Below are 57,671 nucleotides of genomic sequence, written 5' to 3' on the forward strand. Positions count from 1 at the left end.
GCGCCAGCCAACCGCCCATGGCATGGACCACCACCGAGCCGGCAAAATCATGGAAGCTGGCGCCAAAGTGCTCCAGCAACCAGGCTTGCAGGCCAAAGTTGCCGTTCCAGATCATGCCCTCGAAGAACGGATAGATGAACGCCACAATCAGTGCTGTCGCGCACAACTGCGGGACAAACCGGGCACGCTCGGCGATGCCCCCGGAAATGATCGCGGGAATCGCCGCAGCAAAGGTCAGCAGGAAGAAAAACTTCACCAGCCCATAGCCATGATCCGCATTGATCACCGCCGCCGGTTGCATGAAGGTCACCCCATAAGAAATCCAATAGCCTATAAAGAAGTAGGCCAGGGTCGAAATGGCGAAATCGCTGAGGATCTTCGACAAGGCATTGACCTGGTTCTTTTGTCGAACCGTGCCGACTTCAAGAAAGGCGAAACCGGCGTGCATCGCCAGCACCATGACCGCGCCGATCAGAATGAACAACGTATTGGAGCTATGGACCAGACTGTCCACAGCGCTTTGCAGATTTTCCATGGGGTTGGCAGACCTGAAGGCTAAAAAAGCACCAAAGCAGTTCGCGCAGACAATTCATGCACCAAGTTGCACCTTGTCGGGATCAGCAGATTGATCCCGATGAGCCACTTTGGCGCACAAGGTTGGAACCTTTGCGCGAGTTTTGATTATTTGAGATAAGGTTTTGCTCGAATCCTGCCCAGCAACAGCGCAACGGCGCAGGCAGACGCACCACGACGTAGCAAAAGTTGTACCAGTCATTTGTACTGAACCTTCGCGCAAGGCTCATACTCGAACGATTCAGAAGCCACTTACGGAGATCCACCCATGGCCAGTATCAAGGCAAAGACTGCTCAAGAAATCCTGATGACCGATTTTCAGACTCTGGTCAGCGACACCGAACGCTTGCTGGAACACACCGCAACGCTGGCCGGCGATCAGGCTGATGAGCTGCGCGAGCAAATCCACGACAGTCTGCTGCGTGCCCGCGAAACCTTGAAAATGACCGAAGACTCCCTGCGTGAACGCAGCAAGGCCGCCGTTACCGCCACCGAAGACTATGTCCAGGCCAACCCATGGCAATCGGTCGGGATCGCGGCCGGCGTGGGTTTCCTGCTTGGCTTGCTGGCCACTCGGCGCTGATATGGCGATCGGCGAATCCGGCTCGTCCGCGACGGGCCCAAGCTCCTCACCGCGGCGCCTGGGTGCTGCGTTCCTTGGACTATTGCACAGCCATGTCGAACTGTTCGGCATCGAATTGCAGGAACAAAAAGCCCGCACGGTAAGCCTGTTGCTGTTCGCAGGCCTGGCGCTGGTTTTTGCCTTGTTGTTGCTGGTGGGGTTGTCGACGCTGGTGTTGATCCTGTTTTGGGACACCTATCGCCTGGCGGCCATCATCGGGCTTTGCGTTTTCTATACCCTCGCGGCCATTTTCTGTGCGATGCGCTTGAGAGCGGCGATTTTCGATGAGTCCTCGCCCTTCCACGGCACCCTGGAAGAGTTGGCCAACGATCGGGAGCGTCTGCTGCCATGAGCCTGCCTGAACTGCCTCACAACAGCTCGCGCACCGAAATGCGCAAGGCGCTGATTCGCCTGCGCATGGAAATGCATCGTCAGGAAATCCGCCATGAATCCGCGCAACTGCTGCAACCCTTGCAGCGCGTGCGCGGGATAACGCAAAACCTGCAGGATGGCTTCGGCATCAAGCACGCTCCACTCTGGGGCATGGCAGCCGTCACCTTGCTGGGTTTTCTGACGGGCAAGGGCGCCAAGAGCGGTGGCGTCAGCAGCCTCACTCGACTGGTTCGTCTGGGCGCCACGCTGGGGCCATTGATCAAGCTGGTCATGCAAGGCTCTTCGCGTCACCACTAGGCCACTATCTGGCTGCATTCTTGCAACACCGGGATTGAACCTCTTTATCGAGGGGTTCAATCCTGCGTGCCTACCCGGTGAACAGGTTTTATCCAATAACAAGACCTGACCAAGGAGGCCTCGTGATCGACGGGCAACCGCTCGCCTGCTTTCAACCCTTCATCGATACCGCCACCGGCCGTATCGCTGGCGTCGAGGCCCTGGGTCGATTGCGCCAGGCTGACGGTCAACTGGCCTCGGTGGGGCCGCTGTTCGCCGACCCGCGAACGCCCGCCATCGCGCTGCGTCGTCTGGATCGCCAGATCCGCGATAACGCGCTGAGCCGTCTGCATGAAGCGCCCTCGGACTGGTTTCTGAGCCTGAACATATCGCCACGCTGGATCAACCGCTTGCGACAGGACCAGGCGCTACCGAGCCTCACGCAACTGAGCAGGCACAACGTCGACCCGCAACGCATTGTCTTCGAGATCACCGAACTGGGGGGCGATATTCAGCGCCTGGCCGACGTCGTGGCACGCTACCGACAGGCCGGCGCGCGGATCGCCATCGATGATTTTGGTGCCGGCTACTCTCAGCTTGATCGCGTACTCGCGCTGCAACCGGACATTCTCAAACTCGACATGCGCCTGTTCCAGGCTGCTGCGTTGGGCGGACCGAGCAGCGACGTGGTCAAGGCTCTGGCGCAAATGGCGGAGAAAACCGGTTGCTGGATCATCGCCGAAGGGGTGGAAACCGAGGCTCAACTGAGTTTTGCCCTGGAGTGCGGTTCGCGCTACGTCCAGGGTTTTCTGTTTGCCCGGGCGCAAGCTGGTTTCTTTGCCACGGACGCCTTTGTCGAGCGCTTCGCGCAACTGCGTCTGCGCTATGTTCAGCAGAAGCTGGCTGAGCGCGGTCGCCTGATGATCATGCGCCAGCAACTCAGCGAGCTGATGACCATCCTGCAAGCATGGGCTCAGGCCGAGGCGCCGCTCAGCGCCTTGCCACAACTGGATGCATTTCCCTGGCTGCTGCGCTTCTACCAATGCGACCGCCACGGCACGCAGCTGACGCCCAACCTTGAATGGCGCAACAACGGCTGGGAGGCCGACAATCGCTACGTGGGCCACAACTGGTCATGGCGCCCCTACTTCTATCACCTGCTGGCAGAGGGTTGGGATGAGCGAAGACTGACGCTCTCCAATACTTACCGCGATGCCACCAGCAATCAGTATTGCCTCACCGCCGGGCAATTTTTCGACCACGGCGAACGACTGCTGCTCATCGATATCGACGCCGCCGGGCTGTAGGAGCCGAGCTTGCTCGCGATGACGGCAGTTCACTCAATATTGCAGCGCCTGATACACCGCCATCGCCGGCAAGCCGTGCTCCTACAGGTGTGTGCTTGTTTTTCGCTTGCAGGTCCGGACGCGAACCCGGAAGCTTAAGCAATCAAACACCTGACGGAGAGAACCCGCCTTGGATTGGCAAACCCTGCTTACTCGCGAACGCCTCGGAAAGCCTCTGCACAGCCCGGAAGAACTCGGCCGCAGTCCTTTCCACAAAGACCACGACCGGATCATTTTCTCGGGCGCGTTTCGCCGCCTCGGGCGCAAGACCCAGGTCCATCCGGTCAGCAGCAACGATCATATCCACACGCGCCTGACCCATTCGCTGGAAGTCAGCTGCGTCGGTCGTTCGCTGGGCATGCGCGTTGGCGAAACCATCCGCAGTGCCCTGCCCGACTGGTGCGAGCCCAGCGACCTGGGCATGGTGGTGCAATCGGCCTGTCTGGCCCATGACATCGGCAATCCGCCCTTCGGCCACTCCGGCGAAGACGCGATTCGCCACTGGTTCCAGCAAGCCGCCGGCCGTGGCTGGCTGGATGCGATGAGCGAAGTCGAACGCAATGACTTCCTCAATTTCGAAGGCAATGCCCAAGGCTTCCGGGTACTCACCCAGCTGGAATATCACCAGTTCGACGGCGGCACCCGACTGACCTACGCCACGCTGGGCACTTATCTGAAGTACCCATGGACGGCAAAACACGCGGATTCACTGGGCTACAAGAAACACAAGTTCGGCTGCTATCAGAGCGAACTTCCGCTTCTGGAACAAATCGCCCATAAGCTCGGCCTGCCGCAACTCGAGGAACAGCGTTGGGCGCGCCATCCGCTCGTGTATCTGATGGAGGCTGCCGATGACATCTGCTACGCGCTGATCGATCTGGAAGACGGTCTGGAAATGGAGTTGCTGGAATACGCCGAAGTCGAGTCCCTGTTGCTGGACCTTGTGGGTGACGATCTGCCGGAAACCTATCGCCAGCTTGGCCCACTGGATTCGCGCCGGCGCAAACTGGCGATCCTGCGAGGCAAAGCCATTGAACACCTGACCAACGCCGCAGCACGGGCCTTTGTCGAGCAACAGGACGCGTTGCTGGCCGGCACGTTGCCCGGTGATCTGGTGGAGCACATGCACGGCCCTGCCAAGCGTTGCGTCTTGAATGCGAAGGACATGGCGCGGAAAAAAATCTTCCAGGACAAGCGCAAGACCCTGCATGAAATCGGCGCCTACACCACGCTGGAAATCCTGCTCAATGCCTTCTGCGGCGCGGCACTGGAACAGCATAATGGTCGAACGCCCTCCTTCAAGAGTCGCCGAGTCCTCGACTTGTTGGGTAACAATGCGCCCGATCCTCACGGCCCATTGCACGCCTCGTTTCTACGGATGATTGACTTCATCGCCGGCATGACCGACAGCTATGCCAGCGAAATGGCGCTGGAGATGACCGGTCGTTCGAGCCACTGAAGAGACCCGGGTGATCAGCCATTACGCCGCCTGCAATGGTTGATTTGCCTCTCAAACCCCAAGTGCACTCAACGTTCGCCGAATCCCCCTACAACATACGCTGAGCTAACTGATCGATTATTCGGTAACTTTGCGAAATAATCTCGCTTCTTTCAGTTCGACAGAAGAAGCGTGAATACTCCTATGTTCAAAGACGATCTACGCATCTTGCTGGTAGAAGATCACCCCTTCCAACTCCGGGCAACTCAATACCTGCTTGAGAGTTATGGTTTCACGCAACTGACCACCACCGACAGTGCCGATGGTGCCTTGAAACAAATGTTCATGGCTGTGCAACCGTTTGATATTCTTTTGTGCGATCAATGTCTGCCCGATCTCTGCGGGCTTGATCTGGTCGAATTCGCCAGCCACCGAGGGATGATTAGACAGGCCATACTGTTAAGTAGCCTGACATCCGCCGAACTGGATGAACTTGAAAAAAAGGCCAACAAACACGGACTGCCATTGTTGGGATACTTGATAAAACCGCTGAAACAATCCGAATTTAGAAACCTGTTGACCTTGGCCTCATTGTAAAAAACCGCATAACAAACACACTAAAAACCCAGCCAAAACACAACTCAAAACTTGCAATTAAAGACTTCCAACCTCTCGACTAACTATCAACAACCTTTACCCTTCTTCATAAAAAACCTAGTTGATACGTAGTCCTATTCTTCTTCAGTTGTAGGATTGTTCCTATATTGCCGCTGCAGGTCCGTCAGCTCATGCGTCGTCTCAACTATCTGAGCTAAGGTGCGCGCTTTATTAGAGCTCGTATGGGATTTGATTATGAACTCCGTTTTTATTGTCGACGATCACCCTGTCATCCGCCTAGCCGTCAGAATGTTGCTTGAACATGAAGGTTACAAAGTCGTCGGCGAAACTGATAATGGGGTCGACGCCATGCAGATGGTTCGCGAATGCATGCCTGATCTGGTCATTCTCGACATCAGCATTCCCAAACTGGACGGGCTGGAAGTTCTCGCCCGATTCAACGCAATGAGTACCCGCCTGAAAACATTGGTATTAACAGCACAGTGCCCAACACTTTTCGGTATTCGCTGCATGCAGTCCGGTGCATCGGGATATGTGTGCAAACAGGAAGACCTGAGTGAACTGGTCAGTGCTATAAAGGCCGTATTGTCAGGTTACAACTATTTCCCAAGCCAGGCCTTGAATCCTGTTCGCAGCGATGATGCACGTTTCGCCGACCTGGAACTGTTCAAGTCAGTCAATGACCGGGAACTGATGGTCTTGCAACTCTTTGCCCAAGGACGCACCAACAAGGAAATTGCCAAAGGCATGTTTCTGAGCAACAAGACTGTCAGCACTTATAAAAAACGCCTCATGCAAAAACTCAAAGCCAAATCCCTGGTTGAACTCATCGATATGGCAAAACGTAACGCGTTAGTGTGAGAGACAGGATGCCCAGTCGTATAAAGGATTATCTGACACTCATGGCCGCAGGTTTATGCCTGAACACCGCAGTGGCCGCTGCGCAGACCGTCAGCGAGAACTACACCCTGATGAGTCGCTCGATGGCCGGGCACCAGGAACTCCAACTGGATACATCACAACGACAATGGATTGAGCATAAACGGGAACTGATCCTTGGCACGTCAGCCCCGGACTACCCCCCTTTCGACCTGACCATCAGTGGTCACGACTACGAAGGTTTTACCGCCGATTACGCAGGTATCCTTGGTAAAACAACCGGTTTGCCCATCAAGGTTCTGCGCTTTGCGTCCCGGGAGGCCGCGATCGAGGCACTCGAAAACGGCAAGATCGATTTGCTGGGGACCGCCAATGGATTCGAAGCTCACAATGCTGACATCGTACTTTCCAACCCCTACGCCGTAGATCAGCCGGTTCTGGTGACACGCCAAGGTGAATCCAGATCCTTGACCGATGGCCTGGCCGGTCTACGGCTGAGCATGGTGTATCACTATTTGCCGCTGGAGGAGGTCAAGGCGATGTATCCGGGGGCGATCATCACGTCCTTTCCGTCCTACCAGAATGCGATCAATGCCGTTGCTTTCGACCAGGCTGACGTTTTTCTGGGTGATACCATTTCCACCCATTACATGATCAACAAGGGGTATCTGAACAACATCCGCATGGCGAACTTCGGCAAACACGAAGCCCACGGCTTCAGCTTTGCGGTGCACAAGGACAACCCGCAGCTGCTCGCCATCATCAACGCTATGCTCATCGCCATCCCCACCAGCGAACGAGACAACATTGCCAAACGCTGGAGTGCCGGCAGTGACATGCTGCTCACCGATCAAAAACTGCAGCTTACCCACAACGAGGAACGCTGGCTGGCGCAAAACCCGGCAGTACGTGTGGTGGTCAATGAGGCTTTTGCACCGCTGACGTTTTTCGACAGTGATGGCAACTTTCGAGGGGTTACCGCGGACTTGCTAGAGCTGATCAGATTGCGCACCGGCTTGCGCTTCGACGTCCGTCGCAGCCGCAGTGACGAGGAGATGATCGAGCAGATCAGGGACAACAAGGCCGACGTGATCGCCGCCCTGCTCCCCAGTGCCCAACGTGAAACGACGTTGAACTTCACCCGCCCCTATCTGCAAAACTCCTTTGTCCTGCTGACTCGCAAAGCCGCCGACAGCCCGGCAAGCCTTGCGCAGTTGCAGGACAAACGCCTGGCAATCGCCCAAGGCAATCCTCTGGTGGATTACCTGCGCAGCGAGTTCCCGCGGATAAAGCTGATTGAAACCCCGGACACGTTCAGTGCCGTGGAATTGCTGGCCGAGAGCAAGGCAGAAGGTGCGGTGAACTCACTGGTGATTGCCAACTACTTCATCTCATCGCAGCTCTTTGAGCAGACCCTACAAATCAGTACCACCATCGGCACCCGGCAGGCCGCGTTTTCCCTGGCCACAGGCCGGGAAGCCAAAGAACTGAACACCATCCTCGACAAGGCGCTGCTGAGCATTGCCCCGGAAGAACTGGGCATCATCAATAGCCGTTGGCGCGGCTATTCGGCGTCTTCGCAAAGTACCTGGCGCAATTATCACCGGCTGTTTTACCAAATCGTTATCGGTGCCGGAGTGCTGCTGCTGATTTCCGTTGCCTGGAACGCTTACATGCGTCGCCAGATAAAGCAGCGTCAGGCAGCCGAGCGTGCATTGAACGATCAACTCGAATTCATGCGGTCACTGGTCAACGGGACGCCTCATCCCATCTACGTCCGCGATCGCCAGGGACTGCTGCAAAGCTGCAACGACAGTTATCTGGAAGCCTTCTGCGCGAGACGTGAAGACGTTATCGGCAAAGGCGTCATGCAAGCCAACATGAGCAATGCATTCGAAGCCCGGGAATATCAGGCCGATTACCAGCGCGTCATGGCCGAGGGCAAACCGCTGATTCTCGATCGCCCACTGCACATCGGCGACCGCAGGCTGACGATTTACCACTGGATACTTCCATACCGTGATTCGAGTGGTGAAGTACAAGGCATCATTGGCGGCTGGATCGACATCAGCGAACGACGGCAACTGTTCGATGATCTGCGTTATGCCAAAGAGCGCGCCGATGAAGCCAACAGAGCCAAAACCACATTTCTGGCGACCATGAGCCATGAAATCCGCACCCCCATGAATGCGGTCATCGGCATGCTCGAACTCACGCTCAAGCGCATTGACCATAAGCACCCGGATCGCCCGGCCATCGATGTGGCGTACAACTCGGCGAAGGACCTGCTGGAGCTGATCGGAGACATTCTCGACATAGCACGGATTGAATCCGGACAGCTGAGCCTGAGCCCGGAACGGGTCAATCCAAGTGAAATCGTGGCCTCGGTGGTGCGGGTCTTCGATGGACTGGCGCGCCAGAAAAGTCTGCGGCTGCTGCTGGAATTTCGCCCTGCCACTCCGGAGTTTGATGTCCTGTTGGACCCGATGCGCTTCAAACAGGTGCTGTCCAACCTGGTGAGCAACGCCATCAAGTTTACCGAGCACGGCCAAATCAGGATCATCGTCGACCTGCAGCCGACCGCCGAGCCTGAGCGGGTCCGGATGCTGTTGCAGGTTCACGACAGCGGCATAGGGATCAGTGAACAGGATCAGCGGCGGTTGTTCGAACCTTTTGCTCAGGCCGATCACGCCGGGCAGTCAGCCAGAGGTGGTGCGGGGCTTGGGCTGGTGATCAGCCGCAGCCTGTGCGAAATGATGGGCGGCAGCCTGCAATTGAGCAGCCAGCCGGGTGTCGGCACTCACGTCGAGGTGTCGTTGCACTTGGCAACACTGCCATTCGTACAGAGGCCGGAGACGGCTGAGGCGCAAATCCGCACCACGACGATCCCCTTGAATGTTCTGGTGGTCGACGATCACCCCGCCAATCGCTTGCTCATGTGCCAGCAACTGGAGTTTCTGGGCCACCGATTCAGCGTCGCGCCGGATGGCCAGGCGGGATTTCAGGCATGGGAAGCCGAGCCGTTCGACCTGGTGATTGCCGATTGCAACATGCCGATCATGAACGGATACGAACTGGCCCGCGCCATTCGCCGACATGAACAAAAAACACACCGCCCGCCCTGTACCGTGCTGGGTTTTACCGCCAACGCACAACCGGAAGAAATACAACGCTGCAAACAAGCCGGGATGGACGACTGCCTGTTCAAGCCCCTGACCCTGACAGCCTTGAGTCAGTGGTTTGAAGGTGTCAGGCCAACCGTCCGCGATCCCGCATTCAGCCTGCAAGGATTGCGTCTTTTGACCGGCGGAGATCCGGTATTGGACCAGCGATTGTTGACCGAACTGTTGAACAGCAACCGTCTGGACCGACAAGAACTGCTGGCGCTGTCTCCCTCCAAAGAACCTCAGCCATTTCTCGACGTCGCCCACAAAATCAAGGGCGCCGCCCGAATTGTCCAGGCGTCCCGGGTGATCGACAGCTGCGAGGCAATGGAAAAGGCCTGCCATGAAGTGTTCCGTCACGACGAAGTGGCCGATTGCAGCAAGGCTATAGAGCGCGCCCTGCTCGAACTGGAGCAAGCATTACAGCAACAGATTGGTCAAAACGACAAAAGCGGAATGACAGAGCCTTAACTATGCTTGGACGCTGAGCAGTGCGTTAACCATCATGGAGAGACCTGCAATGCCCAGCCCACTGCGCCCGGATCAACGTCGGTTTCCCCTGCATGTCCATATCAGCGTGATGTTCACTTTCCTGCTGTTGCTGACGGGCGTGGTGCTGGGCCTTTTCAACTACCAGCAAACCACACAGATCATTCTTTCCAGCAGTGAAAAGCTCTTCAACCGCATCGAGCAGGACGTCCGTCTCGACCTGCACGCCACTTATGAACCAATTCGCCATCTGCTGACCCTGCTGGCGGAATACCCGGCGACCCAGGCACCTGACCTGGCGCAACGCCTGGCGCTGCTCAAACCCTTCAGCCAGTCGCTCAAGGACAACCCCGACCTGGCCTCGTTGTATCTGGGCTATGGCAACGGTGATTTCTTCATGGTTCGGCCCTTGCGAACCCCCGAGCTGAAAACGCTCCTCAAGGCACCGGATACTGCGGCTTATCAGGTGTGGAGCATTGAGCGAACAGGCAACAGCGGTCAGGTCCGCTCCCAATCATTGTTTTTCGATCAGGATCTGGCCCTCATCAGCCGCCAGGACAACCCCGACGAAACCTACGATCCGCGAACCCGCGCCTGGTATGCCAACGCCCATAGCGACAGCGATCAGATCACTACCGAACCCTACATCTTTTTCTCCACCCACAATGTCGGCACTACCCTGGCCCGGCGCAGTGGCGAACAGGCTGTCATGGGGGCCGATCTGACCCTGGCGGAACTCTCCGCGACCCTGGCCAAACATGTCGTGACCCCCAATACCGAAATAGTGCTGTTCGATGCTGAAGGGGATGCCATCGCGTATCCCGACAGCCGCAAACTGATCATCGACGATCAGACTGCCCGCCTGATCAAAGCCGCCGACCTGAGCCCCAGTCTTGGCGCATTGCTCAACAACCCCCTCGCAGGCAATCGCCTGAATGTCGCCGGTCGTCAATGGATCGTTGCCCGCAGCAGCATGCAGGAAGGCGGCCCCCAAGGGCTGCAACTGGCGCTGCTGGTGCCGGAAGATGAGTTACTCGTCGATGCCTACCGCATGCGCTGGCAAGGCGCGCTGATTACCCTGGCTACGCTGTTGCTGTGCCTGCCGGTGGGCTGGCTGACCTCGCGGGTTCTGGTCAAACCCCTGCGCGCGCTGGTGCGGGAGGCCGATGCGGTTCGCAGTTTCGACTTCAACTTCCCGGCCTCGCGTCGCTCTCCCGTGCTCGAAGTCGACCAACTGAGCGTGTCGATGACGCGCATGAAAGACACTCTGGCGAGTTTTTTCCAGATCACCGACAGCCTGAGCGCCGAGACTCGCTTCGCCCCCTTGCTGGAACGGGTGTTGTTTGAAACCGTGAAAATCGGCCAGGCCCAGGCCGGTCTGATCTACCTGCGCGAAAGTGATGGCGATCGCATGGAACCCCATGGTCTGGTCGTCAACGGCACCTCACGGGCATTGTCGTCATTTGATCTTCAAGGACACGAACTTCAGGCTTCGCAAAGCCCTGCATGGCTACAACAGCTGTCGAATGCCGACAACATCGTCACCACGTTTGGTTTTGAACAGGCCGGGGATTTGCAAAAGGTGTTGCTTGCACTGGAGTGTCCCCGCGTTCACCTGATCGGTATTCGGTTACACAATCGTCATAACGAAACCGTGGGCCTGCTGATCCTGCTGTTGGCCGATACCGGCCAGCAGAGCGATCTGGAGAAACTTCGTCCGGACCGCATCGCGTTCCTCCAGGCCGTGTCCGGCGCGGCCGCCGTGAGTATTGAAAGTCAGCGTCTGCAAGCCAAACAAAAACAACTGCTGGATTCCTTCATTCAACTGCTGGCGGGTGCGATTGACGCCAAAAGCCCCTATACCGGTGGTCACTGCCAGCGAGTACCGGCGCTGACCCTGATGCTCGCCCAAGCCGCCGCTGCCAGCCAGGACCCGGCCTTCAGTGGCTATCAACCCAACGAAGATGAATGGGAAGCGCTGCACATCGCCGCCTGGCTGCACGACTGCGGCAAGGTCACCACGCCGGAATATGTAGTCGATAAAGCCACGAAGCTGGAAACACTTAACGACCGTATTCACGAAATCCGCACCCGCTTCGAAGTACTCAAGCGCGATGCCTGGATCAACTATTGGCAAGCCATGGCCCTGGGCGGTAACGAGCAGCACCTGGCCGAACTGCGTAACACCACGCTGGCGGGGCTGGACGATGATTTCGCGTTCGTTGCCCGCTGCAACCTGGGTGGCGAGGCGATGGCCGAGTCCGACCAGCAACGCCTGCGCAGCATCGCCCAACGCACCTGGACCCGAACCCTGGATGACCGGCTGGGCGTTTCCTGGGAAGAGAACCGGCGTCAGGCGCGCACCCCGGCACCGACACTGCCGGTCAGCGAGCCATTGCTGGCGGACAAACCCGAGCATCTGTTCGAACGGTCAGAAGCCGAACTGATTCCGCAGGACAATCCCTGGGGGTTCAAGCTCGATGTGCCGCGCTACAAGTACAACCGGGGCGAGCTGTACAACCTGAGCATTGCCCGAGGCACCCTGACCCGCGAGGAGCGTTACATCATTAATCACCACATGGTGCAGACGATTCTGATGCTCAGCCACCTGCCCTTCCCCGGCCACCTCGCCAACGTCGCGGAGATCGCCGGCGGCCACCACGAGAAAATGGACGGCACCGGGTATCCCAAACAGTTGAAGCGTGAAGAAATGAGCCTGCCGGCGCGGATGATGGCGATTGCCGATATTTTCGAAGCCCTGACCGCCGCCGATCGCCCCTACAAAAAAGCCAAGTCCTTGAGCGAAGCGCTGGGCATCATGGCCACGATGTGCCGGGATGCTCACATCGATCCCGAGTTGTTCGGGCTGTTCGTCAACGCGCAAATCTACTTGCAGTACGCCAATCGATTCCTCGATCCCCAACAGATCGATGCGGTTGATCCGACAAGCCTGCTGGTCAAGGCAGGCCTGGCATGATCAGCAGTCGGTCAGACGCAGGAAAATCGCCGCCAATTGCTCGATTCCGGCCTGATCTTCAGCGCTAAAACGCGCCAGTTTCGGGCTGTCGAGGTCCAGCACGCCGACCAGGCGACCGTCTTTGACCAGTGGCACGACCAGTTCGCTGTTCGACGCGCTGTCGCAAGCGATGTGCCCGGGGAACGCGTGCACGTCCTCAACCAACTGGGTCTGCAAGGTGGCCGCCGCCGCTCCGCACACGCCTCGGCCGAACGGAATCCGCACGCAGGCGATTTGTCCCTGAAACGGGCCAAGTACCAGTTCTTCGTTGCGATTGAGGTAGAACCCGGCCCAGTTCAGGTCATCGAGTTGGTTGAACAGGAACGCCGAAAACTGCGCGGCGTTGGCAATGAAATCCCGCTCGTGCGCCAGCAATGACTCCAATTGCGCCCACAGCATGCCGTAGCCTTCGAGGCCCTGGCCGCTCTTTTGTAAATCGATCATGCCTTGTGCTCCAACAGCTTCAGCCCGACCCAATAGCGGGCAAATTGATACGCGCAACGTCCGTTGCGATTACCGCGGCCCGTGGCCCAGCGAACTGCGAGGATGTCCAGTTCTTCGTCTCGCTGCCACTTGAGGCCCGCCTTGTCGGCCAGTTGACCGATCCAGTGTTCGACGACGTTAAGGAAGTGCTCCTGGGTAAACGGATAGAACGACAGCCACAATCCAAAACGATCCGACAGCGCAATCTTGTCTTCCACCGCCTCGCTGGGATGGAGTTCGCCGTCAACGCGTTTCCAGTTTTCGTTATCGCTTTCCTTTTCCGGTACCAGATGGCGACGGTTGGACGTGGCGTACAGCAAGACGTTATCCGGTGCCTGTTCGAGAGAGCCGTCGAGCACGCTTTTGAGCACGCGATAATCGCCCTCGCCCGACTCGAACGACAGGTCATCGCAGAACAGCACAAAACGCTGGGGCAACTTGGCGATCTGTTCGACCACTCGCGGCAAATCCGCCAGGTGATCGCGCTCGATCTCGATCAGCCGCAGACCGGCCTTCGCGTGTTCGGCCAGCAAGGCGCGAATCAGCGATGATTTACCGGTGCCCCGCGAGCCCCAGAGCAACGCGTGGTTGGCCGGCATGCCATCGAGGAACTGCTGAGTATTTCGCCCCAGTTGCTCCCGTTGCCGGTCGACACCGATCAGGTCGGACAAACGCATGTCGAGGCTGACTTCCAGCGGCAACAGAAATCCGCTGCGACCCTCGCGCTGCCAGCGCGCGGCAAGGCAATGATTCCAGTCGATCGCTTGCCGAGGGGCGGGCAGCAGCGGTTCGATACGGGCCAAAACGGCATCGGCGCGTTCAAGAAAAGCATTTAATCGGGAATCCACGTCTTCTCCTCGGGCTCGTTCACAGTAATGATGGCGATACAGCGACGAAACACAGCGTTCGGTGTCAGGTTCAGCCCTTTGCACAAGGGCTCGTGAGAACATCGGTATCCATGCATCATCGGCTATGCTTGAGCAGCGAAGGGAAACGGAAGTGGTTCAACACCCCATGGATATCAAGTTCACCAACCGGCTGTCCTACAAGCAAGCCAGGCTTACTGTGCTGGTCGGTTTCATTCTGGGCACGCTGCTCAGCCTGCTGCAAATAGGCATCGATTATGCCAGTGAAGACGCCTCCATCAACCGCGAAATCCTGTCTTTGCTGGAAATCAGCCATAACCCCGCGTCCCGCATCGCCTACAACATCGACGCCGAACTCGCTCAGGAACTGACCCTGGGCCTGTTGCACTCGCCGGCGATCATCGGCGCGCAATTGATCGACAACAACAATAACGTGCTGGCCAACGTCAAACGCCCAGGCGTGCAAAGCAGCTATCGAGTGATCAGCGACTTCCTGTTCGGCGCCAACCGGCAGTTCGAAGACCGTCTCTACCTGGATCACTTGCCGACCGAATCCCTCGGCACCCTGCGTCTGGACGTCGACACCTATTCATTCGGTAACCGGTTCCTGCGTCGGGCCGAGGTGACCCTGCTCAATGGCTTCGCTCGCAGCCTGCTGCTGACCGGCATCCTGCTGGCGTTGTTCTACGTGATGCTGACCAAGCCGTTGGTGCGGGTCATCCGTGAACTCAGCAGTCGCGACCCACGCAGTACGGAGTCGACGTCGCTGGAGTGTCCGACGGACCATGAAAACGATGAAATCGGTGTACTGGTCAAAGTTGCCAATCAACAATTCGAAAACATCGCCACCGAAATCCAGCAGCGACGCAACGCCGAGAACCGCCTGACCGACTACCTCGGGCAACTGGAGAACATCGTCTCGGCCCGCACCGCGGAACTCAAGGCGATCAACTCGCGGCTCAGCCAATCCAACGAGGAGCTGGAAGTCGCCCGCAGGACCGCCCTGGACATGGCCGAAGCGCGCTCGGTGTTCCTGGCCAACATGAGCCACGAGATCCGCACGCCGCTCAATGGCCTGCTGGGGATGATCGCACTTTCCCTGGACGGCCCGCTCAATGCCGAGCAACAGCAACAGCTGTCCATCGCCCATGACTCGGGCAAAGTACTGGTGGAACTGCTCAACGATATTCTCGATTTGTCGAAGTTCGATGCCGGCCAACTGGAGCTCGAACATATTCCGTTCGACCTCGGTTCGCTGATTGAAGACACCGCCAACCTGCTATCGCAAAACGCCGCGCCGAGTGTCGAGCTGAGCTGCCTGATCGACCCACAGTTCCCGGCCCTGGTGCTTGGGGATCCGACCCGGGTCCGACAGATCGTCAGCAACCTCTTGTCCAACGCCCTCAAGTTCACCCGTTTCGGTCGCGTCGATGTGCGCCTGTCGACGTTCGGGGACGGCGTCAGAATCGAAGTCTGCGACACCGGCATCGGTATCGCCCAGGATGCCCAGGTCAAGATCTTCCAGCCCTTCACGCAGGCGGGTGCCGGCATTACCCGGCAATTCGGCGGAACCGGGTTGGGCCTGGCACTGACCTACAACCTCTGCGAAGCCATGCAGGGGCGCCTCACCATCAGCTCGGAAGCAGGCTTCGGCAGCCAGTTCTGTGCAGACCTGCCGCTGCCCAGCCACACCCGCGCCCTTCCCCCGGCCTCTTTACAGGGCAAGGTCATCGCCATCACCGCCGCCAGCAGCGGTCTGGCAGAACTGTTGAAAAGTGTATTACCCGGCTGGGGGCTCGACTATGAGCAGCGTTCCATCGATGACTCGTTACTGGGCCTGAACCCCGACGTACTGATTACCGATTGCCCCGAATGCCTGTTTGGCCTGCGTCCTTCGTGTACAGCCCCCATTTTGCTGGTCACCGCTTACGGCAATTTCATGCCCAGCGAACAAGCCCTCGCCCTCGCTCCCTTACAGCAACAGGCGCGGCCTCTGGCACGCAACGCGCTGTACCAGACGCTGCGGCGAACCCTGCAGCCGGAACTCAACACGATCAACGGTGCCCGGCTCGACAGCCTCTCCCCACAACGACGCGGACGCGTGCTGCTGGTGGAGGACAATCCGGTCAACCAACTGGTGGCCAAGGGGATGCTCGGAAAACTCGGTTGCGAGGTGATTGTCGCCGGTCACGGTGGGGAGGCGCTGGATCAGCTGGAGCAGAGCGAATTCGATCTGGTGCTGATGGACTGCAACATGCCGGTGATGGACGGCTACGAGGCCAGTCGGCAAATCCGTCGCAGCGGACGCTGGCCACAGCTGCCCATTGTCGCCCTGACCGCCAACGCCATGTCCGAAGAGCGCGAACGCTGCCGTGCGGCAGGCATGAGCGATTACCTGGCAAAACCCTTCCGCCGGGAAGAGTTGGCGGCCCTGCTGGACTTGTGGGTTCCTACTACGACAGCGCTTTGATTTGCCCCAAAAGGTGATCAAGGCCATCACGCAGATCATTCAGGCGATCCAGATCCACACCGCTGTCGCATAGCAGACGGGCCTTGAGCGGCCCGACCTGATCGCGCAAAGCCTTGCCGGTTGGCGACAGACTCAAGTGCACTTCCCGCTCGTCCCGCGCCGAGCGCTGACGCTGAACCAGTTGCAGTTGCTCAAGACGCTTGAGCAACGGCGTCAACGTGCCGGAATCCAGCGCCAGGCGTTCGCCCAACGCCTTGACCGTCGGTTGCTCAGGGGCCGCCTCCTGCCATTCCCACAACACCAGCATCGCCAGGTATTGCGGGTAGGTCAGGCCGAGCTGATCAAGCATCGGCTTGTAGGCGCGGATCACCGCCCGGGAAGCGGCGTACAGCTTGAAGCACAGTTGACTGTCAAGCTTCAGGGAATCGACTGACAAGGTGTTCATTTGAGCAGGGCTTCGATCTCGCGGGTCAGGTCCTGCGGCTTGGTCGCGGGGGCGAAGCGCTTGACCAATTGGCCGTCCTTGCCAATCAGAAACTTGGTGAAGTTCCACTTGATGCCTTGGGAACCCAGCACACCCGGCGCGCGCTTTTTCAGTTGAACGAACAGCGGATGGGCACCTGCGCCATTGACTTCAATCTTTTTGAACAGCGGAAAACTGACGCCGAAGTTCAACTCGCAGAACTCGGAAATCGCCCCTTCGTTGCCTGGCTCTTGCTTGCCGAACTGGTTACACGGAAAACCCAGCACCACCAAACCTTGATCCTTGTAGGTCTGCCACAACTCTTCAAGGCCTTTGTACTGCGGGGTGAAGCCGCATTTGCTCGCGGTGTTGACCACCAGCACGGCCTTGCCGGCGAAATCGGCCAGGGTCTTTTGCTCACCCTTGATGGTGGTGCAAGGGATGCTCAGCAGGTTGTCGCTCATGGCTCGGACTCTAAATGAGGGAAGATGAGACGAACATAGCGAGCAATTGAATTGTGTGCAATTTAATAAATCGATTGCAGAACAACCGTAGGAGCACGGCTTGCCGGCGATGGCGTTCTTGAGATCGCCATCGTCGGATCGCCGCCCGGAGCAAGCTCGGCTCCTACAGGGCTCGCATTACGAGCGCGGTACCAGGTCCAGGCACACCGAGTTGATGCAATAACGCAGGCCGGTCGGCGGCGGACCGTCCGGGAACACGTGCCCCAGGTGCGCATCGCATTTGGCGCAGACCACTTCGGTGCGGATCATGCCGTGGCTGACGTCACGGATCTCGACCATGGCGCTGTCGCCGATCGGTGCATAAAAGCTCGGCCAGCCGCAGCCGGAGTCGAATTTTGTTTTGGAGTCGAACAGCGGCTCGTTGCAGCAGATGCAGTGGTAAACACCGTCAGTTTTCGTGTCGTTGTACTTGCCGGAGAACGGTCGCTCGGTGCCCTTGAGGCGGCAAACGTTGTACTGCTCCGGGTCGAGCATCGCCTTCCATTCTTCCTGGGTTTTTTCCAACTTTTCCATCGTCACACCTCAGCAGCTGAAAAAGCCCGATCTGTACCTTTTCCACGGATCGGGCGGCACGTATGATTGCGCCTCGTCAAACGCCAGTCTGGCAGCCAGACCACGCGCATTCAAACGGATTTATGGGTGCTGCTTCTCAAGGCGTCAGGCCTGTGTGAATACGCAGGATTCCCAGTACGGTCGTTCATACGCCGCCTGGATCGTTCATTTTCGGGAACACATCGCCATGCAGGTCAGCAAATCGAACAAGCTCGCCAACGTCTGCTACGACATTCGCGGCCCAGTGCTCAAGCACGCCAAACGCCTGGAAGAGGAAGGCCATCGCATCCTCAAGCTGAACATCGGCAACCCGGCGCCTTTTGGTTTCGAAGCGCCGGATGAAATCCTCCAGGACGTCATCCGCAACCTGCCGACTGCTCAGGGCTACAGCGATTCCAAAGGTCTGTTCAGCGCCCGCAAGGCCGTGATGCAGTACTACCAGCAAAAGCAGGTAGAAGGCGTCGGCATTGAAGACATCTATTTGGGCAACGGCGTTTCCGAGCTGATCGTGATGTCGATGCAGGCCCTGCTCAACAACGGCGACGAAGTGCTGGTGCCGGCACCGGACTACCCGCTGTGGACTGCCGCGGTGAGCCTGTCGGGCGGCAACCCGGTGCATTACCTGTGCGACGAGCAGGCCAACTGGTGGCCGGATCTGGCCGACATCAAGGCCAAGATCACCCCGAACACCAAAGCACTGGTGATCATCAACCCGAACAACCCGACGGGCGCGGTGTATTCGAAAGAAGTCCTGCTGGGCATGCTGGAACTGGCCCGTCAGCACAACCTGGTGGTTTTTTCCGACGAGATCTACGACAAGATTCTGTACGACGATGCCGTGCACATTTGCACGGCTTCCCTGGCGCCAGACCTGCTGTGCCTGACGTTCAACGGTTTGTCCAAGTCCTATCGCGTAGCCGGCTTCCGTTCCGGCTGGATCGCCATTTCCGGCCCGAAACACCACGCCCAGAGCTACATCGAAGGCATCGACATGCTGGCGAACATGCGCCTGTGTGCCAACGTGCCGAGCCAGCATGCGATCCAGACCGCCCTCGGCGGCTACCAGAGCATCAATGATCTGATATTGCCCAACGGACGCCTGTTGGAACAGCGCAACCGTACCTGGGAACTGCTCAACGACATTCCCGGCGTGAGCTGCGTCAAGCCAATGGGCGCGCTATATGCATTCCCACGGATCGACCCGAAAGTCTGCCCGATCCATAACGACGAGAAATTCGTGCTCGACCTGCTGCTGTCGGAAAAGCTGCTGGTGGTTCAAGGCACCGCCTTCAACTGGCCATGGCCGGACCACTTCCGTGTGGTGACCCTGCCGCGCGTGGACGACCTGGACATGGCCATCGGACGTATCGGCAACTTCCTCAAGTCCTATCGCCAATAACCTGCCTGTCACCGTGCGACGCTTGCGCAAGTCGCACGGTGATTGATTCAGCAACATTTCTTTGCACCCTGCCGAACATCGCTTCTTCAATCGCTGACTGATGACTCGTTGTGTGCTCGCGTCTAACAACGGCGGGGTTTACGACGTTAATTGGCTGACAAACACTTCCTGCATCGACGTCGGAAATGCCCTTCAAACAGCTAGACTGTTGCCGTAGGACACAGTTTGAAATAGTCACCCGGTTGAATAGCCCGAGTCAGCACCTTATATACCCCGCAGTACGCTACATCTTTAGCATGAGGAGATTTCTACAACCATGATGCGCATCCTGCTGTTTTTGGCCACTAACCTGGCGGTCGTGCTGATTGCCAGCATCACCCTGAGCCTTTTCGGCTTCAACGGGTTCATGGCGGCCAACGGGGTTGATCTCAACCTCAATCAGCTGCTGATTTTCTGTGCGGTCTTTGGTTTCGCCGGTTCGCTGTTCTCGCTGTTCATCTCCAAGTGGATGGCGAAGATGAGCACCAGCACCCAAATCATCAGCCAGCCGCGCACACGTCACGAGCAATGGCTGCTGCAAACCGTCGAGCAATTGTCCCGGGAAGCCGGGATCAAAATGCCCGAAGTCGGTATTTTTCCGGCCTACGAGGCGAACGCCTTTGCCACCGGCTGGAACAAGAACGACGCGTTGGTCGCGGTCAGCCAAGGGCTGCTCGAGCGTTTCTCGCCTGATGAAGTGAAGGCCGTTCTGGCCCACGAAATCGGCCACGTCGCCAATGGCGACATGGTCACCCTGGCATTGATCCAGGGCGTGGTGAACACCTTCGTGATGTTCTTCGCACGGATCATCGGCAACTTTGTCGACAAGGTGATCTTCAAGAACGAAGAAGGCCAGGGCATCGCCTACTACGTGGCGACCATCTTCGCCGAACTGGTCCTGGGCATTCTGGCCAGCGCCATCGTCATGTGGTTCTCGCGTAAACGCGAATTCCGTGCAGACGAAGCCGGTGCACGTCTGGCCGGCACCGCCGCAATGATCGGCGCCCTGCAACGCCTGCGTGCCGAACAGGGGCTGCCGGTGCACATGCCGGACACCCTGACGGCTTTCGGCATCAACGGTGGCATCAAACAGGGGTTCGCCCGCATGTTCATGAGCCACCCGCCGCTGGAAGAGCGTATCGACGCGTTGCGTCGTCGGGGCTGAGAGGTTCCGCACTAAAAGAAAAGGCCCGCAGTGAATGCGGGCCTTTTTTTTTTGTCTGCTGATTTTGGCAGTGTGCTTCAGGGCCTCTTCGCGAGCAAGCCCGCTCCCACATTGAATCTTCGGTGCACAGAGATCGAGTGTGGGAGCGAGCCTGCTCGCGATGAGGCCGGTACAAACAACACCAATCTATCGGCTGGAAACCCGATAAACCCGCTCTTCAAGCCGCGTAACACCGCTTTCCAGGAACTTCCAGCTTTCGCCCAGCACGTCCTGGTCCTCCAGAATCTTCAACTCCCACGAAGCACCGAACAACCGTTGCACTTCGTCGTCCAGCACGGCAAAGGGCGGCCCCTCCATTTGTGCCTGGTCGTAATCCAGGGTAATCAGCAGCCCCAGCGAATCCTTCGGCACAATCCGCTTCAGATGCTCGGCGTATTGCTCGCGCATCGTCGGTGGCAAGGCGATCAACGCAGCGCGGTCGTACAGCGCACTGCAATCGGCGACGTCGCCGGCCGTCAACGCGAAGAAATCACCACACCAGATCTCGATCGAGCCCGCCCGATAGACCGTGAAGGGGCCTTGGTCGCTGACGTCCGGGTCAAATTGATGCTCGTGAAAAAAGTCTTCCACCGCTTTTTCCGACAACTCGACGCCTAGCACCTCGTGACCGCATTTCGCCAGCCACAGCAGATCCAGGCTTTTCCCACATAACGGCACCAGTACGCGCGCGCCCTCTTCCAGGCCCAGCTGCGGCCAGTACCGTTGCAGATATGGATTCACTTCCGGCAGGTGAAAGCCGATCTGATTCGACGTCCACCGCTTGTGCCAAAACTCCGGCTGCATAATTAATCCCGAAAATTCGATCAAAAGACCCTAAAACTTATATTAGATTTAGATCAATGATCTGACTGAAGATGATGCCATCTTACCCCTCAGGAGCTCATTCATGTTCCCCAGCCTCTACATATCCCATGGCTCGCCCATGTTGGCACTGGAACCGGGTGCCAGCGGGCCCGCCCTCGCTCGCCTGGCCGCAGAATTGCCGAAACCCAAAGCCATCGTAATTGTTTCTGCGCATTGGGAAAGCAATGAATTGCTGGTCAGCGGCAACCCCCAGCCTGAAACCTGGCATGACTTCGGCGGCTTTCCGCAGGCGTTGTTCGACGTGCAATACCCGGCGCCCGGCAATCCACAATTGGCCGCAGAGGTTGTCGAACTGCTGAAAAGCGATGGCCTGCCCGCACGCATCGACGCCGAACGGCCATTCGACCATGGTGTCTGGGTGCCCTTGTCATTGATGTATCCACAAGCCGACATCCCCGTGGTCCAAGTCTCGCTGCCCACCCGCGGCGGTCCGGCCTTGCAGACCCGCGTCGGTCATGCCCTGGCCAGTCTGCGCGAACACGGCGTGCTGTTGATCGGCTCCGGGAGCATCACCCACAACCTGCGCGAACTGGACTGGCACGCCGGCACAGAAAGCGTCGAACCCTGGGCCCAGGCCTTTCGTGACTGGATGATCGAAAAACTCGCTGCCAACGACGAAACCGCGTTGCACGATTACCGCCAGCAAGCACCGAATGCAGTGCGCAACCATCCCAGTGATGAACATCTGTTGCCGTTGTACTTTGCGCGCGGCGCGGGAGGGACATTCAGCGTGACCCACAAGGGATTCACCATGGGCGCCCTGGGCATGGACATTTACCGATTCGGGTAATGACAGAACCGAGGCCTGTGGCGGCCAGGCTCAGACCACATCAACCCCAACGTGAATCGCATCGTGCCGCCAAAACTCCAGATCACAATCGATCAACCGCTCATGTTGATCGTAATTGACCCGAGCGATGCGCAACCCCGGACTCCCCACCGATACCCGTAAAGCTGCCGCCGCATCCACCGACAACGCCGTCGGCACAATCTCGAAACGCACCCGCCCATAATGCAAGTCGTAATGCCGCGCATACAGCTCGGTAATCGACTGATTCAGATCGAAATCCAGAATCCCCGGAAAAAACTGCGGATTCAAATAGTGCTCCACATACAACACCAGCCGCTCATCAATCCGCCGTGCCCGGCAAATCTGAATCACACTGGACAACGCCGGCAACTGCAACCAGGCACAGACCGCCGCCGACGCCGGTTGCAACCGCGCGGAAATCACCTCGGTAGACGGCACCCGCCCCTGCGCACTGACCATCGCGTGAAAGTGACTGCGCTGCATCAGGTTGTAGGCCAGGCGCGGTGGCGACACAAACCAGCCACGGCGTTCCTCTCGATAAATCTGCCCCTGGGCTTCCAGTTGCAACAACGCTTCACGCACGGTAATCCGCGTGGTCCCGAACAACTCACTGAGCTTGCGCTCGGCCGGCAGTTTGCTCCCGGGCGCCAACAGGCCATGGTCGAGCTGTTCCTGCAGAACCTGCCCGATGGCTGTCACCGCTTTGGTTGTCTCGATGCGCATCAACGTTACCTATCTGGACTAGACCAGCACTGTTTCGGGGCGGAACCGCGATTCAAATCGGTTCCCTCAATTCCCGACAAGCCTAGGCACTGCACATGACTGACAGATGACAAAGCCGCCGAACGGTTGATCCAGACACCTGCAAATTCACGGCCAAGTCCTTTTATATCAGCCTATTAGCCATGGTCTACGCTTACTCCGAAGCCTGACCATTGCCGCTCAAGAAATATAGGCCGACCGGTCGTCGACATCAAAATGTCATCAGAGACGTCTAAATTGGCTCAGGTATTGCTGACCTAGACCAACATAACCGCAATCGCAGCGTTGAAAACGCCCAAAGGAGCTTCGGATGAAACAGCTTTTCCTGGCCTCACTGTTAGGCTCGACCATTGCCATGTGTACCGCCGCGATGGCGGCTGATAGCGATTTGAAAACCCTGGAAGCCGCGGCGAAAGCGGAAGGAGAGGTCAACAGCGTCGGCATGCCCGACAACTGGGCCAACTGGAAAGGCACCTGGGATGACCTGGCCAAGAACTACGGCCTGAAACATATCGACACCGACATGAGCTCGGCCCAGGAAATCGCCAAGTTCGCCGCTGAAAAAGACAACGCCACTGCCGATATCGGTGATGTCGGTGCAGCGTTCGGTCCGATCGCGGTGAAACAAGGCGTTGTTCAACCTTACAAGCCAAGCACCTGGGATCAGATCCCGAGCTGGGCAAAGGATAAGGACGGCAACTGGGCGCTCGCCTACACCGGCACCATCGCATTCATCGTCAACAAAAAGTTGCTGCACGGCTCCGACGCTCCGACCAAATGGGCTGACCTCAAGAACGGCAAATACAAAGTTTCCATCGGTGATGTGAGCACCGCAGCCCAAGCCGCCAACGGTGTTCTGGCTGCCGCGCTCGCCAATGGTGGCAATGAGAAAAACCTCCAGCCGGCGCTGGATCTGTTTTCCGAGATCGCCAAACAAGGCCGCCTGTCGATGGCTAACCCGACCATTGCCACCATGGAAAAGGGTGAAATCGAAGTCGGCGTGGTCTGGGACTTCAACGGTCTGAGCTACAAGGCCAAAATGGTCAACCCGAATGACTACACCGTGCTGATTCCATCCGATGGCTCGGTGATCTCCGGTTACACCACCATCATCAACAAATACGCCAAGCACCCGAATGCCGCCAAACTGGCCCGCGAATACATCTTCAGCGACGCCGGCCAGATCAACCTGGCACGCGGTAACGCCCGTCCGATCCGCGCCGAGCATCTGACGCTGCCGGCCGAGGTTCAGGCCCAGTTGCTGCCTAACGAGCAGTACAAAAAGGTCACGCCGATCAAAGACGCCGACGCATGGGAAAAGACCTCCAAAGCCCTTCCGCAGAAGTGGCAGGAAGAAGTCATCGTCAATATGAAGCAGTAATGCGGTAGATCCCCATTTGGGGATCTGATGGAGACCCAATGTGGGAGCGAGCCTGCTCGCGATGAGGGACTGTCAGCCAACATCAATGTTGAATGTCAGACCGCTATCGCGAGCAGGCTCGCTCCCACAAAGGATTGGTTGCGTATTTGAATCATCTGTTTTGCGGAGTTCCAGCCCCTATGAAGCACAACGTCATCCTTGTCGTGCTCGACGGCCTTAATTACGAAGTCGCCCGTCACGCCATGGGGCACCTGCAGGCTTATGTCGGCGCAGGACGCGCGGCGCTCTACAAACTGGAGTGCGAATTGCCGGCACTGTCCCGACCGCTTTACGAGTGCATCCTGACCGGCGTCACGCCGATCGACAGTGGCATCGTCCACAACAACGTCTCACGCTTGTCCAACCAGCGCAGCATCTATCACTACGCCAGCGATGCCGGCCTTGTCACCGCCGCCGCGGCCTATCACTGGGTCAGTGAGCTGTATAACCGTTCGCCGTTTAGTGCGCCGCGGGATCGTCACACCGACGACCCGGACCTGCCGATCCAGCACGGACATTTCTACTGGAACGATCACTACCCGGACTCGCACCTGTTCGCCGACGCCGAAAACCTGCGCCTGCGTCATGCGCCGAACTTTTTACTGGTCCACCCCATGAACATCGACGACGCCGGGCACAAGCACGGTCTCGACACCTCGCAGTACCGTAACAGCGCCCGCTCGGCCGACATTATTCTGGCCGACTATCTGCAAACCTGGCTCGACGCCGGGTATCAGGTGCTGGTGACCGCCGACCATGGCATGAACAACGACCGCTCCCACAACGGCTTGCTGCCGGAAGAACGCGAAGTACCGCTGTTCGTCCTCGGCGACGCTTTCAGCTTCAATGCCAACGCCGCACCGAAACAGACTGAAATCTGCGGCACCGTCTGTGAACTGCTGGGTGTGCCCCACGACAAACCTGTGTGCCGGGAGCTGCTCAAGTGAACACCATGAAGCGCGGAAAATGGCTGGCAGCCTTGTGCCTGGTGCCTTTTGCACTGTTCTTTATCGTGTTCCAGATCGCGCCGCTGTCCTGGGTGATGATCAACAGCCTGCAATCGGAAGAGTTCGGCTGGGGCATCGCCAACTTCACCAGGATCTTCAATTCGAAGTTCTATCTGCAGGCGATCCAGTTCAGCCTCGAGATCAGTTTCTGGTCCAGCGTGTTCGGGATCATCATCGCGGTGCTCGGCGCCTACTCCCTGCGCCGGGTCGACTCGAAACTGCGCAACTTCGTCAACGCCTTCGCCAACATGACCAGCAACTTTGCCGGCGTACCTTTGGCCTTCGCGTTCATCATTCTGCTGGGCTTCAACGGCAGCTTCACCATCATGCTCAAGCAGGCGGGGATCATTCAGGACTTCAACCTGTATTCGAAAACCGGGCTGATCATTCTCTACACCTACTTCCAGATTCCGCTCGGCGTGCTGCTGCTCTACCCGGCCTTTGATGCCCTGCGCGAAGACTGGCGTGAATCCGCCGCGCTGCTCGGCGCCAATGGCTGGCAGTTCTGGCGGCACATCGGTTTGCCCGTGCTGACCCCGGCGCTGCTCGGTACATTTGTCATCCTGCTGGCCAACGCCCTGGGGGCCTACGCCACGGTGTATGCGCTGACCACCGGCAACTTCAACGTGCTGCCGATCCGCATCGCAGCGATGGTTTCCGGCGACATTTCCCTGGACCCGAACCTGGCCAGTGCCCTGGCCGTGGTGCTGGTGGCGTTGATGACCCTGGTGACCATCGTGCATCAGTTGCTGTTGAAGAGGAGCTACCATGTCTCGCGCTGAACTGGGCCCCGTCGGGGTCTATCACCGGGTGGTGGTGTATTTGCTGTTTGCCATCCTGTTGCTACCGTTGCTCGGAACGCTGATCTACTCGATCGCCAGCAGTTGGTCGGCGACCATTCTGCCCAGTGGCTTCACCGTTAAATGGTACGTGGAGCTGTGGAGCGATCCGCGGTTTCTTCATTCGTTCGGCCAATCGCTGCTGGTCTGCGTCGGCTCGCTGATTCTGTCCGTGGTGCTGATTCTGCCGTTGCTGTTTGTGGTGCATTACCATTTTCCGAAACTCGATGCGCTGATGAATATCCTGATCCTGCTGCCCTTCGCAGTGCCGCCGGTGGTGTCGTCGGTGGGTCTGTTGCAACTCTACGGTTCGGGGCCGTTCGCGATGGTCGGGACGCCGTGGATTCTGATCGGCTGCTACTTCACCGTGGCGCTGCCGTTCATGTACCGGGCGATCACCAACAACTTGCAGGCGATCAACCTGCGAGACCTGATGGACTCCGCCCAACTGCTCGGTGCCAGCACCTGGCAAGCGGCGTTCCTGGTGGTGCTGCCAAACTTGCGCAAAGGTTTGATGGTGGCATTGCTGCTGTCGTTCTCGTTCCTGTTCGGTGAGTTCGTGTTCGCCAACATCCTCGTCGGGACCCGCTACGAAACCCTGCAGGTCTACCTCAACAACATGCGCAACAGCAGCGGCCACTTCACCAGTGCGCTGGTGATTTCCTATTTCTTCTTTGTGCTGGTTCTGACCTGGGCTGCCAATATTTTGAACAAGGACAAAAGCCAATGAGCTTCGTCAGCGTCCAACACCTACTGAAAAGCTACGCGGGCACCACGGTGTTCAGCGATATCAACTGTGAAATCCAGAAGGGTGAGTTCGTCACCCTCCTCGGCCCGTCCGGTTGCGGCAAGTCCACACTGCTTCGCTGCATCGCCGGGCTGACCTCGGTGGACGGCGGCAAAATCCTGCTCGATGGCCAGGACCTCGTTCCGTTGAGCCCGCAGAAACGCGGGATCGGCATGGTGTTCCAGAGCTACGCGCTGTTTCCGAACATGACCGTCGAGCAGAACGTCGCCTTTGGTTTGCGCATGCAGAAGGTCAACGCCGACGACAGCCACAAGCGTGTTGCCGAAGTACTGAAACTGGTGGAACTCAATGACTTCGCCGCGCGTTATCCGCATCAACTGTCCGGCGGCCAATGCCAGCGAGTCGCCCTCGCCCGCTCGTTGGTGACCCGGCCTCGCCTGTTGTTGCTGGATGAACCGCTGTCGGCCCTCGATGCGCGAATTCGCAAGCACCTGCGCGAGCAGATCCGTCAGATCCAGCGTGAACTCGGCTTGACCACGATCTTCGTCACTCACGATCAGGAAGAAGCCCTGACCATGTCCGACCGAATTTTCTTGATGAATCAGGGAAAGATCGTACAGAGCGGCGACGCCCAGACCCTTTACACTGCACCCATCGATATCTTTGCCGCTGGTTTCATCGGCAACTACAACCTGCTGGACGCCGACAGCGCCACAAAACTGCTGCAGCGACCGATTACCCACCGCATCGCGATTCGCCCGGAAGCCATCGAACTGAGCCTCAACGGCGAACTCGACGCACAAATCCGCAGCCATAGCCTGTTGGGCAACGTGATTCGCTACCGGGTCGAAGCCAGGGGCGTGGAATTGGTGGTAGATGTGCTGAACCGCTCGGCGGCCGATTTGCATCCCGATGGTCAGCGTCTGGCGCTTTCCATCGATCCGACGGCCCTGTGTGAGGTAGCCTGATGACTTTGCTGATGTTGAAGAGAGAACCGCACTGATGGCCCTGGCAATTTTTGATTTGGACGAAACCCTGATCCACGGCGACTGTGCCACACTCTGGAGCGAGCAAATGGGTCGCCTGGGTTGGGTCGATCCCGAGTCGTTCATGCGTCAGAACAATGAACTGATGGACGCCTACAGCCACGGCAAACTGCGGATGGAGGAGTACATGACCTTCAGCCTGGAGCCGATGATCGGGCGCACCCCCGAAGAGGTCGACCATTTGGTAGGGCCTTGGGTGGAAGACTTCATCGAGCCGATCATTTTCAGTGACGCCACCAAAGCCATTGCGGCCCATCGCAAGGCCGGCGACCGGATTTTGGTGATTTCGGCGTCGGGCACGCACTTGGTCAGGCCGATTGCCGATCGTTTGGGCATTGACGAGATTCTCGGCATCGAGCTGGAAGTGGCACATGGGGTGTTTAGCGGCAACACCGTTGGCACGCTGACCTACCGCGAAGGCAAGATCACGCGTTTGCTGGAGTGGCTGGATGCGCAAGAGGAAAACCTGGAAGGCGCCAGTTTCTACTCCGACTCACGCAATGATTTGCCGTTGCTGCTGAAAGTAGATTTCCCACACGTGGTAAACCCGGATCCGGTACTGCTTGAACACGCCGAAAAGGCCGGCTGGCCGATCCATACCTGGAAGTAACCACGCGCCCCTGTGGGAGCGGGCCCTGTGGCGAGGGGATTTATCCCCGTTGGGCTGCGGAGCGGCCCCGGCATTTCAAAGTTAAAGCGCGTTTACGACTGCTTCGCAGCCGAACGGGGATAAATCCCCTCGCCACAGGGCCCGCTCCCACAGGGATCAAACCAGGCTTTCGTCGATCACCAACACCAACTTTCCCGACACCTTATTAGTTGCCAACTCCGCAAACGCCGCTTCGGCGTCCTTGATCGGGAAGGTCTTGGCCAATTGCGGGCTCAAACGCCCTTCGGCAAACAGCGGCCAGACATGTTGGCTGAGATCGCTGAACAGATCCGCCTTGAACTGTTCGTCGCGACTGCGCAAGGTCGAACCCAGCAGTTGCACGCGCTTGGCCAATACCTGCGCCAGATCCAGCTGCGCCTCACGACCGCCCATCAGGCCGATCAGCACCCAACGACCATCGAGCGCCATCAGTTTCAGATTCAGCGCGGCATAGTTGCCGCCCACCGGGTCGAGAATCACATCGAACGGCCCCAGGTCACTCAAGCTGTCCAGATCCCCGTTGCGCACAACCCCACCTTGGGCGCCCAGCGCTTCGCAGTAAGCCAAACGCTCGGCGGAACCGACGCTGACCCAGCACGGGTTACCAAACGCCTTGCACAGCTGAATGGCAGCTGAACCGATTCCACTTGCTCCGGCGTGCAGCAGAACTTTCTCACCCGGCTTGAGCGCAGCCAGTTGAAACAAATTCAGCCAAACGGTCGCATACACTTCTGGCAGCGCTGCCGCCTCCGCCAGGGACAAACCTTCGGGAACCGGCAACACATGCCGTCCGTCGACAACTACCTCCTCGGCCATCCCGCCCCCGGCCAGCAAGGCGCAAACCCGATCCCCGACCTGCCAGGACGAGCCCGGCCCCACCTCGCTGATCACCCCCGAACACTCAAGACCCAGTACCTGACTGGCTCCCGGCGGTGGCGGATAAAGACCCGCCTTCTGTAACAAATCGGCGCGATTGAGACCCGCAGCCGCCACTCGAATCCGAACTTGTCCTACATCGCATGTAGGACTGGGCTCTTCAACCCACTCCACTCGACCTTCAACGCCTTGCAATGCTTTCACAGTGCCTCCATAGTGAGTCTGGACTGAGCCCGTAGCTGTAGCGCCGGGCTTTCTTGCATTATGCGACCGGCCCTTGGGTCTGTACGAAAGCTAACAGGCAGTTTCCATACAGAGACTAGTGGTACCGGCGACTTCAAAGACGGCCTAATATGCGTGATCAATTGTCCCCGCGTCGAATCAGCATGAAGCATTTTTTCCCCAGCACCGCCCTAGCCCTATTCATTGGTATCGGTCTGTTGCCGATGTCGACCAGTTCGTTTGCAGCCAATAGCTGGGACAAGCTTCAGCCTGATCGTGACGAAGTGATCGCCAGCCTGAACGTCGTCGAATTGCTGAAGCGCCATCACTACAGCAAGCCGCCGCTCGATGACGCGCGCTCCGCGATCATCTATGACAGCTACCTCAAACTGCTGGACCCGTCGCGCAGCTACTTCATGGCCAGCGACATTGCCGAATTCGACAAGTGGAAAACCCAGTTTGACGATTTCCTCAAAAGCGGCGACCTGAATGCCGGGTTCACCATCTACAAGCGCTACCTGGACCGCGTCAAAGCGCGTCTGGACTTCGCCCTTGCCGAGTTGAACAAAGGCGTCGACAAGATCGACTTCACCACCAAGGAAACCTTGCTGGTCGATCGCAAGGACGCCCCTTGGCTCAAGTCCACCGCAGAACTCGACGACCTATGGCGCAAACGCGTCAAGGACGAAGTCTTGCGGCAGAAGATCGCGGGCAAGGACTCCAAGCAGATTCAGGAAACCCTGACCAAGCGTTACAAGAATCAGTTGACGCGCCTGGACCAGACCCGTGCGGAAGATATCTTCCAGGCGTACATCAATACCTTCGCCATGTCCTACGACCCGCATACCAACTATCTGTCGCCGGATAACGCGGAAAACTTCGACATCAACATGAGCCTGTCCCTCGAAGGCATTGGCGCCGTGTTGCAGAGCGACAACGATCAGGTGAAAGTCGTACGTCTGGTACCTGCCGGCCCGGCCGACAAGACCAAAATGGTTGCACCGGCCGACAAAATCATCGGTGTTGCCCAGGGCAACAAGGAAATGGTCGACGTGGTCGGCTGGCGCCTGGACGAAGTGGTCAAGTTGATCCGTGGGCCCAAAGGCACCGTGGTGCGCCTGGAAGTGATCCCGGCCAGCAATGCGCCGAACGACCAGACCAGCAAGATCGTCCCGATCACCCGCGAAGCGGTGAAGCTTGAAGACCAGGCGGTGAAGAAGTCGGTCCTCAACCTGAAACAGGACGGCAAGGACTACAAGCTCGGCGTCATCGAGATCCCTGCCTTCTACCTGGACTTCAAGGCTTTCCGTGCTGGCGATCCGGATTACAAGAGCACCACTCGCGACGTCAAGAAACTGCTGACCGAGTTGCAGAAAGACAAGGTCGACGGCGTGGTCATCGATCTGCGCAACAACGGCGGCGGCTCCCTGCAGGAAGCCACCGAGCTGACCAGTCTGTTCATCGACAAAGGTCCGACCGTTCTCGTGCGTAATGCCGATGGTCGGGTCGATGTACTGGAAGATGAAAACCCGGGGGCCTTCTACAAAGGGCCGATGGCGTTGCTGGTCAACCGCTTGTCTGCCTCGGCTTCGGAAATTTTTGCCGGCGCCATGCAGGACTATCACCGCGCATTGATCATCGGTGGCCAGACCTTCGGTAAAGGCACCGTGCAGACCATTCAGCCGCTGAACCATGGCGAACTGAAACTGACGCTGGCCAAGTTCTATCGGGTTTCCGGCCAGAGCACCCAGCATCAGGGCGTACTGCCGGACATCGATTACCCGTCGATCATCGACACCAAGGAAATCGGCGAAAGCGCACTGCCTGAAGCCATGCCGTGGGACACCATCCGCGCGGCCATCAAGCCTGCGGTCGATCCGTTCAAACCGTACATTTCGCAGCTCAAATCCGAGCATGACGTACGCTCGGCCAAAGACGCGGAGTTCGTGTTCATCCGCGATAAACTGGCCCTGGCGCAGAAACTGATGACGGAAAAAACCGTCAGCCTCAATGAAGCCGATCGTCGTGCACAACACGCCGATATCGAAGCCAAGCAACTTGCCATGGAAAACATCCGTCGCAAGGCCAAGGGTGAAGAGCCGCTCAAAGAGCTGAAGAAAGAAGACGAAGACGCGATCGCGGCCGAGCCAGACAAGACCAAACCAGAAGACGATGCCTACCTGAGCGAGACCGGGCGGATTCTGTTGGACTACCTGAAACTCAATACCGCGGTAGCCAAGCACTAAGTTGTAATAAGCAAGATGATGGCAATTTAATGCTGACGCTCTCCGGAGCGTCATCATACAGTCATCATTCTGTCGTGAAATAAAGGACTGGGAGCTCCTCTTTACCCAAGAGAGTGCTCCCAGTCCTTTTTTTATCGCCAGAGAAAGCCATGACCACCACAGAACAGCTGAGTGCCTTGAGTTCCATATTGACTCAAAGCGGTTTGCACAGCTTGTTCCAGCCGATCATTTCCCTCTCTGAACGACGTATTGTCGGTTACGAAGCCCTCAGTCGCGGCCCCTCCAACAGTCCGCTGCACTCACCCCTCGCACTGTTCGCCGTTGCCCGTCAGGCCGGCCGCCTGAGCGAGCTGGAAATCGCTTGCCGTCAAAGCGCCTGCCGACGCTTCAATGATCAGCAACTGCCCGGCAAACTGTTCCTCAACGTTTCCCCTGAATCCCTGCTCGAGGCCGCCCACCAACCCGGGCGCACCCTGCAACTGCTGCAGGATTTCGGTATACCGCCGAACCAGGTGGTGATCGAACTGACTGAACAAACACCCACCGACGATTTCGAGCTGCTGCAAACCGCTCTGCATCACTATCGAGCGATGGGGTTTTCCATTGCCCTGGACGATCTGGGCGCAGGCTATTCGAGTTTGCGGCTGTGGTCTGAATTGCGTCCCGACTACGTGAAGATTGATCGACACTTCATCGACGGCATTCACCAGGATGCCCTCAAGCGCGAATTTGTCGGCTCGATCCTGCAAATTGCCAAGGCCTCACGGGCGCAAGTGATCGCGGAAGGTATCGAGCTACCAGAAGAACTCGCAGTGTTGACCGAGATGGGCGTGGATCTGGTTCAGGGTTATCTGCTCTGCCGCCCCCAGGAACATCCACCTCGTGATGCCCGAACCTTGATGCCCAAACGGGAAAGCACAGCGGTGGCATTGAATGATGAAGTCAGCGACCTTAGCGCTTTGCTCAACGACCAACCGGCAGTGGGTCGCGATACCCCGACCGCCACCGTCCTGGAAGCCTTTCGCCGCCAGGCCAACCTGAACTCCCTGGCGGTGCTCGACGAGCAAGGCCAGCCCTGCGGCATCGTCCACCGGCATTCGCTCTCCGATGCACTGCTCAAGCCTTTTGCTACCGACCTGTTCGCCCGCAAGCCGATCAGCCGTTTAATGAGTGATGACTTCCTCGCCGTTGAGATGAGCCAGTCGTTGCAACAAGTGAGTCGCCTGATCACCAGCCGCGCGCGGCAGCGCATCGAAGAGGACTTCATCATTACCCTCAACGGCGGTTACCTGGGGCTGGGCCGAGTGATCGACGTACTTAAACTGATTACCGAACTGAAGATCCAGCAAGCCCGTTACGCCAACCCGCTGACCCTGCTGCCGGGCAACGTGCCGATTCAGCAATGCCTGTCGCGACTGCTGCAACAGCAACGGGAGTCGGTGATCTGCTACGTCGACATCGACAGTTTCAAACCCTTCAACGACATCTACGGCTACGGCCGTGGGGACGAAGTCCTGCTGTGCCTGGCGCAATGCCTGAATGATCGCGTCGACCCTTCCCGCGACTTTGTCGGCCATATCGGCGGTGATGACTTCCTGCTGGTGCTCGGCCCGGAAGACTGGCGCAAGCGCTTGAACCAGTTGCTGGACGACTTCCAGAGCCAATGCCGACGCTTTTATCGCAGCGAACACCTGGAAGCCGGCTGCTTCATCGCCCCAAACCGTCAGGGTGTGCGTCAGGAGTTCGCGTTGCTGTCACTGTCGATCGGCGTGGTGCATTTACATCCACAGGCCTGTGGACAACTCGATGCAAGCCAGTTGGCGGAGATGGCATCGCAGGCCAAGCATCACGCGAAGAATGTGCCGGGGTATAGCGTGCATGTGATTGATAGTCTGGCGGTGCCGGGTGAGGATTTGCTCGTAGGACAGCGGTGATTGATCTGACGCCTTCGCGAGCAAGCCCGCTCCCACAATTCAATCCCATTTCTTCTAGACTAACTCGGTTGAATTGTGGGAGCGGGCTTGCTCGCGAAGACGCCAGTTCTGCCAACTCAGATTGAGGGCGGTGTCTCGGAACCGCGAGCCGCCAACTCTTTCAGTTTGATCTCGGCCAACGGATGTCCTGCTTTGGCGGCCATCTCCCAAAACCGCGCAGCTTCAACCGCGTCTGGCGCCTTGCTCGGCGTCCCCGCCAGACTAATCACGCCCACCTGATACGCCGCTTTGCCATCCCCCGCCAACGCCGCCAGGCGCAGCAAGCGCACGCCCTCTTCGCGAGCGCCAAGGCCGACGCCGCGAAAGGTCAGGATGTGGCCATAGAAGCTCTGGGCGCCAACATCACCCAGGTTCGCCATGCGTGCGAACTGGCCTTCGAGCCAGCTCCAGCCACGCGGCTGACGCACAAACCATGACCAGTGAAACAAGCGGCGAGCCAGCCAGTAGCTGGCCCGCGCCTTGAGTTTTAAAAACACTCAGGCCTCCGCCGATTCCGGGTACTCATATTCGAACACACGCACCACTTCCGAGGCATGCCAGGACGCTGCGGCGACCCCATCGGACGGCCCGGAGAAACGCCCCAGACGCTCGACACATTCAAAAAATCCTGTGCGCGGCAGGCGGCTGGCGCCCTGGCTGATCACCAGGGAACTGCGCAATGGCTGCTCGGCCTTGGCGTCCAGCGCGGCCAGATGTTCAAGGGCGGCGGTCAAGGTTTGCATGGCCGGTGTGGGCAGTTGCAAACGTTCAAGCAACGCCCGGTATGTCAGAAGATGACGCTGGCGGCGTGCCTGATCCAGTTCGCCCAGCAACCCGTCCCAATGTTGACGACTGATGCGTACGCTCACGATTCATCCCTCCACCCTGGCACCGTCAACTCCCAGGCCAGGCTGCGGCGAATCGCAGCGTCGGGTAGACGCTCGCCACTTTCGATCAAGGCCAGATAAGACGGGCTGATGCCTACCGTGCGGGCCAACGCCTCGATGGCGATGCCCTTCCCTTCGCGCAAACTGCGTAGTTGATCCAGACCCGGAAGAATCTGGTCTGGTGTTGCCGCCTGACGCTCTGGGGCGACCCGCGGCGGTTGTTCATTGATGCCTGCTGCTTTTAGTAGAGCCTGATATTGAGCCCATGGAAGAACCGCATACTCGGGCTCTCCTTCGCGTGTAATTATCTGAATATCCATGACTACCCCGTAGGACAACAACACTTAGCGAGTCGGCACTTTTCCCTAGAAGTGTAATCCTAACAGCGGCCAAGGTCGCGGGGGTATCAATCTATGGATGAGATTGAATCAGTTCAGTTTTTTTTCGGACCCTGAAGTTGAAGTTGCTCCGGGGTATCGGGCAGGCGTTCAACCACTGCAAGCTTTTCCGGCAACTGACGCTTGCGCCAGGCGCGGAAGGCGTTGAGTTCATCGTCGAGAACTTTCATCAGCCAAGCCAGCACCGCGATGTCATCGAGCATGCCGAACACTGGAATGAAGTCCGGAATGGCATCAATGGGACTGAGGAAGTACATCAGGCCTGCCACCACCGATATCAACGCTGTGGGGCTGATAGCTCGATACTCACCGCGCCAGTAAGCCAGGCAGAGTGCCTGCAACAGGCGTAGATCATCCTTGAGCTTGCCCAGCCGATTACCCTGGCTGGCACCTTTGCTGGCTACCGCGAAGAGCAAGGTCGGCAAACGTCCACGCGCGAGCAGGCGTCCAGCCAGAGGCAGGAAACGAGCGAAATTCCAGGGTGTTTTCATCATTTCCTCCCACTGAAATGTTATCCACACAAATTGTGGATAACCTTGTGAACAGAGCTGCTTTTCATGGCTGAAAGCCCCGTTTCATAAGGGCCCAACTCAGATCGGGCGTTTTTTACTCACATAAAAAAACCCAAGAATTCATTGACTTGGCGCTCTGGCGCGGCTAGCGCAGGCGTCCTCAATGGCTATGACTCCAGCCTACAGCATCCGTTCGCTTTGTTTACCTTCGCTAAACGCCAGATGCAACAACGCCCCGCATAAGCGAGGCGTTGTTTTTAAAGCAGACACTGATTACTTGGCAGTAGCGTCTTGTTTTGCCGGATCCTTGATCGCCAGCAGTTCCAGGTCGAATACCAGCACCGAGTTGGCTGGAATCGCCGGGCTTGGGCTTTGGGCGCCGTAAGCCAGTTCGCTAGGGATGTACAGTTTGTACTTCTCGCCAACGTGCATCAGTTGCAGGCCTTCGACCCAACCCGGAATCACACCGCTGACCGGCAGATCGATCGGGCTGCCACGCTCGACGGAACTGTCGAAAACGGTGCCATTGGTCAGGGTGCCGGTGTAGTGAACGGTCACTACGTCGGTCGGCTTAGGCTGCGCGCCATCGGCTTTCTTGACCACTTCATACTGCAGGCCCGAAGCGGTAGTGGTTACACCGGCTTTCTTGGCGTTTTCTTCGAGGAATTTCTTGCCGGCAGCTGCCGACTCTTCGCTCATTTTGGCCATACGCTCTTCAGCACGCTTTTGCAGTGCTGCGAAGGCTTCGACCAGTTCGTCATCCTTCAGCTTCTGTTCTTTCTTGCCGACGGCATCTTCGATGCCTTGGGCTACGGCTTTGGAGTCCAGATCATCCATGCCTTCCTGAGCCAGGCTCTTGCCCATGTTCAGGCCAATCCCGTAGGAAGCTTTTTGCGCCGGGGTTTTCAGCTCTACGCTGGTCTGCGAATCACAACCCGCAAGTACCAGGCTAACCAGGGCCACCGCCGCCGCCAACCGATGCTGTTTCATGCTATTTCCTTGTTCATGCGCCTAAAGGGCAATCGAATAAAGCCGCGAGCTTATCAGGCGGCCACGACCAATGGCTACCGGCATGAGAGCAGGAAACTTCTGATAAGTTCAGGGGTTTTAACGCATTTCGGGAATGGGCTGATGAAGCTTCTGTCATCTTGCGCCCACAGAGACGGGTACCGGATCCCCCTGCATCTGGCGTAATGGCCACTTGCCGCACCTCAGATGCTGAGGCATAAGGAAGCTATAAATCGACAAGGACGTTTATCTTGCGCCTCTTCTTCCGCTTGCTGGTTCTGTTCGCAGTCCTGCTGGGGCTGTGCCTCGCCGTGGCTCTGTATTACGTCGCCAACCCGAAATTGCCGGCCTGGTCACCCGTGCAGCAAGTGCATTACCTGGAGCAATGGAGCACCGCCGACCGTGAGACTTACTACTTCACACCTCAGGGTACCGAGGTCAAAGGTTTGCACTATGACTGGTTCAATGCCCTCGAATTACCGTTCTCGCAACAGCGATTCGCCGCTCCCGAATACCTCGCCCGCTTCGGTTTTCTGATCGACCCCAACCAGCGAGCCACCCCGAACAACCCCGGTAATCTGCCCGTGGGTTTTGCCCGTCATCAGAACCCTGGAAGCCAGGACGAGTTTCTGGACATTACCTGCGCCGCCTGCCACACCGGCGAACTGCGCTTTAACGGCCAGGCCGTGCGCATCGATGGCGGTTCGGCACAGCACGTTCTGCCCTCCAGCGTTCCTACGTTACGCGGAGGAAGTTTCGGACAAGCGCTGGTAGCGAGTCTGACGTCGACTTACTACAACCCGTGGAAATTCGAACGTTTCGCACGCAACGTATTGGGCCAGGACTACGATGCCCGGCATCAACAACTGCGCAAAGACTTCAAAGTCTCTCTCGACACTTTCTTGAAGGTGGCCTGGAACGACACCCATCGCGGGCTCTATCCCACCGAAGAAGGCCCCGGCCGCACCGACGCTTTCGGGCGCATTGCCAACGCCAGTTTCGGCGATGCGATTTCCCCCGCCAACTACCGTGTGGCCAACGCCCCGGTCGACTATCCGCAACTGTGGGACATGTGGACCTTCGATTGGGTGCAGTGGAACGGTTCGGCGCAGCAACCGATGGCCCGCAACATCGGCGAGGCCCTGGGCGTGGGCGCCACGCTGAATTTTTTCGACGCTAACGGCCAACCGCTTAAAGGAGACGCCCGTTATCCGTCCAGTGTCCGCTTGCGCGATCTGCACCTGATCGAACAAACCCTGCAACGGCTCAAACCGCCAGCCTGGCCGGAAGAATTGCTGGGCGCCGTCGACAAAACCCAGGCCGCAAAAGGTCGCGAATTATTCACCGAGAACTGCGCTGGCTGCCATGTACCTCGATCGGTCCAAAGCGAAGGGCGCTGGGTGCAACATCTGAAAATGCTGCCCGTGGAGTTCATTGGCACAGACCCGGGCGCGGCCGATAACATCGCCGACCATCGCTTCGACCTCACCGCCCTGCAATGGGACCCGGCAGAGCTGGCGCAACTGGATGTTCAGTTGCAGCCGACGCCTGCGGAATCGCTGGATTTGAGCAAGCTCTCATCGGCTAAAGGGTTGGCCTACATCACCGCTTTCGTCGGAAACCGGGCCTACCGTGATGCAAACATTCCTACGGCCGAACGACCGGACATGGATGGCTTCGGCCTGCCGATTGGCGTGCGCGAATTGCGCGCCTACAAGGCGCGACCATTGGCGGGAGTCTGGGCCACTGCACCGTTTCTGCATAACGGTTCGGTGCCGAGCATTTATCAGTTGCTCTCGCCTCAGGATGAACGCGCAACCACCTTCTATAAAGGCACTTTCGAGTACGACCCGAGGCACCTCGGCTATCGCACCGAGGCCTTCGCCAATGGCTTTATGTTCGACACACGCATCACCGGCAATCACAACAGCGGCCACGAGTTCCGGGCAGGCACCCGTGGCAACGGCGTCATCGGTCGCCTGTTGCAACCAGAAGAGCGCTGGGCGCTGCTGGAGTATCTGAAAGTGTTGGGCGGTCCGTTAGAGGCTCAATTGCCATGAGCCGACTCTGGATGCGTTTAGGCGTCTTTCTCGGCAAAACCCTAATGTGGTCGCTAGGCCTTGGATTGCTCGCTTGGGCGTTGGCCACGGCGTGGTTCGCCTGGCAGCACAGCGGCCCGGTTTCGGCTGAAGAACTGATTCCGGATGGCGAATCAGCGATGACCCAAGACATCATCCAGACGGCCGTGCGCATTGTCGATCAGCACCGTGAAAGCACCCGCTATCTGCGCGACGCTCATGCCAAGGCCCATGGCTGCGTGAAGGCCGAGGTTCAGGTGCTGCCGGATCTGGCGGGCGAACTGCGTCAGGGTGTGTTCAACGAACCCGGCAAAACCTGGCAAGCGACGATGCGGCTGTCCAACGGCAATGCCTACCCGCAGTTCGACAGCATCCGCGATGCACGGGGCATGGCAATCAAGTTGCTCGATGTGCCCGGCAAACAACTGCTGCATGACCAACAGAGTCGTGGTGAACAGGACTTCGTGATGTTCAGCCATCCGAATTTCTTCGTCAGCGATGTCTCCGAGTACCGTCAGAATGTAGCCGCACAGGCTGACGGCAAGAAGCTGATGGCGTTCTTTCCGGGTTGGGACCCGCGGACCTGGCAGGTTCGCCATCTGTTTATCGCGCTGGCGACACTGTCACCCGCCCCGCAAAGCCCGACCCAGACGACTTACTTTTCAGTTTCGCCCTACAAATTCGGCGAAGCCAATGCCAAGTTCCGCGTCATGCCCGATCCGGCAAGCTGCCCGATTTACACCCTGCCTGCGCAAAACCAGAAGTTGCCGAACTTCCTGCGCAATGCGCTGAACCAGCAATTGTCGACCGACCGGATGCCGGCCTGCTTCGTCCTGCAGATTCAGCGCCAGGACCCGGCCAGGTACATGCCGATCGAAGACACGAGCATTGAGTGGCAGCAAAACGATGCTCCGTTCGAGACCGTGGCGCAGATCAAAGTACCCGCCCAGGACTTCGATACGCCTGCTCTGAACGTGCAATGCGATAACCAGTCGTTCAACCCGTGGTTTGGCCTTGAGGCCCATCGCCCCATTGGCGGCATCAACCGGTTGCGCAAAGCCGTGTACGAAGCCGTGAGCGACTACCGACACAGCCGCAACGCCGAACGATAAGAAGGCATAACGAAAGAAAGCGACCCAAAGGTCGCTTTCTCGGTGGAGCCTCGGCAAAAGCCAAACCCCAGACAGCAAAAAGCCCGCATTAAGCGGGCTTTCTGTGGAGACCTGGCGTTCAGCGTTCCAGGTTACCGAATATGGCGCAGCGGACGGGACTCGAACCCGCGACCCCCGGCGTGACAGGCCGGTATTCTAACCGACTGAACTACCGCTGCGCGTAGCGTTGAAAGTAAATGGTGGGTGATGACGGGATCGAACCGCCGACATTCTGCTTGTAAGGCAGACGCTCTCCCAGCTGAGCTAATCACCCTTTACCTTCGTTGCGGGGCGCATTGTGCCACAGATTTTCATAAAGTGTTGATTTAATTGAATAATTTTTCAAAAAAATCTGAAAACCGATAAAACGACGCGACCTGCAGGAACAACTTGCAAACTTTGGACAGAAAAAAACCCGCGTTAAGCGGGCTTTTCCGTGGTGACCTGGCGTTCAGCGTTCCAGATAACCGAATATGGCGCAGCGGACGGGACTCGAACCCGCGACCCCCGGCGTGACAGGCCGGTATTCTAACCGACTGAACTACCGCTGCGCGTAACACTGGAAGCGAATGGTGGGTGATGACGGGATCGAACCGCCGACATTCTGCTTGTAAGGCAGACGCTCTCCCAGCTGAGCTAATCACCCTTCACTTTCGGTGTGGCGCGCATTCTACGTAGCGACCACACCTCTGGCAAGCACTTTTTTAATTAATTTTTTCAGGCCTTCCAAAGGCTTAGAGAAGGGTTGGCCTATGGCGCTGCGAAGAGAATAATGCCCCCCTTTGTATAAAGGAGAGACTCGCCCCATGTGGTTCAAAAACCTGCTTATCTATCGCCTGACCCAAGATCTGCCTTTTGATGCCGAGGCGTTGGAAACTGCACTGGCCACCAAACTGGCGCGTCCATGTGCAAGCCAGGAGTTGACCACCTACGGTTTCGTCGCGCCATTCGGCAAGGGCGAAGATGCTCCGCTGGCGCACGTCAGTGGCGACTTCCTGCTGATCGCCGCCCGTAAAGAAGAACGCATTCTGCCGGGCAGCGTCGTGCGCGACGCGGTGAAGGAAAAGGTCGAAGAGATCGAAGCCGAACAAATGCGCAAGGTCTACAAAAAGGAACGCGATCAGATCAAGGATGAAATCATCCAGGCCTTTTTGCCCCGCGCCTTTATTCGTCGTTCGTCGACTTTCGCTGCCATCGCGCCGAAACAGGGCCTGATCCTGGTCAACTCGGCCAGCCCGAAACGTGCCGAAGACCTGTTGTCCACCCTGCGTGAAGTCATCGGCACGCTGCCGGTACGTCCGCTGACCGTGAAGATGTCCCCTACCGCGACCATGACTGAATGGGTCACCACCCAGAAAGCCGCGGACGATTTCTTCGTGCTGGACGAGTGCGAGCTGCGCGACACACACGAAGACGGCGGCATCGTGCGTTGCAAGCGTCAGGACCTGACCAGCGAAGAAATACAGCTGCACCTGAGCACCGGCAAAGTGGTCACTCAGCTGTCGCTGGCCTGGCAAGACAAGCTGTCTTTCGTTCTTGACGACAAGATGGTGGTCAAGCGCCTGAAGTTCGAAGACCTGCTGCAAGACCAGGCGGAACAGGACGGTGGCGAAGAAGCCCTCGGCCAACTGGACGCCAGCTTCACCCTGATGATGCTGACATTCGGCGACTTCCTGCCAGCGCTGGTTGAAGCGTTGGGCGGCGAAGAGACTCCGCAGGGGATCTAAAAGGTAAAAGGTTATCCCTGTGGGAGCGAGCCATGTGGCGAGGGGATTTATCCCCGTCGGGCTGCGGAGCAGCCCCGGCATTTCAAAGTTAAAGCGCGTTTACGACTGCTTCGCAGCCGAACGGGGTGGTGCGGCATTCCGATAAATCCCCTCGCCACATGGCTCGCTCCCACATTGGTTTTGTGGTGTTACTCAAGAATAAGGATCAGGCCATGCGCGCACTGGCTGCATTGAGTCGTTTTGTCGGCAACACTTTCGCTTACTGGGTACTGATTTTCGCCGTCGTGGCGTTCCTGCAACCGTCCTGGTTCATCGGCCTGAAAGGCGCGATCGTGCCGCTGTTGGGCCTGGTGATGTTCGGCATGGGCCTGACCCTCAAACTCGAAGACTTCGCCGAAGTCGCTCGCCATCCATGGCGCGTGGCCCTGGGCGTGGTTGCGCATTTCGTGATCATGCCCGGTGTGGCGTGGTTACTTTGCCAGGCGTTCCACTTGCCGCCAGAGATTGCCGTTGGAGTCATCCTGGTCGGCTGCTGTCCTAGCGGCACCTCGTCGAACGTGATGACCTGGCTGGCCCGTGGCGATCTGGCGCTGTCGGTGGCCATCGCCGCTGTCACCACCCTCCTCGCCCCGCTGCTGACCCCGGCACTGATCTGGCTGCTGGCCTCTGCCTGGTTGCCGGTGTCGTTCATGGAGCTGTTCTGGTCGATCCTGCAAGTGGTGCTGCTGCCTATCGTGCTCGGCGTGGTTGCCCAGCGCGTACTCGGTGATCGGGTTCGTCACGCGGTAGAGGTGTTGCCGCTGGTGTCGGTGGTGAGCATCGTGATCATCGTCACTGCCGTGGTGGCTGCCAGCCAGGCGAAGATTGCCGAATCCGGCCTGCTGATCATGGCCGTGGTGATGCTGCACAACAGCTTTGGCTATCTGCTGGGTTACTTCACCGCAAGGCTGTTCAAGTTGCCACTGGCCCAGCGTAAATCCCTGGCGCTGGAAGTCGGCATGCAGAACTCCGGGTTGGGTGCTGCCTTGGCCAGTGCGCACTTCTCACCGCTGGCGGCGGTGCCGAGTGCGTTGTTCAGCGTCTGGCACAACATCTCCGGGGCGCTGCTTTCGACGTATTTCCGCCGGATGAGCGAAAAAGAAGATCGGGAAACTGCGGCGCAGCAGGCTATCGACTGATCCGAAAACTTGATCCCCGGGTTAATGATGGGCACTCTATTGCAAAACGCGAGGACGACCTTGCGGCTCGATCGAGTCATTAATCTGGGGACGACCCCGTCAATCGATGGGGGTCTCTCATGTCCTGGATCATTCTGTTTTTCGCCGGCCTGTTCGAAGTTGGCTGGGCCGTCGGCCTGAAATACACCGATGGCTTCAGCCGCCCTCTCCCCACCGCATTGACCGTTGCCGCCATGGCTATCAGCCTTGGCTTGCTGGGCCTTGCCATGAAGGAATTGCCGCTGGGCACGGCCTATGCGATCTGGACCGGTGTCGGTGCGGTCGGGACGGTCATTGCCGGGATCATTCTGTTCGGTGAATCCATGGCGTTGTTCAGGCTAGCCAGTGTGGCGTTGATCATTTCCGGGCTGGTTGGGCTGAAAATCAGCGCCTGACTTTACTGCCGTTACTAAAAAGCCCGCCCCCCTATTGATACTGACAGGGGGAGCGGGCTTTTTTAATGGCGTGTATTAACCGATCAGCTCTCGGCCAGCTCCATGCGTTCACGCGCCACAGGAGCCTTTTGCGCATGCTCAAGCTGCATGCAACGCTCCAGGAACAGGAACATGTAGTCGTAGCTCTTGCAGACGGCCTGACGCAATTCCATTTGCAGGGATTTGCTTGGGTTCATACCCGCCAGCGTGCAGATGATTTCCAGGGCTTCCCACGGATGGGCATCGTCGTACTGGGCATGCATTTTCAACCATTTCATGGCTCGCTTGCGATCTTCCTCCGGGAATGAGGCCGCGTAGACACCACTGGAACAGACCAGCGCCGACCACTCCCCGGTCGCACCTTCAATGGCGTAGTTGGTGGCGGCAATGGCAACGATCAGCGAATCCGACGAACTGGTGTGCCAGCACCAGTGGCTCAAGGCGTGAAGTTCAGGGACAACCTTTTGCGCTTGCAGATCTTCCAGGCTGACGCCGTGAGCACGACTCCAGTGCACCCAGTAATCGGCATGGTTCAATTCGACTCGAATGTTACGCATCAGCCAGCGACGTGCCATGTCTTCACCTGGATGGCGGGCAAAGCGAGTCTTGGTCAGGTTCTGTGCCATATATAACGCGAACTGTTCTACCACCGGCCAGCCACCAATCAGGTACTGACGCATAGTCTTTGCACTGAGTTTGTTATCACGCAGACGCTGATACAGTTCATGTTCGACAACCCGGCGCTTGCTCTCGCTGCAATCATGGATCAGGCGTTGAGCCCAGCCGGGATAACTTGCAGCTTCCATGAGCGGTCCGGTTCGGTTGAATGTGTCGATCACTGTCGAGCTCCTTTTGATTGTGATTATAAGGATCAGCAAGAGATTTCAACGGAACGTGCCAGGCGCCTTGAATAACAAAGGCTGAGGCCTGGCTGGACGACTTTGTAAACTGTCGCTGGTAAACAAATGCGGGCGTTCAATCACATACCCTTGAGCGTAATCCACCCCAATCTCCAGCAATGCCTGCTCGATCTGTGGTGTTTCAACAAACTCGGCAATCGTACGTTTACCCATAACATGACCGATGTGATTGATCACTTCGACCATGGCGCGGTTAATCGGGTCGTCCAGCATATCCTTTACGAAACTCCCGTCGATCTTCAAGAAGTCTACAGGTAAATGTTTCAAGTAGGCGAATGAGGACATTCCGGCGCAAAAGTCATCCAGCGAAAAGTGGCAGCCTAAACCTTTGAGTTCATTAATAAATTTAATTGCACTTCCGAGATTGGAAATTGCACTGGTTTCAGTGATTTCAAAACAAATCATTTCAGGCGGTATGGAGTAAGTAACAAACTGTTCACGCAGGAAGTGCAGAAAAGCCTCATCTCCGATAGTTGTGCCTGACAGATTAATCGCACACATGGCCAATGGTCCTTTGTGCTGTTCGGCTATGCAGTGGGCAATAATTTTGAAAACGTTCTGTACAACCCAGCGATCAAGGGACGTCATCAGACCATAACGCTCAGCAGCTGGAATGAAACTGTCGGGCAAAATCATGCGTCCGGCTTCGTCATGCAGGCGCAACAGAATTTCGATATGCCCACCGCCCTTCTCGATATGACCAAGAGGCGCGATTTCCTGGGCGTACAGACAGAAGCGGTCTTCTTCCAGCGCCAAGTGCAAGCGCTGCACCCAAGCCATCTCGCCGAAGCGCAGGGACAGTTCCGAATCATCGGCGTGATAGACCTGAACCCTATTGCGGCCCTTTTCCTTGGCCATGTAGCAGGCCATGTCGGCAGCGCGCAGCGAGGCTTCGAGCGTGGTCGGATTCTGAGTGACGTGAACCAGCCCGATGCTCACAGTGGTCACGAAGGGTCGGCCTTTCCAGACGAAGTGCAGGTTCTGCACGGTCTGACGCAGGCCCTCGGCGATTTTCTCGGCGGCTTCCGGGGCGCAGTTCTCCAGCAGGATGCCAAACTCGTCGCCACCCAGGCGGGCCAGGGTATCGCCTTCGCGCAAACCCGATTGCAGCAGAGCGCAGATATGCCGCAGCAACTCGTCACCCGCCGCATGGCCGCAGGTATCGTTGACCAGCTTGAACTGATCCAGATCGAGGAACATCAGCGCATGGCGCCCCGACTGCCGTGTCAGGTTGTGCAGCGCCTGTTCCAGGCGATATTCGAACTCGCGACGGTTGGCGAGCCCGGTCAAGGCGTCATGGGTCGCCTGCCAGGACAGATTGGCAATGTATTGCCGCTCCTGGGTCATGTCGTGCAGCACCAGCACCGTGCCGCTGACCTTGCCGGCATTGCGGATCGGCGCACCGACCAGGGTCACCGAAACCGTGCTGCCATCCAGGCGCTGGATCAGTTTGGAGTGTTCGCTGCCACCACTCAGCTGTCCGCTCAAAATGTGTTCGATCAACGTAAACCCATCGGCCTGAGCGTTCTCGTCCAGCAGATTGAACAGCGCCGCCAGCGGCAAACCCGTCGCCTGCTCGGCCTTCCAGTGAGTCAACGCCTCGGCGGCCGGGTTCATGTAGGCGATCTCGCCTTCGACATTCGTGGTGATCACACCATCGCCGATCGATTGCAAAGTGATTTGTGCCCGGTCTTTCTCCAACTGCAGAGCGTCGGCGAAGGCATGGCGCTGCTTGAGCAGTTTGTGCGTGCGCATCAAGGCCAGGAGGATCAAACCCAGGGCCGTGGCGAGGTTGGTCACCAGCAACACCCGCAGGATCATCCGCGAGCCTTCACCCAAGGCATCGCTGAAGGCCTTCGCCGCCGGTGTCACACTTTCGTTGATGACGAATATCTGATCCTTCCAGCGCTTGATATCAGTATCGATGGCTTGACGGGCGGTGATGCGCTGATGCATCTCCCGCGCAATGGCATCGAGTTGCACCAGATACGCATCGCCCACCCTCCAGAGGTCGATGGCTTTCTCGTGGTAACTGAAGTGCCGGAAATTGAGGTACAGCCAGATCACACTATTGATGTCATCCGGGTGGTTACCGCCCTTGAGGATCGCCACGCGCGCGGCTTCGATATTCGGCGGCTGATGATCCAGCGCCACACGCAATTCGTGGCCACCCTGAGGCACCGCAATCGCGTTCAGGTATTTGTTGAATATCGTCTCGTCGCGGCTATCGGCGTAGAGATTGAGGTAGTAGATGGCGTCTTTTTGGCCTTTGGACCAGAGGCTTTCACCGGCAACGTAGCCGCGAACCGCCGACAGAACGTACAGGCTCACGCCGCCGAGCATCGCCTGAAACAGCACGACGGCGATAAATGGCCAGACGATGCCCAACAACCGTGGCGTTCCGAGAGTCCGCGTTTGATTCATGAGATCCCTTGCATTAGCACTGCTTGCTCGTCTTCCGGACGAAATCGCTACAGCTAGACTAGGGTGCGTTCCAAGCCCCGGCAAGTGATCAACAAAAAACACCCTGCGGTCCCCTCGCGATATATATATACCGCATGGACTCTCTTCCAGGTCGTTGTAATCGGTACCGATCCCCCTGCTGTACCGCAGGGAACCAACCGAAACAAGACAAGAGAAGCCGCATCGTGCATACCCCCCCTTCAAATGGCGTTTCAAGCGCCCCAGGCACTTCATCCCCGACCACCGCTCAGGTCCATCAGGGTCAACTCCAGGACTATGAACTGTTGCGATCAGTTTTACGTGAGGAGGTGGGTTCACTGTCCAGTTTTTCCCAAATGCTACTCAGGCCACAATCCTTTTCACCCTTGCATCATGAAAGCGAAACTGGACAGGAAGCGTTACAGCAGTTGCTTGTGGATCCCGATTACCGGGCGCTGTGCAAAAAAAACAATATCTCCCCACACTATCTGATCGTCACCTTGAAAGAAGGGGCCTTTGTTTATGAGACGTCTGGTCGCGAAGGTGCAAACAAGATCGAATTGACCCTGACAGGAAACGAAAACTGGCAAGCACTTCGAACCCGGATCGAAAAGGCTGCCACCTTGCTGGGTGGACAAATTCGCTATGACCGCCTGATCTCGGCCCCCAGGATTGCCACGTTTTACGGGTTACACCCTTGGGATCCGGCCAACACCGCTAAACATCAGGCCGCCATCGACACCCTTGAAGAAAAGATCGCAAGTTTTCAATTGGGGCTCGAGGATGATTTCAACATACTGGACCTCAAACCAACTCTTAAGAAAGAAGATCGACAGGTTTCTTTTCAAGGTGTCCTGACAACCGAATCCCGTGATGAATTGCAAGGGCAGTTCATTAAAGGCGAGATTAAAAGAGTCATCCAATCGTTTCTACCTGATGGGGTTACATCCCCGCTGACCCATTTGGCCAACGACATTCTTGGGTCAGCCACGCCTGAAAAGGTAGATGTCCAGCCAACCGTTTTTCTTCAAAAGATCCTGCAAAGTCCGGAAGCCGAAAAACTGGGAACCGACTTGCTGACAATGATGGATTGGTACGGTGGAAAAATGGGCGAAGAGACCTCGCCTCATGTACGCACCAAAGTGGTAGCCCAAGCGCTGCAAATCTGGTTTAAATCGCAAACTATTGAATACCCCGACAGGATTGCCGGTTATGACCTGAAATCCAACTTAAACTGGGGGAAAAGTTACAAAGAGATATGGAGGGAATTTAAAGACCATTTATTCACATCAAAACGCGCCATCTCAAAAAAAGAAGCCACTGTCATGGCAAGGTTGTTCCTTCACGAGTTCCCAACCGAATTCCGCATCAGCGACATCCCGAAAGACCTGCCTTATAGAAGCTCCGTGGTGTGGGTAAATTTCGTACATGGTGTCAACCTCGCCCATGCCATTGATCCTGCCTTACTGCAACGTCTCAAGTTCCAGGAGTTGGTGGACTTCCCTATCAATCAAGCAGCGGGTGCCTCTGCCGACTATCTGGAATTGATCACCCTTGAACGACTGCGCCCCGCTCTGGAATGGGCGATCACCAACGGATTCCTTGAGGAAAGGAGCGATTTCGACTATTCAACCCGTGAAATCGAATTTGCCGTATCTACACTCGATGACCGCACAACAGCGTTAAAAAACGCTACCACTGATCTTGATAAGCCTCCTCCTGAAAGACTGGCGATTGCCAAGCGTGAGATGGTCAAGCTCTTCGGTCCCCACGCATTTACATCGGATGGCCACAGGCTGATAGCTGAAGCGGTACGAGCGGGCAGTATTCATGACACCCCCATTGTCAAGCATGAGACGTTCTCATTTCTTGATGTGTACGCATCCGGAGAATTTGACCAAAGCCAAAAGTGGTTTAGGACGACCCCTGACGGCAAGAACAGAAGTTCGCTCTGGATCCACCTGGATAAGGACCGAAAAATACAGATCCACAAAAACGTGATGTTTTCACACGCGTCCGTCGTTTATATGCCCGCCAACAAAGTTCTTCCTGACGCCAATGCTCTTTTTCAGGAGGAATTCAACCGCTATATCGAATTATCAAAATCCGCCTATAAAAAACTGATCAGCAGCCAACTGGCATCGTTGCCACTGGCGGATCGTCAGGCAATAGAGTATGGCACCGTAACACTGTACTGCTTGAGAAAGGCTACTTCGGGTGACTCGATAATTATCAAAAACGGAGAGTTCACTAACTCAGTCAACGCCCGCAAAGGCTTTATATTGAGAGCCACCTATCAAAACAAAAACTCATATTACGAGTGCCTACCTTCAGCCGGGGTGATTCATCCATTTACCTCGTTCGACAAAGTACTTATTGGCGGGACACTAGAACAAACACTGAATACAATCGGGCCCGTTCTTACTCAAACATTATCCTTCCCCGTCAGGACGCTACCCTTGGACTGGAATGCATATGAAACCGGCACAATCCCCATCCCTGGTGCAAGCTGCAAGGCCCTTATCCAAAGGCTGGGAAGTATACTCGAGGAAACTCCACCCGAGGATGCTGCCAACATTGTCCCTCAGACGTTATCGTCCAGGCGTTCACAAAATATAACTGGGTTGATCGCCGATAATCTTATGTTTTTCGATGAAGCACAGCTTCTTGCGTACACCCGTGGAGAAACCGAATTTGATCGCATGGAGGCCAAGACCAAGAAAGTAATCAGCACCATAAAAATGTACGTGCCATTTTGGAGCAGTATCGAAGATATCGTCTCAGGCAATGGACTTCGGATCTTTCAAGGTGTGTTTGGTTTAGTTCTGGATTTGACCACCTTCCTGATTCCTATTGGCAAGTTCGTGTCGGGCGCAATGAAACTGACAATGATGGCAGGAAAACTTGGCATCCGTGCTGCTCTACCGCGCTTTGGCAACCTGACAAAAAAACTGCTCATTGCAACGCTGCAAAACCTGCACCCTTTGGACGGCCTCCCCTCACTACTCAAATCCGGCTCCAGGCTTTCCTTGCGACTTGCCCGCAAAGGCGCGCTCCAGGTGAAGTCACTGACCGGTCGAGCCGGGCAATACAACCTCATAGGCGCCATGGCTCAATCGACAACCCCCAGCACCTGGAAGCCCTTGGCCGCAAGCGACCAACTGGCCACAGTTCGAGGAATTGAAGACATTCCCATACGTAACACGGGAACGGTTAGCACCCCAAGCTATCACCTGATAGAACCGCTATCGGGCAAGCCTTACGGTCCCCGACTAAACACCAGAACAGCAGAAGTCTCGATCGGTCGATCCGAGTACTCCACAGTGGCTGAAATCGACAACAGGGTTGTCTTCGAATTGCCAGAAAGTGCACGAGTACAGAATGTTCCCGAAGTGGATGGTCGCAGCACTTTACTGATCGATCACGTGCCTTATCGACTCGACAAAGGAGCCCTGCGGCGTGTCGATACCATTGATGCCAGTGAAACCCTTAAGCGTAAGACCTGTCGGATTCGTCGCGCCCCGGGAGACACTGTTTGTCTCAATAGCTATGTCCACGGTGAACTCGCGCCCACGCCCATACCGGGTAGCCACACAACGGTTGAAGGCTATAGTCCGTGGTTTGGTGACAAAATCTACACGCCCGCACCGGCAAAAGCGGGTCGTGACAAACCCGTTCTGGCGCTGGACGGCCAACTTTATATCGAGTCGAGGGGCGTGTGGACCCGATACGAGGGTGCCAGGAAGCCCCTGGGCCTTTCAAAACTCCAGCCCAAGGCTCGACTCGAGGGAACCATCGAGTTTCAAGAGGGGATGTACGGTCGAATCAAGGTCTCGGGTGTGTACGATGGCCTTGATGACGATCTCCGTCAGGTCGGCACATTGATCATCCAGTCAAAAACCGATGCTAAAAAGGAGTATCTGTTCACCCAACTCAACGCGACCGACTACTACTTTGCCGAGATAACAAAAGGACAGAGCCTCGCTGGCGCACATCGGTTGCAACGCATACCCGACGCCAGCCTTCAAACAGATCCGCTCTACAAGGAACTCCATACGGTCTTCATTGGCTCAATACAGGCCAACAATACCGCTCGAATCTACGGGTTGGATAAAGTGAAGCAGGCTGTCAACGCTATGAATGAGATTGCGATCCCTCTCGGTGGCTTGGCAAACCCACCTGCAAACCTGAGGCTGGTAAAGGTCGCAACCACGCCCGGCGAAGCCGTAATGTTCGACCATAGAACCCGGATGATTGTCTGCGAGTTCCCCATCACGACAAAAACCTGGACACGTACTAAAGCGGCACCGGAATCCTTGCGCCAACAAACTGCGGTAATTTTCAATGATCTCTTTCAAAAGAAGCTATTCAAAGCCGGTGAATTAAACGATCTACACATTGCCAAAACGATGAAAGAGCTTCAGAGCATTGTCAATAAAAGCAACTTCAAAACCATGAAAAACCCCAGAAATATTGGTTACGCCCAAATCACCCGCGCCGACGGCCACACCGAAGTGTATGTCAGCGTATCGGGTGCTGGTCATGACACTAACTTTTTGCCGTTGTTCAAAACACATGACACTCGGGAAGTTACGGTAGGTACTACTACCTACATCAATGTCGACTTCAAGAAAAACTTTGAAAGGACCTCGCTGAGTGTGTCAGCACAAGGCAAGCTTGAATCTATTCCTCGCACCATCCCCGACATGTCGAAGTACACCCCCGAGTTGACCCTCAGGCCTACATCGCTGGACAGCGAAAGCAAGTTGATCAAGGTTATTCGCGACAAGTACCCGGATGACGCCACCCGCGGGCCCGTTACAGTCGTCACCACCATGGCTCCGTGCGACTCCTGCTCGGTGGTGATGCAACAGTTTGCTCACACGGGCGGTAAGGATTCGTTAAAGGTGAACTTTGACTGATCCGCGCGCCTTATAACTGCTGCAAATGCCCATAAAGCTTGGCGTACAAACCACCATCGGCAATTAATTGCTGATGGTCGCCATCCTCGGCAATTTGCCCGCCGTCGAACACCAGCACCCGGTCGGCCTGCTTCACCGCGGACAACCGGTGCGCAATGATCAGGGTGGTGCGATTGCTCAGGAACCGCGCCAGCGCCTGGTGCAGGTTGTATTCGGTGGCGGCATCCAATGCCGAGGTGGCCTCGTCGAGGATCACTACCTTGGGTTCGGCCAGCACCATCCGCGCAATGGCCAGGCGTTGGCGTTGCCCGCCGGATAAACGCACCCCGGAACGTCCGACAATGCTGTCCAGGCCGTTGGGCAATTCACGAACCGTGTGGTGCAACTGAGCAATCTCCAAAGCCTGCCAGCAGGCCTCGTCACTGCGTTCACGACCCATGGTCAGGTTGGCGCGCACGGTGTCGTTGAACAGGGCCGGATGTTGCAGGACCACGGCGACGTTCTCCCGCACGGTTTCCAGGCCGATCTCTTGCTGGGTCGAGCCGCCGAAGCGGATCGTCCCGGCAAGCGGCGTGTACAGGCCCAGCAGCAACTGCACCAAGGTACTTTTTCCGCCACCGCTGGCGCCGACAATCGCGACTTTTTCGCCAGGGGCAATCGACAGGTTCATCTGGTTCAACACCAGCTCGTCGCCGTAACCGAAACTCAATCCCTGGACTTCGATACCCACGGTTTCGCGACCGTTGAACGGGTCGACACCGCCCGGGTATTCAGGCTCATCGGCCCGGGCCAGCAACTCGTTGATCCGCGACAGCGCGCCGCCGGCCGCGTAATAGGCGTATTGCAGATTCAGCAGCTGTTCCACCGGACCGATCATGAACCACAGGTAGCTGAACACCGCGAGCATCTGGCCGATGGACAGGTCGGAAAACAGCACGGTGAGCATCGCCGCCGCACGGAAAATATCGATGCCGAACTGGAACAGCAAGCCGCTGGCACGGTTCGAGGCATCGGTTTTCCACTGCGAGTTCACCGCGTAATCGCGCACTTCCCGGGCGCGCTGCCCCAGACGTCCAAGGAAAAAACCCTGACGGTTGCCGGCACGCACTTCCTGAATGGAGTCGAGGGTTTCGGTCAGCGCCTGGGTAAAGCGCGAGGTGCTGTCGTTCTCGAGTTTCTTCAGGTGCTTGACCCGTTTGCCCAGCAGTACCGTGGCGTAGATCACCAGCGGGTTGAACAGCATGATCAGCAGCGCCAGCTTCCAGTGCATCCAGATCAGAATGCTCGCGGTGCCGACCAGGGTCAGCATGGCGACCAGGAAACGGCTGAGGGTTTCGCCGACGAATTTGTCCACCGTGTCCAGGTCGGTGACCAGATGCGTGGTCACCGTGCCGCTGCCCAGGCTTTCGTATTCGCCCAGGGAAATGCGCTTGAGCCGTTCGATCAGCCGTGTGCGAATGCGATACACGATGTCCTTGGCCAGGGCCGCAAACAACTTCGCCTGAACCACGTTGAAGAACAAGGCGCCACAACGTAGCAACAAGGTCACCAGCAGCATCAGGCCGATGTAGCCCGCGGCTTTCTGCCAGTTTTCGGGCAACGCATGGTTCATGACTTTCAGTGCGGCGTCACCGTGGCCCAGCAGCACTTCGTCCACCAGCAACGGTAAGAGCAGGGGAATCGGCACGCTACACAGCGTGGCCAGCACGGCCACGCCGTTGGCGATCCACAGGGACTTCTTGTGATGCAAGGCCAAGCGACGGATTTCCGCCCAGCTTAGACGGTCGACACGTGTAGCGTTTGCGGCGTCGTCAGGCTGGTCACGCACAGGCAGCGCGCTCCAGCCAGCGGCCGAGCAACGGAGACAGTACGCTGAGCGGCTGATAGCCATTGGTCAACAGCGCCAATTGACCATTACGCTCAGCCAGCAAGGTAGGGAAACCGGCAATACCCAGGTCCTGGACCCAGGTGAAATCGGCCGCCGTTGCGGCGTGCTGATCGGCACGGTCGAACGCGGCGGCGAACTCGATGCGCGGCAGACCGGCCTGCTCTGCCAGCTCCACCAGAACACTGGCGTGAGTGACGTCGCGCCCTTCGGCGTAAAACGCGTGCTGAATCAGCCCAAGCAGTTTCCACGCACAATCCGGCGCCAGGCTGCGCGCGGTCACCAATGCCCGACAGGCAGGTTCGGTGTCGTAGACAAACCCGTCGGGCAACGCGCCTTCCAGCTTGAATGGTTGACCCGTGGCTTCGGTGACCGCTTGCCAATGCTCAAGGATGTAGCGCCGGGTGGTCGGCTCCAGCGCGGAACCGCTGCCGGTACGCAAACCACCCACCACCAGGTGCACGTCCACCCCCGCCGCTTGCGCCTGCTCGACCAGCGCGTTGGCCACCGGCGCGAAGCCCCAGCACCAGGAACACATCGGGTCCATCACATAGAGCAGGCGTTGCGCAGACATGGTTCAAGCCTCGGAAGGAGTTTGCTTGTAGTTGTAACCGATCGGGTGAGGCAGGTTGCGAGCCTTGGCCAGTTCGATCTGCTTTTGCCGGTCGATGGCACTGCGACGGGTCTTCTCGCTCAGCTTATCCCAGCAATGCGGGCAACTGATGCCGGCCACGTAGTGCTCGGATGTGCGGTCGGAGGCGCTGATCGGTGTACGACAGGCATGACATTGATCGTAGTCGCCTTCGCTGAGGTCGTGGCGCACGGTCACGCGGTTGTCGAACACGAAGCAGTCACCCTGCCATTTGGTTTCTTCCTGCGGCACCTCTTCGAGGTACTTCAGAATGCCGCCCTTGAGGTGATAGACCTCGTCGAAACCCTGGCTGAGCATGTAGCTCGACGCCTTTTCACAACGAATGCCGCCGGTGCAGAACATCGCGACTTTCTTGTGCACGGCCGGGTCGAAATTGGCTTTGATGTAGTCGGGGAATTCGCGAAAACTGGTGGTCTTCGGGTCGATGGCGCCTTCGAAGGTGCCGATCGAGACTTCGTAGTCGTTGCGGGTGTCGATCAACAGCACTTCCGGGTCGCTGATCAGCGCGTTCCAGTTCTGTGGATCGACGTAGGTGCCGACCTTTTTGTTCGGGTCTACACCTTCGACGCCGAGGGTGACGATTTCTTTCTTGAGTTTGACTTTGGTGCGATAGAACGGCTGGTCGTCGCAGTACGACTCTTTGTGGTCGATGTCGTCCATGCGCGGGTCGTTCTTGAGCCAGGCCATCAGCCCGTCAATGCCTTCGCGGCTGCCCGACACGGTGCCGTTGATGCCTTCTTCGGCGATCAGCAGCGTGCCTTTGATGCCGTTGTCGACCATCGCTTGCAGCAGCGGCTCGCGCAGGGCGACGTAATCTTCGAGGGTGACGAACTTATACAGTGCCGCCACGACAATCTGTTGTGTCATGGGTAATTCTCCAGGTGGCTACCCTCGTAAGGGGTGAACCGGATGCGAAAAAAAACGCGCCGGGTGAGCGGCGCGTTGCGGATTCTAGCAAAAACGGTGTGGTTTAGGACTGCGATCTGTAAGGTCTGGTACAAACCCTGTGGCGAGGGGATTTATCCCCGTTGGGCTGCGAAGCAGCCCTGAAATATCAGCATCTACGAGGCGTGCCAGGCAAACCGAGTTGTCTGGTTTTACGACTGCTTCGCAGCCGAACGGGGATAAATCCCCTCGCCACAACAGCCCATCAGCCCATCAACCCTTCACATTAATGCTTGCTGCCACCAGCACAGGTCGGCGAGGCCGGAGCCGCGTCGATCTGTGCCCATTCCTCTGGCGTGTAGGTATGCAGCGCCAACGCATGGAACTCGCCCATCAGCTCGCCGAGCGTGCCGTAGACTTTCTGGTGACGCTTGACGCGGTTGAGCCCTTCGAACTGCTGGCTGACCACCACGGCCTTGAAGTGGGTCTGCAACCCACGGCTGTGCATGTGGCTTTCATCCAGCACTTGCAGATGCTGCGGCTGCAACAGGCCCAGCGTCGATTCGATGCGTTGTTGCATGGTCATACCGAACTCCGCTTAAGGCTTTTTCTTGGCAGGAGCGGCGGCGCCTTTAGGCTCCAGCTCGGCGGTCATGTCAGCCAGCAGTTTGTTGACCACAGGCACGGCGCTTTCCAGCTTGGCTTGAGTCATCTGGGCCGATTGCTGAGTCAGCTGCGGCATTTTTTCCAGGACTTTCTTGCCCAGTGGCGACTGGTAGAACGCGACCAGGTCTTTCAGCTCGGATTCGCTGAAGTTGGTGGTGTAGAGCTTGACCATGTCCGGCTTCAGCTTGTTCCAGCCAATGGCTTGGTCCAACGCGGCGTTGGCTTTGGCCTGGTAGGTTTCCAGCAAGGCCTTCTTCGATTCAGGGGCTTTGGTCTGTTCAAAACGCTGAGCGAACATTTGCTGCACTTGCATGTACACCGGAGTGCCCAATTTGTCAGCGTGCGCCAGGGTCAGGAAAGCTTCGGCACTGGCGTTGTGGCTGGCGGTATCGGCAAAAACAGGGCCGCTGGCGCAAACCAGTGCAACCGCGGTACAGATGGCACGAAGACGAGTCATCGAGTTTCCTTTTCTAGCAGGCGAGGTCATTACCCCAAGGGCGACCATTCTGCACCTAAAAAAGTGTGTCACTCAACCCCAAGCCTTGTCTGGCCTGATTTAGAGGGGTTGAACGGTCAAAAAACAGACTGATGGAACCACGGCCGGCGATCACGGCCTAAACTGCGCTATCAGACCTACAGGAGTGTGCATGATGAGCCGTATCGAAACCGACAGCCTTGGCCAGGTGGAAGTCCCGGATGAAGCCTACTGGGGCGCTCAGACGCAACGCTCGCTGATTAACTTCGCCATCGGCAACGAAAAAATGCCGCTGGCGGTGCTGCATGCCCTGGCGCTGATCAAGAAAGCCGCGGCACGGGTCAATGACCGCAACGGTGACCTGCCCGCCGACATCGCTCGGCTGATCGAACAGGCCGCCGACGAAGTGCTCGACGGCAGCCATGACGACCAGTTCCCGCTGGTGGTCTGGCAGACCGGCAGCGGCACCCAGAGCAACATGAACGTCAACGAAGTGATCGCCGGTCGCGCCAACGAACTGGCCGGCAATGCTCGTGGCGGCAAATCGCCGGTTCACCCTAACGATCACGTCAATCGCTCCCAGAGTTCCAACGACTGTTTCCCGACCGCCATGCACATCGCGGCAGCCCAGGCGGTGCAACAGCAATTGCTGCCGGCAATCAGCGAACTGTCGGGCGGATTGGCCGAGCTGTCCGCGCGGCACATGAAACTGGTCAAGACCGGCCGCACCCACATGATGGACGCGACACCGATCACCTTCGGTCAGGAACTGTCGGCGTTCATCGCGCAACTGGATTACGCCGAACGGGCGATCCGCAGCGCGCTGCCGGCCGTCTGTGAACTGGCCCAGGGCGGCACCGCAGTCGGCACCGGGCTGAACTCGCCCCACGGTTTTGGCGAAGCCATCGCTGCCGAACTGGCCGCCCTCTCCGGCCTGCCGTTCGTCACCGCACCCAATAAATTCGCCGCCCTGGCTGGCCATGAGCCGCTTACCACGCTGTCCGGCGCGTTGAAAACCCTCGCCGTGACCCTGATGAAAATCGCCAACGACCTGCGCCTGCTGGGCTCCGGGCCGCGAGCAGGCTTCGCCGAAGTCAAACTGCCGGCCAACGAA

General features: G+C 57.6%; 49 protein-coding genes and 4 tRNA genes (2 of these 53 cut by a window edge). 28 read left to right on the forward strand and 25 right to left on the reverse strand.

What is annotated here, in order from left to right; translation table 11 throughout:
- Positions 1-535, reverse strand: the start of a protein-coding gene (locus tag DFS28_RS27950; protein ID WP_111452362.1) for an ammonium transporter. The gene continues 674 nt to the left of window position 1, outside the view; only the first 535 of its 1,209 coding nucleotides appear in the window; it begins with the start codon at positions 533-535; the stop codon falls past the left edge of the window.
- Positions 536-841: 306 nt separating this feature from the next.
- On the opposite strand from DFS28_RS27950, the gene DFS28_RS27955 reads away from it, so the two are divergent.
- The 9 genes from DFS28_RS27955 to DFS28_RS27995 all read left to right on the forward strand — a co-directional run bounded on the left by DFS28_RS27955 (position 842) and on the right by DFS28_RS27995 (position 12,775).
- The gene (locus DFS28_RS27955) at positions 842-1,156 is read left to right on the forward strand and encodes a YqjD family protein (protein ID WP_111452363.1); all 315 of its coding nucleotides are present in this window, start codon (positions 842-844) and stop codon (positions 1,154-1,156) included.
- 1 nt (position 1,157) lies between these two features.
- Entirely contained in the window at positions 1,158-1,547 is a 390-nt protein-coding gene (locus DFS28_RS27960; protein ID WP_008145878.1) for a phage holin family protein, read from the forward strand.
- Positions 1,544-1,885 carry a hypothetical protein gene (locus tag DFS28_RS27965; protein WP_111452364.1) on the forward strand — a complete coding sequence of 114 codons (342 nt, stop codon included), beginning with the start codon at positions 1,544-1,546 and terminating at the stop codon, positions 1,883-1,885. Before DFS28_RS27960 ends, DFS28_RS27965 begins: the two co-directional genes overlap by 4 nt.
- A 122-nt stretch (positions 1,886-2,007) precedes the next feature.
- Positions 2,008-3,171 (forward strand): EAL domain-containing protein, encoded by a 1,164-nt coding sequence (locus DFS28_RS27970; protein ID WP_111452365.1) that lies wholly within the window; start codon positions 2,008-2,010, stop codon positions 3,169-3,171.
- 169 nt (positions 3,172-3,340) lie between these two features.
- Positions 3,341-4,669: a deoxyguanosinetriphosphate triphosphohydrolase gene (locus DFS28_RS27975; protein WP_074878806.1), complete on the forward strand. Its 1,329-nt coding sequence runs from the start codon at positions 3,341-3,343 to the stop codon at positions 4,667-4,669.
- Positions 4,670-4,852: 183 nt separating this feature from the next.
- Positions 4,853-5,245 carry a response regulator gene (locus DFS28_RS27980; protein ID WP_111452366.1) on the forward strand — a complete coding sequence of 131 codons (393 nt, stop codon included), beginning with the start codon at positions 4,853-4,855 and terminating at the stop codon, positions 5,243-5,245.
- A gap of 255 nt (positions 5,246-5,500) precedes the next feature.
- Positions 5,501-6,127: a response regulator transcription factor gene (locus DFS28_RS27985; RefSeq protein ID WP_111452367.1), complete on the forward strand. Its 627-nt coding sequence runs from the start codon at positions 5,501-5,503 to the stop codon at positions 6,125-6,127.
- An 8-nt stretch (positions 6,128-6,135) separates the two neighbouring features.
- The gene (locus tag DFS28_RS27990; protein ID WP_111452368.1) at positions 6,136-9,780 is read left to right on the forward strand and encodes a transporter substrate-binding domain-containing protein; all 3,645 of its coding nucleotides are present in this window, start codon (positions 6,136-6,138) and stop codon (positions 9,778-9,780) included.
- Positions 9,781-9,829: 49 nt separating this feature from the next.
- Positions 9,830-12,775, forward strand: a complete 2,946-nt coding sequence (locus DFS28_RS27995; protein WP_111452369.1) for an HD domain-containing phosphohydrolase — start codon at positions 9,830-9,832, stop codon at positions 12,773-12,775.
- Here the strand turns inward: DFS28_RS27995 and DFS28_RS28000 are convergent, their stop codons facing one another.
- The gene (locus DFS28_RS28000; protein ID WP_111452370.1) at positions 12,776-13,258 is read right to left on the reverse strand and encodes a GAF domain-containing protein; all 483 of its coding nucleotides are present in this window, start codon (positions 13,256-13,258) and stop codon (positions 12,776-12,778) included.
- Entirely contained in the window at positions 13,255-14,145 is an 891-nt protein-coding gene (locus DFS28_RS28005) for an ATP-binding protein (protein ID WP_111452371.1), read from the reverse strand. The genes DFS28_RS28000 and DFS28_RS28005 overlap by 4 nt, the downstream gene beginning before the upstream one ends.
- Before the next feature lie 166 nt (positions 14,146-14,311).
- Between DFS28_RS28005 and DFS28_RS28010 the strand changes: the two genes are divergently transcribed.
- Positions 14,312-16,633, forward strand: coding sequence for a response regulator (locus tag DFS28_RS28010; protein WP_178082237.1), 2,322 nt, complete (start codon positions 14,312-14,314; stop codon positions 16,631-16,633).
- Here DFS28_RS28010 and DFS28_RS28015 read toward each other — a convergent pair.
- The 3 genes from DFS28_RS28015 to msrB form a co-directional block, all read right to left on the reverse strand.
- Entirely contained in the window at positions 16,617-17,078 is a 462-nt protein-coding gene (locus tag DFS28_RS28015; RefSeq protein ID WP_008145868.1) for a MarR family winged helix-turn-helix transcriptional regulator, read from the reverse strand. The two genes, DFS28_RS28010 and DFS28_RS28015, sit on opposite strands and share 17 nt — an antisense overlap.
- Complete coding sequence (locus DFS28_RS28020) at positions 17,075-17,560, reverse strand: glutathione peroxidase (RefSeq protein ID WP_008002671.1); 486 nt, start codon at positions 17,558-17,560, stop codon at positions 17,075-17,077. The genes DFS28_RS28015 and DFS28_RS28020 overlap by 4 nt, the downstream gene beginning before the upstream one ends.
- Positions 17,561-17,737: 177 nt before the next feature.
- The gene (msrB, locus tag DFS28_RS28025) at positions 17,738-18,133 is read right to left on the reverse strand and encodes a peptide-methionine (R)-S-oxide reductase MsrB (RefSeq protein WP_111452373.1); all 396 of its coding nucleotides are present in this window, start codon (positions 18,131-18,133) and stop codon (positions 17,738-17,740) included.
- Positions 18,134-18,359: 226 nt separating this feature from the next.
- Here msrB and DFS28_RS28030 point away from each other — a divergent pair, with 226 nt between their 5' ends.
- Both DFS28_RS28030 and htpX read left to right on the forward strand, forming a co-directional pair.
- Positions 18,360-19,571 carry a pyridoxal phosphate-dependent aminotransferase gene (locus DFS28_RS28030; protein WP_111452405.1) on the forward strand — a complete coding sequence of 404 codons (1,212 nt, stop codon included), beginning with the start codon at positions 18,360-18,362 and terminating at the stop codon, positions 19,569-19,571.
- Between the two features lie 316 nt (positions 19,572-19,887).
- Entirely contained in the window at positions 19,888-20,775 is an 888-nt protein-coding gene (htpX, locus tag DFS28_RS28035) for a protease HtpX (protein ID WP_111452374.1), read from the forward strand.
- Positions 20,776-20,961: 186 nt separating this feature from the next.
- On the opposite strand, the gene DFS28_RS28040 is transcribed toward htpX, so the two are convergent.
- Positions 20,962-21,618, reverse strand: coding sequence for a thiopurine S-methyltransferase (locus DFS28_RS28040; RefSeq protein ID WP_111452375.1), 657 nt, complete (start codon positions 21,616-21,618; stop codon positions 20,962-20,964).
- 103 nt (positions 21,619-21,721) lie between these two features.
- Here DFS28_RS28040 and DFS28_RS28045 point away from each other — a divergent pair, with 103 nt between their 5' ends.
- Positions 21,722-22,489 (forward strand): class III extradiol ring-cleavage dioxygenase, encoded by a 768-nt coding sequence (locus DFS28_RS28045; protein WP_111452376.1) that lies wholly within the window; start codon positions 21,722-21,724, stop codon positions 22,487-22,489.
- 30 nt (positions 22,490-22,519) lie between these two features.
- Here the strand turns inward: DFS28_RS28045 and DFS28_RS28050 are convergent, their stop codons facing one another.
- The gene (locus DFS28_RS28050; RefSeq protein ID WP_008145862.1) at positions 22,520-23,233 is read right to left on the reverse strand and encodes a UTRA domain-containing protein; all 714 of its coding nucleotides are present in this window, start codon (positions 23,231-23,233) and stop codon (positions 22,520-22,522) included.
- 349 nt (positions 23,234-23,582) lie between these two features.
- Between DFS28_RS28050 and DFS28_RS28055 the strand changes: the two genes are divergently transcribed.
- From DFS28_RS28055 to DFS28_RS28080, 6 genes are all read left to right on the forward strand, one after another.
- The gene (locus DFS28_RS28055) at positions 23,583-24,653 is read left to right on the forward strand and encodes an ABC transporter substrate-binding protein (RefSeq protein ID WP_111452377.1); all 1,071 of its coding nucleotides are present in this window, start codon (positions 23,583-23,585) and stop codon (positions 24,651-24,653) included.
- Positions 24,654-24,832: 179 nt separating this feature from the next.
- On the forward strand, positions 24,833-25,639 hold the full coding sequence (locus tag DFS28_RS28060; protein ID WP_111452378.1) for an alkaline phosphatase family protein: 807 nt from the start codon (positions 24,833-24,835) through the stop codon (positions 25,637-25,639).
- A gap of 5 nt (positions 25,640-25,644) precedes the next feature.
- Entirely contained in the window at positions 25,645-26,481 is an 837-nt protein-coding gene (locus tag DFS28_RS28065; RefSeq protein ID WP_165934027.1) for an ABC transporter permease subunit, read from the forward strand.
- On the forward strand, positions 26,468-27,268 hold the full coding sequence (locus tag DFS28_RS28070; protein ID WP_008145853.1) for an ABC transporter permease: 801 nt from the start codon (positions 26,468-26,470) through the stop codon (positions 27,266-27,268). The genes DFS28_RS28065 and DFS28_RS28070 overlap by 14 nt, the downstream gene beginning before the upstream one ends.
- Positions 27,265-28,254, forward strand: a complete 990-nt coding sequence (locus DFS28_RS28075) for an ABC transporter ATP-binding protein (protein ID WP_008145851.1) — start codon at positions 27,265-27,267, stop codon at positions 28,252-28,254. The genes DFS28_RS28070 and DFS28_RS28075 overlap by 4 nt, the downstream gene beginning before the upstream one ends.
- 34 nt (positions 28,255-28,288) lie before the next feature.
- A complete protein-coding gene (locus tag DFS28_RS28080; RefSeq protein ID WP_111452379.1) occupies positions 28,289-28,942 on the forward strand; it encodes an HAD family phosphatase in 654 nt (217 codons plus the stop codon).
- Positions 28,943-29,098: 156 nt separating this feature from the next.
- Here DFS28_RS28080 and DFS28_RS28085 read toward each other — a convergent pair whose 3' ends face one another.
- On the reverse strand, positions 29,099-30,061 hold the full coding sequence (locus DFS28_RS28085; protein ID WP_111452380.1) for a zinc-binding dehydrogenase: 963 nt from the start codon (positions 30,059-30,061) through the stop codon (positions 29,099-29,101).
- 182 nt (positions 30,062-30,243) lie between these two features.
- On the opposite strand from DFS28_RS28085, the gene DFS28_RS28090 reads away from it, so the two are divergent.
- On the forward strand, positions 30,244-32,325 hold the full coding sequence (locus tag DFS28_RS28090) for a carboxy terminal-processing peptidase (RefSeq protein ID WP_165934026.1): 2,082 nt from the start codon (positions 30,244-30,246) through the stop codon (positions 32,323-32,325).
- A 149-nt stretch (positions 32,326-32,474) separates the two neighbouring features.
- Positions 32,475-34,259, forward strand: coding sequence for a bifunctional diguanylate cyclase/phosphodiesterase (locus DFS28_RS28095; RefSeq protein ID WP_111452382.1), 1,785 nt, complete (start codon positions 32,475-32,477; stop codon positions 34,257-34,259).
- Positions 34,260-34,375: 116 nt separating this feature from the next.
- Here the strand turns inward: DFS28_RS28095 and DFS28_RS28100 are convergent, their stop codons facing one another.
- The 5 genes from DFS28_RS28100 to DFS28_RS28120 form a co-directional block, all read right to left on the reverse strand.
- Complete coding sequence (locus DFS28_RS28100) at positions 34,376-34,795, reverse strand: sel1 repeat family protein (protein WP_111452383.1); 420 nt, start codon at positions 34,793-34,795, stop codon at positions 34,376-34,378.
- Positions 34,796-35,167, reverse strand: coding sequence for a hypothetical protein (locus DFS28_RS28105; protein ID WP_003223109.1), 372 nt, complete (start codon positions 35,165-35,167; stop codon positions 34,796-34,798).
- A complete protein-coding gene (locus tag DFS28_RS28110) occupies positions 35,164-35,505 on the reverse strand; it encodes a helix-turn-helix domain-containing protein (protein ID WP_024164567.1) in 342 nt (113 codons plus the stop codon). Before DFS28_RS28110 ends, DFS28_RS28105 begins: the two co-directional genes overlap by 4 nt.
- 113 nt (positions 35,506-35,618) lie before the next feature.
- A complete protein-coding gene (locus DFS28_RS28115) occupies positions 35,619-36,074 on the reverse strand; it encodes a YkvA family protein (RefSeq protein ID WP_111452384.1) in 456 nt (151 codons plus the stop codon).
- Between the two features lie 294 nt (positions 36,075-36,368).
- A complete protein-coding gene (locus DFS28_RS28120) occupies positions 36,369-37,085 on the reverse strand; it encodes an FKBP-type peptidyl-prolyl cis-trans isomerase (RefSeq protein WP_111452385.1) in 717 nt (238 codons plus the stop codon).
- A gap of 269 nt (positions 37,086-37,354) precedes the next feature.
- On the opposite strand from DFS28_RS28120, the gene DFS28_RS28125 reads away from it, so the two are divergent.
- Both DFS28_RS28125 and DFS28_RS28130 read left to right on the forward strand, forming a co-directional pair.
- On the forward strand, positions 37,355-39,163 hold the full coding sequence (locus tag DFS28_RS28125) for a di-heme-cytochrome C peroxidase (RefSeq protein ID WP_111452386.1): 1,809 nt from the start codon (positions 37,355-37,357) through the stop codon (positions 39,161-39,163).
- Complete coding sequence (locus tag DFS28_RS28130) at positions 39,160-40,293, forward strand: catalase family protein (protein ID WP_111452387.1); 1,134 nt, start codon at positions 39,160-39,162, stop codon at positions 40,291-40,293. The genes DFS28_RS28125 and DFS28_RS28130 overlap by 4 nt, the downstream gene beginning before the upstream one ends.
- Positions 40,294-40,434: 141 nt before the next feature.
- Here the strand turns inward: DFS28_RS28130 and DFS28_RS28135 are convergent.
- The 4 genes from DFS28_RS28135 to DFS28_RS28150 all read right to left on the reverse strand — a co-directional run bounded on the left by DFS28_RS28135 (position 40,435) and on the right by DFS28_RS28150 (position 40,978).
- Positions 40,435-40,511 (reverse strand) — tRNA-Asp (locus DFS28_RS28135).
- 19 nt (positions 40,512-40,530) lie between these two features.
- A tRNA-Val gene (locus DFS28_RS28140) sits at positions 40,531-40,606 on the reverse strand.
- 200 nt (positions 40,607-40,806) lie between these two features.
- A tRNA-Asp gene (locus DFS28_RS28145) sits at positions 40,807-40,883 on the reverse strand.
- 19 nt (positions 40,884-40,902) lie between these two features.
- Positions 40,903-40,978, reverse strand: a tRNA-Val gene (locus DFS28_RS28150).
- 160 nt (positions 40,979-41,138) lie between these two features.
- Between DFS28_RS28150 and rdgC the strand changes: the two genes are divergently transcribed.
- The 3 genes from rdgC to sugE all read left to right on the forward strand — a co-directional run bounded on the left by rdgC (position 41,139) and on the right by sugE (position 43,671).
- Positions 41,139-42,059 carry a recombination-associated protein RdgC gene (gene rdgC / locus DFS28_RS28155; protein ID WP_008151195.1) on the forward strand — a complete coding sequence of 307 codons (921 nt, stop codon included), beginning with the start codon at positions 41,139-41,141 and terminating at the stop codon, positions 42,057-42,059.
- 212 nt (positions 42,060-42,271) lie between these two features.
- Positions 42,272-43,237, forward strand: a complete 966-nt coding sequence (locus DFS28_RS28160) for a bile acid:sodium symporter family protein (RefSeq protein WP_111452388.1) — start codon at positions 42,272-42,274, stop codon at positions 43,235-43,237.
- A 119-nt stretch (positions 43,238-43,356) separates the two neighbouring features.
- On the forward strand, positions 43,357-43,671 hold the full coding sequence (sugE, locus tag DFS28_RS28165; RefSeq protein WP_008151200.1) for a quaternary ammonium compound efflux SMR transporter SugE: 315 nt from the start codon (positions 43,357-43,359) through the stop codon (positions 43,669-43,671).
- A gap of 83 nt (positions 43,672-43,754) precedes the next feature.
- Here sugE and DFS28_RS28170 read toward each other — a convergent pair whose 3' ends face one another.
- Positions 43,755-44,516, reverse strand: a complete 762-nt coding sequence (locus tag DFS28_RS28170; protein WP_256365201.1) for an iron-containing redox enzyme family protein — start codon at positions 44,514-44,516, stop codon at positions 43,755-43,757.
- 78 nt (positions 44,517-44,594) lie between these two features.
- On the reverse strand, positions 44,595-47,054 hold the full coding sequence (locus DFS28_RS28175; protein ID WP_111452390.1) for an EAL domain-containing protein: 2,460 nt from the start codon (positions 47,052-47,054) through the stop codon (positions 44,595-44,597).
- Between the two features lie 224 nt (positions 47,055-47,278).
- Between DFS28_RS28175 and DFS28_RS28180 the strand changes: the two genes are divergently transcribed.
- Positions 47,279-51,994, forward strand: a complete 4,716-nt coding sequence (locus tag DFS28_RS28180; protein ID WP_158539700.1) for a deaminase domain-containing protein — start codon at positions 47,279-47,281, stop codon at positions 51,992-51,994.
- A 10-nt stretch (positions 51,995-52,004) separates the two neighbouring features.
- On the opposite strand, the gene DFS28_RS28185 is transcribed toward DFS28_RS28180, so the two are convergent.
- From DFS28_RS28185 to DFS28_RS28205, 5 genes are all read right to left on the reverse strand, one after another.
- Positions 52,005-53,822, reverse strand: coding sequence for an ABC transporter ATP-binding protein (locus DFS28_RS28185; RefSeq protein WP_111452392.1), 1,818 nt, complete (start codon positions 53,820-53,822; stop codon positions 52,005-52,007).
- Positions 53,815-54,417, reverse strand: coding sequence for a DsbA family protein (locus tag DFS28_RS28190; protein WP_177327861.1), 603 nt, complete (start codon positions 54,415-54,417; stop codon positions 53,815-53,817). The genes DFS28_RS28185 and DFS28_RS28190 overlap by 8 nt, the downstream gene beginning before the upstream one ends.
- A gap of 39 nt (positions 54,418-54,456) precedes the next feature.
- Positions 54,457-55,398 carry a rhodanese-related sulfurtransferase gene (locus DFS28_RS28195; protein ID WP_111452393.1) on the reverse strand — a complete coding sequence of 314 codons (942 nt, stop codon included), beginning with the start codon at positions 55,396-55,398 and terminating at the stop codon, positions 54,457-54,459.
- 304 nt (positions 55,399-55,702) lie between these two features.
- Positions 55,703-56,002 (reverse strand): BolA family transcriptional regulator, encoded by a 300-nt coding sequence (locus DFS28_RS28200; protein WP_008151216.1) that lies wholly within the window; start codon positions 56,000-56,002, stop codon positions 55,703-55,705.
- A gap of 12 nt (positions 56,003-56,014) precedes the next feature.
- Positions 56,015-56,539, reverse strand: a complete 525-nt coding sequence (locus tag DFS28_RS28205) for a DUF2059 domain-containing protein (protein WP_033055281.1) — start codon at positions 56,537-56,539, stop codon at positions 56,015-56,017.
- Between the two features lie 193 nt (positions 56,540-56,732).
- Here DFS28_RS28205 and DFS28_RS28210 point away from each other — a divergent pair, with 193 nt between their 5' ends.
- A protein-coding gene (locus DFS28_RS28210; protein ID WP_033053219.1) for a class II fumarate hydratase crosses the window boundary here: on the forward strand, positions 56,733-57,671 show its 5' portion. 456 nt of this gene lie beyond the right edge of the window; 939 of the gene's 1,395 nt are visible here — the first part of the coding sequence; the start codon lies at positions 56,733-56,735; its stop codon lies beyond the right edge, outside the window.

It is taken from the genome of Pseudomonas sp. 478, assembly GCF_003254125.1.
GTDB lineage: Bacteria > Pseudomonadota > Gammaproteobacteria > Pseudomonadales > Pseudomonadaceae > Aquipseudomonas.

Coding starts and splice junctions, on each gene's coding strand:
- DFS28_RS28195 (WP_111452393.1), bottom strand. CDS start 55,398: ATGACACAACAGATTGTCGTGGCGGCACTGTATAAGTTCGTCACCCTC.
- DFS28_RS28200 (WP_008151216.1), bottom strand. CDS start 56,002: ATGACCATGCAACAACGCATCGAATCGACGCTGGGCCTGTTGCAGCCG.
- DFS28_RS28095 (WP_111452382.1), top strand. CDS start 32,475: ATGACCACCACAGAACAGCTGAGTGCCTTGAGTTCCATATTGACTCAA.
- DFS28_RS28190 (WP_177327861.1), bottom strand. CDS start 54,417: ATGTGTTCCTGGTGCTGGGGCTTCGCGCCGGTGGCCAACGCGCTGGTC.
- sugE (WP_008151200.1), top strand. CDS start 43,357: ATGTCCTGGATCATTCTGTTTTTCGCCGGCCTGTTCGAAGTTGGCTGG.
- DFS28_RS28060 (WP_111452378.1), top strand. CDS start 24,833: ATGAAGCACAACGTCATCCTTGTCGTGCTCGACGGCCTTAATTACGAA.
- DFS28_RS28055 (WP_111452377.1), top strand. CDS start 23,583: ATGAAACAGCTTTTCCTGGCCTCACTGTTAGGCTCGACCATTGCCATG.
- DFS28_RS27980 (WP_111452366.1), top strand. CDS start 4,853: ATGTTCAAAGACGATCTACGCATCTTGCTGGTAGAAGATCACCCCTTC.
- DFS28_RS28020 (WP_008002671.1), bottom strand. CDS start 17,560: ATGAGCGACAACCTGCTGAGCATCCCTTGCACCACCATCAAGGGTGAG.
- DFS28_RS28130 (WP_111452387.1), top strand. CDS start 39,160: ATGAGCCGACTCTGGATGCGTTTAGGCGTCTTTCTCGGCAAAACCCTA.
- DFS28_RS28015 (WP_008145868.1), bottom strand. CDS start 17,078: ATGAACACCTTGTCAGTCGATTCCCTGAAGCTTGACAGTCAACTGTGC.
- DFS28_RS28070 (WP_008145853.1), top strand. CDS start 26,468: ATGTCTCGCGCTGAACTGGGCCCCGTCGGGGTCTATCACCGGGTGGTG.
- DFS28_RS28170 (WP_256365201.1), bottom strand. CDS start 44,516: ATGGAAGCTGCAAGTTATCCCGGCTGGGCTCAACGCCTGATCCATGAT.
- DFS28_RS28030 (WP_111452405.1), top strand. CDS start 18,360: ATGCAGGTCAGCAAATCGAACAAGCTCGCCAACGTCTGCTACGACATT.
- DFS28_RS27995 (WP_111452369.1), top strand. CDS start 9,830: ATGCCCAGCCCACTGCGCCCGGATCAACGTCGGTTTCCCCTGCATGTC.
- DFS28_RS28065 (WP_165934027.1), top strand. CDS start 25,645: ATGAAGCGCGGAAAATGGCTGGCAGCCTTGTGCCTGGTGCCTTTTGCA.
- msrB (WP_111452373.1), bottom strand. CDS start 18,133: ATGGAAAAGTTGGAAAAAACCCAGGAAGAATGGAAGGCGATGCTCGAC.
- DFS28_RS28075 (WP_008145851.1), top strand. CDS start 27,265: ATGAGCTTCGTCAGCGTCCAACACCTACTGAAAAGCTACGCGGGCACC.
- DFS28_RS27955 (WP_111452363.1), top strand. CDS start 842: ATGGCCAGTATCAAGGCAAAGACTGCTCAAGAAATCCTGATGACCGAT.
- DFS28_RS28090 (WP_165934026.1), top strand. CDS start 30,244: ATGAAGCATTTTTTCCCCAGCACCGCCCTAGCCCTATTCATTGGTATC.
- DFS28_RS27990 (WP_111452368.1), top strand. CDS start 6,136: ATGCCCAGTCGTATAAAGGATTATCTGACACTCATGGCCGCAGGTTTA.
- DFS28_RS28045 (WP_111452376.1), top strand. CDS start 21,722: ATGTTCCCCAGCCTCTACATATCCCATGGCTCGCCCATGTTGGCACTG.
- DFS28_RS27960 (WP_008145878.1), top strand. CDS start 1,158: ATGGCGATCGGCGAATCCGGCTCGTCCGCGACGGGCCCAAGCTCCTCA.
- DFS28_RS28115 (WP_111452384.1), bottom strand. CDS start 36,074: ATGAAAACACCCTGGAATTTCGCTCGTTTCCTGCCTCTGGCTGGACGC.
- DFS28_RS28205 (WP_033055281.1), bottom strand. CDS start 56,539: ATGACTCGTCTTCGTGCCATCTGTACCGCGGTTGCACTGGTTTGCGCC.
- rdgC (WP_008151195.1), top strand. CDS start 41,139: ATGTGGTTCAAAAACCTGCTTATCTATCGCCTGACCCAAGATCTGCCT.
- DFS28_RS28000 (WP_111452370.1), bottom strand. CDS start 13,258: ATGATCGATTTACAAAAGAGCGGCCAGGGCCTCGAAGGCTACGGCATG.
- DFS28_RS28050 (WP_008145862.1), bottom strand. CDS start 23,233: ATGCGCATCGAGACAACCAAAGCGGTGACAGCCATCGGGCAGGTTCTG.
- htpX (WP_111452374.1), top strand. CDS start 19,888: ATGATGCGCATCCTGCTGTTTTTGGCCACTAACCTGGCGGTCGTGCTG.
- DFS28_RS28175 (WP_111452390.1), bottom strand. CDS start 47,054: ATGAATCAAACGCGGACTCTCGGAACGCCACGGTTGTTGGGCATCGTC.
- DFS28_RS28160 (WP_111452388.1), top strand. CDS start 42,272: ATGCGCGCACTGGCTGCATTGAGTCGTTTTGTCGGCAACACTTTCGCT.
- DFS28_RS28080 (WP_111452379.1), top strand. CDS start 28,289: ATGGCCCTGGCAATTTTTGATTTGGACGAAACCCTGATCCACGGCGAC.
- DFS28_RS28010 (WP_178082237.1), top strand. CDS start 14,312: ATGGATATCAAGTTCACCAACCGGCTGTCCTACAAGCAAGCCAGGCTT.
- DFS28_RS28110 (WP_024164567.1), bottom strand. CDS start 35,505: ATGGATATTCAGATAATTACACGCGAAGGAGAGCCCGAGTATGCGGTT.
- DFS28_RS28040 (WP_111452375.1), bottom strand. CDS start 21,618: ATGCAGCCGGAGTTTTGGCACAAGCGGTGGACGTCGAATCAGATCGGC.
- DFS28_RS27965 (WP_111452364.1), top strand. CDS start 1,544: ATGAGCCTGCCTGAACTGCCTCACAACAGCTCGCGCACCGAAATGCGC.
- DFS28_RS28120 (WP_111452385.1), bottom strand. CDS start 37,085: ATGAAACAGCATCGGTTGGCGGCGGCGGTGGCCCTGGTTAGCCTGGTA.
- DFS28_RS27985 (WP_111452367.1), top strand. CDS start 5,501: ATGAACTCCGTTTTTATTGTCGACGATCACCCTGTCATCCGCCTAGCC.